This window comes from Citrobacter sp. wls714 (assembly GCF_005281025.1).
Lineage (GTDB): Bacteria > Pseudomonadota > Gammaproteobacteria > Enterobacterales > Enterobacteriaceae > Citrobacter > Citrobacter werkmanii.
This window is the reverse complement of record NZ_SZWZ01000031.1, coordinates 288357-345091: the sequence shown is the minus strand read 5'-3', so window position 1 is coordinate 345091 and position 56735 is coordinate 288357. Positions and strand designations below refer to the sequence as shown.

Sequence of the window (56735 nt, the reverse complement as noted above, 5' to 3'; positions counted from 1 at the left end):
CGTTCGGTAGCGCATCCATTCTGCCAATCAGCTGGATGTACATCCGTATGATGGGCGCAGAAGGTCTGAAGCAGGCAAGCCAGGTCGCGATTCTTAACGCTAACTACATTGCCAGCCGTCTGAAAGATGCCTATCCGGTACTGTATACCGGTCGCGATGGCCGTGTGGCGCATGAATGTATTCTCGACATTCGCCCACTGAAAGAAGAGACCGGCATCAGCGAACTGGATATTGCCAAACGTCTGATCGACTATGGTTTCCATGCGCCAACCATGTCGTTCCCGGTAGCGGGTACGCTGATGGTGGAACCGACCGAATCTGAAAGCAAAGTGGAACTGGATCGCTTTATTAACGCGATGCTGGCAATCCGCGCTGAGATCGAGCGCGTGAAAGCCGGTGAGTGGTCGCTGGAAGATAACCCGTTGGTAAACTCGCCGCACACCCAGAATGAGCTGGTGAGTGAGTGGAACCACGGTTATAGCCGCGAAATCGCAGTCTTCCCGGCAGGCGTGGCGAACAAATACTGGCCTACCGTGAAGCGTCTTGATGACGTTTACGGCGACCGTAACCTGTTCTGCTCCTGCGTGCCGATGAGCGAATATCAGTAACTTTTCCGCGTAGTTAAACAATTTCCAGGCCGGGTAAGGCGAAGCCGCCTCCCGGCTTTTTCATATCTGGAGGTCTCTATGGGAATCGCACTTGTTACTGGCGGCAGTCGCGGTATCGGGCGAGCAACCGCGCTGCAACTGGCACTGGAGGGTTACACGGTCGCGGTTAATTTTCATCACAATATTCGTGCGGCCACCGAGGTGGTGAATAACATCGTCGCTTCAGGCGGTAAAGCATTTGCTTTGCGAGCGGATATCAGTGATGAAAGTCAGGTGCTGGCGATATTTGAATCGATCGACCGTGAAGGGGAATCGCTGACTGCGCTGGTGAATAATGCCGGGATTTTATTTGAACAGACCACAGTGGAAAACTTAACTGCAGAGCGAATTAACCGCGTGCTGGCGACCAATGTTACCGGCTATTTTCTGTGCTGTCGGGAAGCGGTTAAGCGCATGTCGTTTAAGCACGGCGGTCAGGGTGGGGCGATTGTGAATGTCTCTTCGGCGGCATCACGGCTCGGTGCGCCATTCGAATATGTCGATTACGCCGCTTCAAAAGGTGCGGTGGACACGCTCACCACCGGTCTGGCGCTGGAGGTGGCGGCGCAGGGGATCCGCGTAAACTGCGTACGTCCTGGCCTGATCTACACTGAGATGCATGCTTCAGGTGGAGAGCCGGGAAGAGTTGATCGCGTGAAATCCATGTTGCCTATGCAGCGTGGCGGGCAGCCGGAAGAAGTTGCGCAGGCGATTTGCTGGCTACTGAGCGAGAAGGCATCTTACGTCACGGGCAGTTTTCTGGAGCTGGCCGGCGGGAAGTAGGGATTTAATTGCCGGATTGCGCTGCGTTTATCCAGCCTACGGGAGTATAACCTGTAGGCTGGATAAGGCGTTTACGCTGCCATCCGGCTAAAAATCACAGATTCTCGCCGTTGCTGGCAATCACCGCCTTATACCACTCAAAACTCTTCTTCCGTGAACGTGACATATCGCCCGTGCCGTCATCGTGCTTATTCACGTAGATGAAGCCGTAGCGCTTGCTGTACTGACCGGTGGTGAACGAAACGCAGTCGATGCAGCCCCACGGCGTGTAGCCCATCAGATCTACGCCATCATAGGTTACCGCCTTCATCATCTCTTCGATGTGGGCGCGCAGATAATCGATGCGGTAATCATCATTGATACTGCCATCTGTTTCCACTTTATCGTAGGCGCCAAACCCGTTTTCAACGATAAACAGCGGCTTCTGATAACGCTCGTACAGCTCACATAAAGCATAGCGCAGGCCAACCGGGTCAATCTGCCATCCCCAGTCGGAGGCTTTGACGTGCGGGTTCGGTACGCTGCCCTCAAAACCGGAAATGGCATCACCGCTACCACCTTCCGCTTTCACCGCGTTGGTCATGTAGTAGCTGAATCCGAGATAGTCGCAGGTTCCTTCACGCAGGATTTGCTTGTCGCCGTCTTCCATCCTGATGTTAAATTCGCGACGTTCCCACTCGTTCAGCACATAGCTTGGGTAGTAGCCGCGCAACTGGACGTCAGTGAAGACATAGCGCTCACGCATTGACTCCTGGGCGAACATGACATCTTCGGGCTTACAGGAGAACGGATAGAGCGGCACCATTGCCAGCATGCAGCCCACTTTCATTTCCGGATTGATGCGGCGTGCGGCTTTCACTGCGAGCGCGCTGGCCACGAACTGGTGATGCAGCACCTGGTACATGGTCTCTTCCGGATTTTCATGCTCGGTATACACCACACCGGAGCAGCAATAGCCAAACAACGGTGCGCGCCAGTTACGTTGGTTATTGATCTCGTTGAAGGTCATCCAGTATTTGACTTTGTGTTTGTAACGCTCAAAGACGACTTCGGCAAATCGAACAAAGAAATCAACAACTTTGCGATTGGTCCAACTCCCATACTGTTGAACCAAATGTAGCGGCATTTCGAAGTGGGAAAGGGTGATGACCGGTTCGATGTTGTATTTCAGTAATTCATCGAACATGTCGTCATAGAACTTCAGACCTTCTTCGTCCGGCTGGGTTTCGTCCCCATTGGGGAAGATACGGGTCCATGCGATGGAGGTACGGAAACATTTGAAGCCCATTTCGGCAAACAGTTTAATGTCTTCTTTGTAATGACCGTAAAAATCGACGGCTTCGTGGTTGGGGTAGTATTTACCGGGCACGACTTCCTGAGTGATTTCTCGTGGAACGCCGTGTGCCCCACCGGTCAGTACGTCGCAAATGCTGGGGCCTTTGCCACCTTTGTTCCAGCCGCCTTCGACCTGGTGCGCCGCAACTGCGCCGCCCCATAAAAAATCTTTTGCTAAGGTAAGTTTTTTCATCTGCGCTCAGTCTCAAATTAATACAATCTGATTTTGAGTCTAACAAAGGAAACCTAAATGTCACGATATAACAAAATAACGTTAATGTGATTTGTTACATCAAAAAAACAGATTGTTTTTTTACGCTATTCTTTTCGCCAGCTTGCGGCCAAGTGATTCCAGAATATAAATAACAGGGATTTGCGTGGTAATATCGTATACCCCGGCAATGCGCGTTTGTGGAACGTGCCAGGAGAGATTAAAGTCGGCGAGTTTCGCCAGACGTGAGTGTTCATGGCTGGTTACAGACAGCACTTTACAGTTGTGCAGGCTGAACTGGCTGGCAAAACGCAGGATCTCTTCTGTTTCGCCGGAGACGGAAAGCACGATTGCCAGCGCGTTTCTGGCCATGTCATTGGTTACCGGAAAATAAGGGTCGTCAATATGATTACTGAATTTGCCGACGTTGGAGAAAAAACGCGCGCCGTATTTCGCAAGAGCTCCTGACGTTCCTGCACCAACAAATATAATACGTTCGGAAGATAATATAATATCAACAGCCTGATCGAGCAGTTTATCGAATTCGTCGTTATTGACGCTTTTAAAAAAGCTGATAATTTCGCTGGCGCTGAAATTAGCCTGTTGCGGTTCATTCTGCTCTAAATATAATTTGAAGCGTACGCGAAATTCTGAGTAACCTTCACACTTAAGCTTGCGGCAAAAGCGCAGTACGGTGGTAGTGGAAACGCCCACGGCATCGGCCAGTTCGCGAATGGTCATGTACATGACTTTGTCACGATTTTTGATGACATAGTTGTAGACCAGCATCTCAAGATTGTTGAGACTGGCGATGGCAGCGTGGGAGAACATACTCACAATAGCAAAACTCACTCATCAGACTTCATCTACAGGGAATAATAACATGCAGCCAAATGACATCACTTTTTTTCAGCGTTTCCAGGATGACATACTGGCCGGACGCAAAACCATCACCATTCGTGACGAGTCCGAATCACACTTCAAAACCGGTGACATTCTACGGGTTGGGCGCTTTGAAGATGAGGGATACTTCTGCACGATTGAAGTTGTTGGCACCTCAACCGTCACGCTGGATACGCTGACTGAAAAACATGCTCAGCAGGAAAACATGTCGCTTGAAGAACTGAAACATGTGATCGCCGAGATTTACCCGGATCAAACGCAATTTTATGTGATTGATTTTAAATGTGTTTGATTTAATGTGTACGCTTGTTAGCTGAAAGAATAAAATTAATTATATGATTTTTATGAACTATTTATTTTAAGATAAATATTACAGCTAACATGTGTTCACTGGAACCATTCTCAGTTACGCTAGAGGGGCAATAACGAAAGTGTTCGTTTCTCGGGAGTAAGCTATGGTTCAGAAACCATTAATCGCGCAGGGATATTCGCTGGCAGAGGAAATAGCCAACAGCATCAGTCACGGTATCGGGTTGGTGTTTGGGATTGTCGGGCTGGTGTTGTTGCTGGTTCAGGCAGTGGATACCAACGCCAGCGCTATGGCGATTACCAGTTATAGTCTGTACGGCGGCAGCATGATCCTGCTGTTCCTCGCCTCAACTTTGTATCACGCGATCCCCCATCAGAGAGCGAAAGTCTGGCTGAAAAAATTCGACCACTGCGCGATTTATCTGCTGATTGCCGGGACCTATACGCCATTTCTGCTGGTGGGGCTTGATTCGCCGCTGGCACGTGGACTGATGATTGTTATCTGGAGCCTGGCGCTGCTCGGTATTTTATTCAAACTGACCATTGCGCACCGCTTTAAAGTTCTGTCGCTGGTGACTTACCTGACAATGGGCTGGCTATCGCTGATTGTGGTGTATCAATTGGCAGTTAAACTGGCGGCGGGAGGCGTGACGTTGCTGGCCGTTGGTGGTGTGGTCTATTCGCTGGGCGTTATTTTCTATGTCTGTAAGCGCATTCCATATAACCACGCGATCTGGCACGGCTTTGTACTGGGCGGCAGCGTTTGCCACTTCCTGGCGATTTATTTGTATGTTGGACAGGCGTAACCCTTGATTTCGGATGGCGGCTAACGCCTTATCCGGCCTACAAAATGTGCCTGTAGGCCGGATAAGCGTAGCGCCATCCGGCGTTAAGCTTTTACTCTTCCAGCGAATACGGCAGCGGCACAATATGCAGCGTTTTTGCGTCATCGCGAACACGGAACACGCTGTCGGCTTCCATGTCGTTATTCATCACGACCTGCACCAGTATCTGGCCATCAGCGAGCTGTACTGCGGCAAGTACGGTACCGGTACGACGCCAGTTCTCACCCATTTTCAGTTCCAGGTCTTCGCCTGCTTCCGGCACCCGGCTGGCCGTACCTGCCAGAGTCCACATGGCGCGTTTGTTGGCGCCGCGGAATTTGGCGCGCGCCACCATTTCCTGGCCGGTATAGCAGCCTTTTTTGAAGCTGATCCCGCCCAGAGCCTGCATATTGGTCGCCTGGGGAATAAACTGTCCGCTGTTGGCTGTATCAATGACCGGAATACCCGCTTCGATATCCAGCGCCAGCCACTGTTGACTGTTATTTAACTCCGCTTCGCCGCGCAGTTTCTCAACCAGGCTTTCCGCTGTTGCAACATCAACGATCAGCAGGAAACGCTCGGCAGGGTGTTCGAACCACAGTATTGTGGAAGCACCTTCGGTAATAACCTGTTTATCGCTGTTCGGTAATTCGCTAAAGAGATTGGCCAGCGCCGCTCGTGCCTGGAATCCCGCTACGCCCAACAGAACACGCTCGTCGTCCGGCGCAATCACTACCTTCGAGAAGACCGCATATTTCTTCAGTTCTGTAAGCTGCGCATCGCGCAAGCTGCGGCGTTCAAGCCATGCAAAACCGTCACTGTTACGGAACAGGCGCAGATTGCTCCACATTTTACCTTTGGCATCACAATGGGCTGCCAGCACGTGCTGATACTCGGTCATCTGGCTGACATCAGCCGTGACCTGACCCTGAATATACTTCTCACTGTCGACACCGGTAATGGTGGCGAGCGCCCAGTCATCGAGCGTCATTAGCGTCAGAGGTAAACGCGTTGACGCAAAAGGCTGGCGAGGAGGAAAAGATGTAAAAGCCATAATAATGTCCTGATTTGCTTAACGCCGTGATAATGACTAATGGTAAAAGAGCTATGGCCCATTGCAAGCGGTTTAATCAGGCTATTTGTGCCATATAGTAAGCTTTGCGAGGTGACATCCAAAAATGATGAATCCTTTGACTTAATGCGGTTTTATTTAGCGAACGTGCTTCCATTAGCTGATATTCCCGCAAAAGCGTGTGAAAAACACGTTACAATAGCCGGATACTTCGTTTTCGCGAGACAGGAAGAAGAACATGGATATTAATAACAAAGCACGTATTCATTGGGCATGCCGCCGCGGTATGCGTGAGCTGGACATCTCTATCATGCCGTTTTTCGAACATGAATATGACAGCTTAAGTGACGAAGAAAAACGTATCTTTATCCGTCTGCTAGAATGTGACGATCCAGATTTATTTAACTGGTTGATGAATCATGGGAAACCAGCTGATGCTCAGTTGGAGCAGATGGTGCGACTTATCCAGACACGGAATCGGGAACGTGGTCCAGTGGCAATCTGATTTACGCGTTTCGTGGCGCGCGCAGTGGCTTTCGTTGCTTGTTCATGGGCTGGTCGCGGTATTTATTTTATTGATGCCCTGGCCTTTGAGCTACACCCCCTTATGGATGGTTTTGCTCTCTCTGGTGGTGTTCGATAGCGTACGCAGCCAACGTAGAATTAACGCCTGTCAGGGCGAGATTAGGCTGTTGATGGATGGTCGTCTGCGCTGGCAAGGGCAGGAGTGGACTATCGTGAGCGCGCCCTGGATGGTCAAAACAGGCATGATGCTGCGTTTGCGTTCAGATACCGGGAAACGTCAGCATTTGTGGCTGGCGGCAGACAGTATGGATGAGGCTGAGTGGCGAGACTTACGGCGGTTAATGCTGCAACAGGCGAAGCAGGGGTAATGCCACCGTATGTCTGATGGCGTGCAGCTTTAAGGCTTATGTTTGATGCGTGAGGTAAGCCGGATAAGGCGTTCACTGCGCTATCCGGCAACACGGTTATCAGGACCAGTGTTCGGCCATTTCCCCAAGAATTTGCTCGCACCAGTTCTGGATGCGTTCATCGCTGAGATCGTACTGGTTCGTTTCATCCAGCGCCAAACCAACAAACAGCTGTCCATCGGCAATGACGGGTTTATCGCTGGTAAATTCATAGCCTTCGGTTGGCCAGTAACCGACAAACTTGACGCCTTTGGTGACCAGTTTATCGTGCAGCATACCCAGCGCATCCAGGAACCATTCGCCATATCCTAACTGATCGCCCATCCCGTAAAGCGCGACAATTTTGCCTTCCAGGTTGAGGTCGTCCAGTTGCTCCCAGACCGCTTCCCAATCCTCCTGAATTTCACCGAAATCCCAGGTCGGGATGCCCAAAATGAGCACATCATACTGCTCCATTAAGGTCGGGGAATCATCTTTGAGGTTGTGCAGTGTCACCAGTTCGGGACCCAGGATATCGCGGATTTTTTCTGCTGCCATTTCGGTGTAGCAGGTACTGGAACCGTAAAAAAGACCCATGTTCATGACGTAAACATCTCAATTCTGCTGTAGCGTTGCGGGTAGTGTAACAGAATCGCCGCAATCCCGGCACAATGAGGCATAATGCATCAAAAATGAGAGTGAATAAGGGGCGCGAGTGGAACAGGATCTGGCGCGCATCGAGCAGTTTCTTGATGCCCTGTGGCTGGAACGAAATCTGGCGGAAAACACATTAAGTGCGTATCGTCGCGATCTGACCATGCTGGTCGAATGGCTGCATCATCGCGGCGTTTCACTGGCGACGGCGCAGAGCGATGATCTGCAGGCATTGCTGGCCGAGCGGATGGATGGGGGATATAAAGCCACCAGTTCCGCTCGCTTGCTCAGTGCCACGCGGCGCTTTTTTCAGCATCTGTACCGCGAAAAATTTCGCGAAGACGATCCCAGCGCCTCGCTTGCATCACCGAAGCTTCCGCAGCGTCTGCCCAAGGATCTCAGTGAAGCGCAGGTAGAGCGGTTGTTGCAGGCGCCGCTTATTGAGCAACCGCTGGAGCTACGCGACAAAGCCATGCTGGAAGTATTGTATGCAACGGGCCTACGCGTGTCTGAGCTGGTGGGACTGACGATGAGTGACGTCAGCCTGCGTCAGGGCGTGGTACGGGTGATCGGTAAAGGTAATAAAGAGCGCCTGGTGCCGTTGGGTGAAGAGGCGGTGTACTGGCTGGAAACGTATCTGGAACATGGCCGCCCATGGTTGCTCAACGGCGTATCGATTGATGTGCTGTTTCCCAGCCAGCGGGCGCAACAGATGACCCGTCAGACCTTCTGGCATCGTATTAAACACTATGCTGTGTTGGCGGGAATCGACAGCGAAAAACTGTCACCGCACGTCCTGCGGCATGCTTTTGCCACGCATTTGCTCAATCATGGCGCTGACCTGCGCGTGGTGCAGATGCTACTGGGGCATAGCGACCTCTCGACAACACAAATTTATACTCATGTCGCAACGGAGCGCTTGCGTCAACTACATCAACAGCATCACCCGCGAGCGTGAGTGCTGACAGGATAGGATAGGTTATGAAAAAACGTTTTATGATGTTCACTCTGCTGGCAACGGCGTTTTCCGGCATGGTACATGCAGACGATGCGGCGATTCGCCAGTCATTGGCAAAGCTGGGCGTCCAGAGCACAGAGATTCAGTCTGCTCCGGTGGCGGGCATGAAAACCGTACTGACCAATAGCGGCGTGCTGTACGTAACTGAAGACGGTAAACATATTATTCAGGGACCGATGTATGACGTGAGCGGCGCAAGCCCGGTGAATGTCACTAACCAGCTGCTGATGAAGCATTTGAACGCACTGGAAAAAGAGATGATCGTCTACAAAGCGCCGCAGGAAAAACACGTCATTACCGTTTTCACCGATATCACCTGTGGCTACTGCCACAAGCTGCATGAAGAGATGAAAGACTATAATGCGTTGGGGATCACCGTTCGTTATCTGGCCTTCCCACGTCAGGGTCTGGAAAGCCAGGCTGAGCAGGACATGAAGTCGATCTGGTGTGCGAAAGATAAAAACAAAGCCTTTGATGATGCGATGGCAGGCAAGGACGTGAAACCAGCGACCTGTGATGTGGACATCGCTAACCACTATGCGCTTGGCGTGCAGTTTGGCGTTACCGGCACGCCGGCGATTGTGCTGAGCAATGGCTATGTTGTGCCTGGCTATCAGGGCCCGAAAGAGATGAAAGAATTCCTCGACGCACATGCAAAACAAACCAGCGGTAAATAATTCGCGTGAAACAAAAGATACAACTTCGTCGGCGTGAAGCCGACGAGACAACCGAGCTGCCTGATGACTTGCCGCCATTGTTGCGTCGTTTATACGCCAGCCGCGGCGTGAGAACGGCTAACGATCTGGAGCGAAGCCTGAAAGGGATGCTGCACTGGCAGACGCTGACGGGTGTGGAAAAAGCGGTTGAGATGCTGCATGACGCGTTTGAGAAAAACCTGCGCATTATGGTGGTCGGCGATTTTGATGCAGATGGCGCGACCAGCACCGCATTAAGCGTTCTTTCGCTGCGGGCGATGGGCTGTGATACCGTGGAATACCTGGTTCCCAACCGTTTTGAGGACGGCTACGGCTTAAGTCCTGAAGTGGTCGATCAGGCCCATGCACGCGGCGCACAAATGATCATGACGGTGGATAATGGGATTTCCTCCCACTCCGGGGTCGATCATGCGCATGCGCTGGGTATCCGCGTTCTGGTTACCGATCACCATCTGCCGGGGGAAATACTGCCCAATGCCGACGCCATTGTGAACCCAAACCTTGCGGACTGTCCTTTCCCGTCAAAATCGCTGGCGGGAGTGGGTGTGGCGTTCTACCTGATGCTGGTGCTGTGTAATCATCTGAAGAGTAAGGGCTGGTTTGACGCGCGTGGTATCGCGGTACCGAAGATTGTGGAATATCTCGATCTGGTCGCGCTGGGAACCGTGGCGGACGTTGTTCCGCTGGATGCTAACAACCGTATCCTGACCTGGCAGGGCTTGTCCCGTATTCGTGCGGGCGTCTGCCGTCCGGGTATCAAGGCGCTTCTGGAAATCGCCAATCGCGAACCGGCTAAGCTGGTGGCGAGCGATTTGGGTTTTGCGCTGGGACCACGGCTGAATGCCGCTGGCCGTCTGGATGATATGTCCGTCGGCGTGGCGCTGTTGCTGTGCGACAACATTGGCGAGGCACGCGTGCTGGCCAATGAACTGGACGCGCTCAATCAGACACGCAAAGAAATTGAGCAGGGCATGCAGGCGGAAGCGCTGACCCTGTGTGAAAAGCTGGAGCGCAGCAGCGAGACGCTACCGGGCGGCCTTGCGATGTACCATCCTGAGTGGCATCAGGGGGTAGTCGGCATTCTGGCATCGCGCATTAAAGAGCGTTTTCATCGTCCGGTGATTGCGTTTGCTCCTGCCGGCGACGGTACGCTCAAAGGCTCCGGGCGTTCGATTCAGGGGCTGCACATGCGTGATGCGCTGGAGCGCCTGGACACCCTTCATCCTGGCATGATCCTCAAGTTTGGCGGTCACGCCATGGCGGCGGGCTTGTCGCTGGAAGAGGCGCAGTTTGAGCGTTTCCAGCAGCGTTTCGGCGAACTGGTAACCGAGTGGCTGGATCCCGCCTTGCTGCAGGGCGAAGTGGTGTCAGATGGCCCGCTAAGCGCCGCGGAGATGACCATGGAGGTCGCGCAAATGCTGCGCGATGCCGGGCCGTGGGGGCAAATGTTCCCGGAACCGCTGTTTGATGGACATTTCCGTCTCCTTCAGCAGCGTTTGGTGGGGGAGCGTCATCTGAAGGTGATGGTGGAGCCGGTTGGCGGGGGACCTCTGCTGGACGGAATTGCGTTCAACGTTGATACCAGTTGCTGGCCGGACAACGGCGTGCGCGATGTTCAGTTGGCCTATAAACTGGATATTAATGAGTTTCGCGGCAACCGCAGTTTGCAGCTAATAATCGATAATATCTGGCCACTTTAGCGTCACTAATCGCTATAAAAAAGGGCGTGGATTAGTTACAATCCCGCTCTTATAACCGCATTTTGACTAGTCCAATAAAAGAAATCAGACAATGTTTGAAATTAATCCGGTAAATAACCGCATTCAGGACCTCACGGAACGCTCTGACGTTCTTAGGGGGTATCTTTGACTATGATGCCAAGAAAGAGCGTCTGGAAGAAGTAAACGCCGAGCTGGAGCAGCCGGACGTGTGGAACGAACCCGAACGCGCGCAGGCGCTGGGTAAAGAGCGTTCCTCCCTCGAGGCTATCGTCGATACACTCGACCAAATGAGCCAGGGCCTGGAAGATGTCTCCGGCCTGTTGGAACTGGCTGTAGAAGCCGACGACGAAGAAACCTTCAACGAAGCCGTAGCAGAACTCGATACCCTGGAAGATAAGCTGGCGCAGCTGGAATTCCGTCGTATGTTCTCCGGCGAATATGACAGCGCAGATTGCTATCTCGATATTCAGGCTGGCTCCGGTGGTACGGAAGCGCAAGACTGGGCAAGCATGCTGATGCGTATGTATCTGCGTTGGGCTGAAGCACGCGGCTTTAAGACTGAAATTATTGAAGAATCTGAAGGTGAAGTGGCGGGTATTAAATCCGTGACCATCAGAATTGCTGGCGAATATGCGTACGGTTGGCTGCGGACTGAAACCGGCGTACACCGTCTGGTACGTAAGAGCCCGTTCGACTCCGGCGGTCGCCGCCATACGTCGTTCAGCTCGGCGTTTGTCTATCCGGAAGTTGACGATGATATCGATATCGACATCAACCCGGCGGATCTGCGCATTGACGTTTATCGCGCCTCTGGTGCGGGCGGTCAGCACGTTAACCGTACAGAATCGGCGGTACGTATCACCCACATCCCGACCGGGATTGTGACGCAGTGTCAGAACGACCGTTCCCAGCACAAGAACAAAGACCAGGCCATGAAGCAGATGAAAGCGAAGCTTTATGAACTGGAAATGCAGAAGAAGAATGCCGAGAAACAGGCGATGGAAGACAATAAGTCAGATATCGGCTGGGGTAGCCAGATTCGTTCTTATGTCCTTGATGACTCCCGCATTAAAGATCTGCGTACCGGGGTTGAAACCCGTAACACGCAGGCGGTGCTGGATGGCAGCCTGGATCAATTTATCGAAGCAAGTTTGAAAGCAGGGTTATGAGGAACCAACATGTCTGAACAACACGTACAGGGCGCTGACGCGGTAGCCGATCTTAACAATGAACTGAAAACGCGCCGTGAGAAGCTGGCGAGCCTGCGTGAGCAGGGGATCCCGTTCCCAAACGATTTCCGTCGCGATCATACCTCAGACCAACTGCATGCTGACTTCGACGCGAAAGAAAACGAAGAGCTGGAAGCGCTGAACATCGAGGTATCCGTTGCTGGCCGTATGATGACCCGCCGTATTATGGGTAAAGCCTCATTCGTTACACTGCAGGATGTTGGCGGCCGTATTCAGCTGTACGTTGCTCGTGACGATCTGCCGGAAGGCGTTTACAACGAGCAGTTCAAAAAATGGGATCTGGGCGATATCCTTGGCGCGAAAGGTAAGTTGTTCAAGACCAAGACCGGTGAGCTGTCCATTCATTGCACCGAGCTGCGTCTGCTGACGAAAGCGCTGCGGCCGCTACCGGATAAATTCCACGGGCTGCAGGACCAGGAAGCGCGTTATCGTCAGCGCTATCTGGATCTCATTTCTAATGATGAATCCCGCAATACCTTTAAAGTGCGTTCACAAATTATGGCTGGCATCCGTCAGTTCATGGTGGGTCGCGGCTTTATGGAAGTGGAAACCCCGATGATGCAGGTGATCCCTGGCGGTGCTGCTGCGCGTCCGTTCATCACCCATCATAACGCGCTGGATCTGGATATGTACCTGCGTATCGCGCCGGAACTGTACCTCAAGCGTCTGGTGGTTGGCGGCTTCGAACGCGTGTTCGAAATTAACCGTAACTTCCGTAACGAAGGCATCTCAGTTCGTCATAACCCAGAGTTCACCATGATGGAACTCTACATGGCGTATGCGGACTACAAAGATCTGATCGAACTGACCGAATCACTGTTCCGTACGCTGGCGCAGAGCGTTCTGGGCACCACCGAAGTGCCTTACGGCGAAGAAGTCTTTGACTTCGGTAAGCCGTTCGAAAAACTGACCATGCGCGAAGCGATTCAGAAATATCGTCCGGAAACCAACATGGCCGATCTGGATAACTTCGACTCTGCTAAAGCGATCGCTGAATCTATCGGCATCAAAGTTGAGAAGAGCTGGGGTCTGGGCCGTATCGTGACCGAGATCTTCGAAGAAGTCGCGGAAGCGCATCTGATTCAACCGACCTTCATTACCGAGTACCCGGCAGAAGTTTCTCCGCTGGCGCGCCGTAATGACGTAAACCCGGAAATCACCGATCGCTTCGAATTCTTCATCGGCGGACGTGAGATCGGTAACGGTTTCAGCGAGCTGAACGATGCAGAAGATCAGGCGCAGCGTTTCCAGGATCAGGTTAACGCCAAAGATGCAGGTGATGACGAAGCGATGTTCTACGATGAAGACTACGTTACCGCTCTGGAACACGGTCTGCCGCCGACTGCGGGTCTGGGTATTGGTATCGACCGTATGGTTATGCTGTTCACCAACAGCCACACCATCCGCGACGTGATCCTGTTCCCGGCGATGCGCCCGGTTAAGTAAGATGTGAAATGCCGGATGGCGGCTGATGCCTTATCCGGCCTACGATTCGTTATGTAGGCCAGCTAAGCATAGCGCCATCAGGCAATTAATTCCCGTTGGCAAACTTGCGCAGTAATCCTCGCGCCTTATCGTTTGAAACCTGCATTACCATCCACGGGCTAAACGCCCACGGCGTCGCGTCAATCCCGCTCAACACATCCTCAAGATCGCTCCACTGGTGATCCATCACTTCATCTGCGTTTAGCTGGAGCGGACTCACGATATGTGCGGCGTACACCGGACACACCTCGTTTTCCATAATTCCGCTCGGGTCCGTGGCACAATAACGAAAATCAGCATACACGGAGCTGAGCGAGTCAATGTCTGTACCCAGTTCGAACCGAGCGCGGCGGACAATAGCGGCTTCGGTGGATTCACCCGATTGGGGATGACCGCAGACAGAGTTGGTCCAGACGCCTGGCCAGGCTTTTTTGTGCAGTGAACGGCGCGTCACCAGCAGTTGTCCCTGGTCGTTAAATATCCAGCAGGAAAACGCAGCGTGCAGAGGCGTTGTGGCGGTATGCGCCGCATACTTTTCCAGCGTCCCGCAGGGCTGACCCTGCTCATTTAATAAAATGACATGTTCCTGTCGCATAGCGTCCACCATCAATCTTAAGCACCCACATTATATGCTTAATTAAGACAGTTTGATTAACAGTGGGTGTGAAATACCAGCGCCGAGGGTTCGTTACGCGATATGATTTGGCATCCGGTTTCTGGCTGCTATGATAAAGCGTCTGAAAATGTTGCGAGGTATTGTTTTGAGTGCAGGACGCCTGAAGAAAAATGGCCTGAGTGTCGCGATGCTGCTGTGTGTCGGTCTGCTGTTATCTGGCTGTTCCGGGAGTAAGTCGTCTGACGCAGGAAGTTATTCCGGCTCCGTATATACCGTGAAGCGGGGAGATACGTTATACCGTATTTCACGCGCCACCGGCACCAGCGTGAAAGAGATCGCTCGCCTGAATAACATTTCCCCACCCTATACCATTGAAGTGGGGCAAAGGCTAAAGGTCAGCGGCGGTGCGAAATCCACTTCTTCCTCTGGTAAAACAAGCTCGAAATCCTCTACCAAAACGGCGGCAGTCAGACCGTCTTCTTCCGTGCCGCAATCGTCCTGGCCGCCGGTAGGACAACGCTGCTGGCAGTGGCCCGCCAGCGGTAAGGTGATTCTGCCTTATTCTACGGCGGACGGCGGTAACAAGGGCATTGATATCTCAGCTGCGCGCGGTACGCCGATTTATGCGGCCGGAGCGGGGAAGGTGGTCTATGTCGGCAATCAACTGCGGGGCTATGGCAACCTCATCATGATTAAGCACAGTGAGGACTACATCACTGCCTATGCGCATAATGACACCATGCTGGTGAACAACGGTCAAAACGTGAAAGCCGGGCAGAAGATCGCCACGATGGGCAGCACGGATGCGACGACGGTGCGTCTGCATTTCCAGATCCGTTATCGCGCAACGGCTATCGATCCGCTGCGTTATTTACCGCCGCAGGGCAGTAAGCCAAAATGCTGACGGTGAATTAATCGCCAGTCAGTCGGCTAGTCCCTTGCCAAGAAGAGCGTAAGGTTTATAATCCCTTACGCACTTCAATGCGGGCGTAGTTCAATGGTAGAACGAGAGCTTCCCAAGCTCTATACGAGGGTTCGATTCCCTTCGCCCGCTCCAGCCCATTAAAAGCCTTATAACTCAATGAGTTAGCTCTAAGGTGATGTGACCAAAGTACCGCTATTTACCCTGATAGTTGCCGCGATTTGTTGAACGGTGAACAGGGAGTTTAGCAAAGCGCTGGCGGTCGTTCCACTGGTCATACCGCGATAGTCCAACATGAACTGAAAGCCGTTCACCCGGCATGATTCCCTGAAACATTCATCTGTTCCGCACTTAGCGCGGTGTCCGGTTCCCGCCTGTCGTGATGACACGCCACGGATAAACGAGCTGATGTTGGGAAGCCTAACCAGTCCGGGAAAGGGGCTGGCTCTACCGTGGTGTTCACCGTGCCATAAATGAACGGTACTCGATAAGTGAACGGATGATTGTACAAGATTGAGATGATGCGCCGAGGGCGCTGCTGCTGAGTGTACCCAACACGGCGCTTATGGCTTGCTATTGCCAGAAAATAGGCTATGGTTATTCGGCTGATGGGTGGCTCCGTCTGCATTCGCCCCGGTTCTGTGCTGGCAGTCCGGGGCATCCCCTCCTGATTATTTCCCCCTTAATTCTTGTATCTGTAATAAATAACAATCCGTTGCACGCTCCCTGTACATTCTGTAGCCTGAGACTAATCCTAAAAGCAATGCGGGGATGTATGGCTGAATTGTATAAGGAAAGCGAGGCTGAGCGCCGTAAAGCAGAGCTGCGTAAGTTACTTGATGAGGTTGAGCTAACATGCGAGCAAAGAGATTTCATTAAATCCATGATTGAAGATGACAAGGAAAACGGATTAGATGAACCGGAGTGATCGAACTGCTGTGGTTAGCAATACTAAGGAAGAGCTGAATTGAGTTACGATGATCTAGACCCTGCAACAAAGCGTGTATTGCAGCAAGCTGAATACATGAGATGCAATGAAGCTAAGTTGGCACAAATAGCATGTATAAAGCAGCTCATGGCATATACCAATTGGTGTGCTGATCGAGGCGATTTTGGCGATCCGATTCCAGCCACAAAAGAAGACTCACTAAAGCTGTTGCATGTACGCCAAATGCGTATTGGGTACGACACGAGACAAGTGCTGGAGTGTGGCTTTGAGGGGCTTTACGAACATATCGATAATGCTCTTGAAAATGCACTGGCGTGGAGAGACTACCGGGTCAAAGAGTGGGCGGCTGAGTCTGATATTGCTGAGCTGAAGTTCTTATGGGAATGGTTCCGAGAGAGATTGCCTGCGGATTACGTGTCGCCGTACTAGAACTGGAATACGAACGTATCCCAGAAAATGACAGCTACTCGTGTAGTTATTGGGCTGAATAATTCATTAAGCGGATAAACTTATCCTGTGACAAATCGCAGTCACGATGCGGAACGGTTAGAATATTTGGAGCTTTGGCTTGGACAGTGAATCTGAATTCTATTCTTCCTACGAAGTTAAAATTTCAATTGAACTAGGTGAAAAAATACAACAATGGATACGGAAGGATTCTCTAGTCATAGAGGACTCTTATAGCGACCACGGAAATAGCCGAAGCGGTCGGTATCGCAAGTACAGAATGCGGTGCAGTTCGTTCAGTCTGTCTTATGACCGTTCTGATGGAATCTGTGAATGTTACACACTAACGCGGCATATCGGTGAAGCAGCAAAATTAGCACCCGGCCAGAAAGCCGCGCCGCCGTGGAAGCAACTGCTTGTATGGGTTCAAAGTAAGTATCCAGAGCATATAGAGAGTTTTTTCTGACTCTTAGTCGTTCGTCCTGCCTGTATCAGGGCTGCCACCAAACGCGCCAGTTTTAAGTGTGCTGCTGCACTCGATGCGGAATATCAACGCAAAGTGGCTTTATCTGTGGGGAAAAATGGTCAGTTTCTCATTAACTGATTCAAGGATGACTACCTACAGCCTCACTCCCTGAATGCAAAACAGCCTCACAATCCCACTGTTAAAAGTCCCGGCTTGAAAAATTGCACGCTTATGGTTGCCCCTCCCTCAACTCTATAGCTCGCCCGCGCCCCCGTGCGCATGTGCGTGCCCGCGCGTCAGGGGTCGCTGAGAAAACCCTAAGATTTTGCTCATCCGAGACAACCGTTGCAGGCGCGAAATGCTGGCTGGTTACTGCTGCGGTTGCAATGTTTGATTCAACGCCTTTGTGATTTCGAGATCGTGGCGGTGCCGTGCTGATCTCCTGTGTGCGCTTTGCGCTTTGCGCTGCGTTCGCTGGGTGCGCCGGGGTTTTGCTGTGACTCGGTGCCAGTCTGCCGCTGGCTGTCTCTGTCTCATCCGGGTATACCGCATTGTGATGTGCCGCCGCTGTCGCAATCAAATTTATTTTATACTCTATTGACCACGGTTTTTAAGTGTGATCTCCTTCAAGTCGGGATGTGATACTTCACTGAGATTTGGAGGGGGAATCATGAATAACGTTCGTCTGTATGCCAGGGCATCCACCGCCGAGCAACACGCCGACCGTGCCGTTCCTGCGCTGGAGGATTTCGCTAATGAGCGTGGTTGGTCTATTGCTGCGCGATACATCGAGAACGCCAGCGGTGCGCGGCTGGAGCGTCCTGAACTGATGCGACTGCTGGGTGAGGCGGAGGCTGGCGACGTTCTACTTGTTGAAAGCATAGACAGGCTAAGCCGCCTGACACAAAAGGAATGGGCAACACTGAAACAGAGGATTCAGGATAAGGGGCTGGTGATCGTCGCCGTTGACCTGCCAACCTCGTGGCAGTTGCTGAACGAAACCGCGTCAGAGCTAACCAGCGGCATCCTCAGAGCCGTTAACGCAATGCTGATCGATATCCTCGCTACAATGGCTCGCGTGGACTACGAGACGCGACTGATGCGCCAGCGGCAGGGCATTGAACGAGCCAAAGCTGAGGGGCTTTATCGTGGGAGTCAGAAGGATGCCGCCGCTCGCGAGACCGTCAGGGAAATGCTGGCGCAGGGTGTGAAACAGGAGCGCATCATGAAAGCTGCCGGGATAAGCCGGGCAACGTTCTACCGCATTAAGCGTGAGCTGGCTGCCAGCGTCTGAGGGTTGATGCTGTGAAATGTCACGAGGTGATCTGTGAGCCTCTCTGCGAGGATGTGAGCCGTTGGGTGTGGGTTACGCTGCCCTAAGTGATTTATTAACTCAGAGATCGTTACGCTGCCTCTGGTGCCGTGCCATTGCTGCCGGGCGGGGTTATTGGGTGGTGGGGTCGGGCTGACCTACAGCCAAATGAGGTGCCAGCACTGGCCGTTACTGGGCTGTGGGTGATGGATGACCTACAGCTTTCGTATTAATTTCAGAGCGTTATGTTATGCGCGATGTCGTAATGCTATGATTTATAATGTATTTTCGTATTACTTGCGGCTCTCGATGTGAAGAGGTGGCGGGGCTTTAGCCGTGCCAGACGATGAACATCGAGATCAGATTGTGAATGTGAGTTATCACTGAACAATTCCCGGTTGGGGGCGGGGAAGGGATTCAACGCTAATTTATTCAAGATGCGGTTAGGTTGACTAAGATTTATACAGACTCATCATTATTAGGTTTACTTATCCAGATCAACTTTATTAAGTACCACTTATAATTCTTGAATAAATTATCTATGAAGGTTCTTATCTGGTGTCATCTCCTAGATGGCAAGTGCTGCGCCTCAGTGACGCCGCTTTGCCTAAACGCGGAGACGTTCCGCCGTCTCCACACCTCTCAACGGTGCAGTGCTTACGCCTGCTTGCACTCACCTGTTCGGCTCATTTATCAGTCGCCGCCTGCTGCTGTGCTTCTCTTTCGCTTTGCTCTATGCGATGCTCGGTACTCATCGCTTACCCGCTCGCCGTACTGGCTACAGGTCGGGAGTTATGTAGTGGGATGGTAATTTAAAGCGGTATTACTTAAACAGCTAATTGCTGAGATAGTAATGATTATTGAAATAGAAGAAAGGATTGAATTATTACAGGGAGAATAAATAGAAAATACTAATCCAGATAAATATTAAATGTATTATTCATATTCAGCTAGGTAACTGTTCTAACTGTTATACAGCGTATCTTCGTTCGTAGCGCTCAATCACTCATCGTATTCGATGACAAGTCATCTCATACTCTTCGTTCTTCGCCGACTGGCTTACCGTTCGCTACGCTCACTGCCAGTCGCTCACTCCGATACAACTTCTTAAAACCATTATACAAATAGCTGTCAAGAAATTTAAAGCTGATAATTCCGATCAATTTTAATCTATTGATCTGTGAAAGTTATAGGTAATAAAGATAACCGTTTAACTGACTGCATTTATTAATAAATTTAAAAGTGTCTATATTGTAGGAAAGAGCTACGCCAAGAACCAATTTCACATCCCTAATACACCTACCTGAAATTGCCTGTCGCACCAGACGCCACAAGGGCTGTCCGGGGTATGCGTGGATGAAAGTGACTACAAAGGGAAGGCAAGCCCCGGATAGCATTCTTGACTTGAAAGCTACTATATTGGGAAGGCTACCGACCGATAAGGGTTACTAGTGTGGGAAGATGAGACCACAAGCCCGCCCTCGCGCTATCCCGCTGCATTGCCTGTTGCGCCTGAGTTAAATCCAAATCACTGGATGAAGATCACTACTAAAGAGGGACGGAACACCGACGCCGCCTCAACCGCCACCGCCACACTTCCGGCGCTTCCGTCCTGCGCCCCGTTCTAAACTCACCTTAATTTCTGGAGCTTACATCATGGTTGATTTACGCCACATGAATTCACGCCTGCAACTGGAGCTGGCAACTGCTGCCGCCGAAGCGTTAAGCACGATTAGCGCCACGCCGCAACAACTGGTCTGGAGTGAAACTGTTATCCCGCATTACGTGCGCTGCGCTGTCACGGACAAGACGGTACAGGGAGCATTCCACAAACGTCTGCGTGTGTATTACTACAATCCCGATGGTTCCGTTATGACCTTCCGCGCATGGCGAAAGCTGCACGGCGTGACCAAAAAGAGAGGTGTCCACCGCCGATACATCTGGCGGAAAGCTGCTTGATTATTTGACTGGAGATTTCAAACATGCCCACGAGATTGAACCGCCTGCTTGCGCTGGCCGCTGACGCCGAACCGCTGAACACTGCGCCTGCGGATGCTCAGCAACTGGTTGCGGATAAGATAGTTGTATCGCGTAACAAGCAATGTCCTGTAAAGCGTAAACCCATACAGGCTGCGTTTAATACGGAGTCACAAGAGTTTTACTTTAACGCTGACGATTCTGTTATGTCGTTCCGAGAATGGAAAGAGGCTAACGGAATCGGACGCAAGACACACGCCCGCCGCGCTGATGCAGGGTTGCGCCAGATTATCCAGCCGGGCGATGCAATCCACTGCCGCCGCGCTGAGCTGGTGATGTGGCTAAACAAAAAGCCTGCCCGGTACGCCGAGCCGCTGCCACCAGATTTCCCCGGTGTTCGCGTAGACGATGCCGCATTGAAACCGCGTGAGCACGCCATCCCGGAAGCGACCACGGGGCAAAACGCCTTTCTTAAAGCCTGTCGCGAGTTTCTGATTTGCGATGACTCCACCCTGAAAAGAATCAACCGGGGCATGAGCCAACTGGAAGCGATGCGCCATGCTGACTTTACGCGAATGGGTGACAGCCCGGCTTTCCGTCAGTTGTGGTGCGGTGAGCTGAAACCCACGGATGATAATTTCAATACGCTGAATCTGCATTGTGACGTTGGGGGCGCTGGCCTGCCGCCATCCATCCCGCCGCTGGTTACAGCGCCGTACAGGTTCCGTGAGCTGGAGCAATGCGACCGCCCGGCGTTTGTGCCATTGCCGCCGCCAGATGGTGGCGACTGGCGACCCGGCCAGCAGGACGTAGCCGCCGCTGTGTTTGCCCGTGACCGCGATATGCTGGCGGTGCTGCCGACTGGGTACGGCAAGACGGCTGCGTTCACCTATGCCCTTCAATTCGAGTCTGGTACTGGTGACGGTCTGACCGTTATTGTTGTGCCTACGAATACTATCAAGCAGCAGGTGCTACAGCAGTTAAGGGAGACTGGCGTTCACGCGGTGGCCTTTGGCGATAAGCTACCGAAGCGGCGTAATGCGCAGCAACTTGCGGGGCTGGCTGCTGGGGCGTTTCGGGTGGTTGTCGTTTCGCCTGAGCATCTGGTGCCGGGTAGTCAGGTACTGGCTGCGCTGATGGCCGTTGGTGTGGCCAGATTTATCATCGACGAAGTTCACACCGTGGACGACTGGGAGTTCCGCGCCGCTTTCCCCGCGATGAAGCACACCCTGCAAAATGCCTTTCCTGATGCACAGCGTTGCGCGTTTACCGCGACCCTGCGAAGAGGTGATGAGTTTGAGCTGATGAAAGAGCTGGGCTGTCTTGGCGAGTTCCTGACCTTCCGCGCCAGCGCTGCCAGAGAAAACATCCAGCTTGTTCCTGTTCGGCAATGTGAAGCGCAGCGCCGGGCTGCTGTTGGTCTGGTCGATGCCCACCCGGTGGATGAAAAGACGCTGGTGATGGTGGACAGTATCAAGATGCTTTACGCGTACCTCGACGAGCTGGGAAGCCGCGCCCGGCCTTATCATTCCGACACCCGCCGTCTGAGCCGTGACCAGCGTCATGCTAATGCTGAGTGGTTTGCTAGCACGCCCGGAGCTGTTCTGGTGGCGACCAAAGCCTTTGGCCTCGGAGCTGATATCCCTGACGTGCGTAACGTAATCGTGACTTATATTCCTGATGACCTGCCCGATATGGTGCAGATGGTTGGCCGTGCTGGACGCGACGGACAGCCTGCCCGTGCGTTTCTGCTGTGGTCATCGTTGGCGCTCGATGCCGCACCTGATGAGCTGGCGGCGTTGTACCGCCCTGAAAACTGCAATTGGGGTTACATCACCCGCTTCCTCTGAGCTGACCAGCTCGCCTGTTTAAATTCCCTTCTGGAGAATCCTTATGCCTTATGAAACCGCGCTGCATCGCGCGGGGCGTTCTGACGCCCTGCTTAATGCGCAGCTCGCCTTCGCCCTGAACGGGTATTCATTTGACGGACTGGCCGAACGTCATCGCAAGACTCTTAATCGTGAAGCCATCCTTCGCGATGTATCTACACCGCTGGAGCGATATTGCCTGCTGAATGATTGCGCACCGTGGGAGTGTCTGGCCGCCGTGCTGAACCGCATGAAAAGGCCGGACGGCTCGCGCCTTTGGAAAGCCGCCCGCTTATCGCGTGAGGTGTTCAATGGCCGGGTGCATCCGGTACGCAAGACTCCTGATGAAGTTTACGCCGCCATTGCCCGCCGTTTGTTTCTGCCGAAGCCCGTGCATCAAGAAGTGATACAGCACATCCGGGCGCTTGGCCTGTTACCAGTTGGAGATAACCATTAATGACCAAAACCGAGTTTGAAGCTGGGACATGGGATATGCGGTGCCTGTTGCTGGAGGCGCTGACCCGCCGCCTGAAAGAGGACTCCGCTGGAGAATCCCGCATGGCTGCTGCCGAGCTGTCATCCTGCGTGAACTTCCTCAAGCAAAATGCCGCCGATGCGCCGGACGCATCTTTCAATAACGTGTTCCCGGAGGATGACAACGAATGACGCCGCACCAGTTTAGAGCGTGGTTTAACTCGCTGCCTGAGAAGTACCAGAAGCAGGCCAAAGCCATGTACGACAACGCCCGGCGCGGCGGTGGTATCCATACCGCATCCAGCCTCGCTTTGATTAAAGACCTTGTAGAAGATTCGATTAACTTTGATGGAGAGTTCCAGTATGACAACCACCAGTAACGCAACCCTGACCCTGCGCGATATTCAGCTTATCAATAAACTGAGTATTGTTGACCACCTGAACAACGATGAAATCTCTTCTCGCACTGGTTTCAGCCCGAGCGACATCGACCGTGTAATCCGTGGCGTCTATGTCGATGACTTGGCCGAACAGTGGAAAGACGATGCTGATATTACTCTGGCTGAATACAACGCCATCCGCAGCCGCTATAAGCCCGGCAAGCTGCACCGTGATACGGAATTTATGATTGCCCGCGATACGCTGATTCGCCCTGAAACCGTGCTGGCTATCGCTCATTCCAGATTCCAGAACGCCCACACTCACCCTGCGCCGAAAGCCGTTAAAGTGAAGCCGGAGAAAGCGAAAGCCATGCGCAAGCTGGTGCCTTCTGATTTGGATGAAATCCACAAGTTAGAGCGCTTTGGCTGGCCTGTCGCTGACATCGCCCAAAAGCTGGACGTTCCGCCAGAGGTGATCGCTTTCGTTAACCGCTGCTTAAAGAGCCGCTGGCCGTATGGTGACATTCTGGAAAATGTTAATGCGAAATGGGGAGCCGAGTGATGGAAGATAACGACATCATTCACCCTGCAATTGACCCGACTCAATACGTCAACCTTGACGAGATGCGGGAAGGCTACGCCCCTGTTAAGCCGCAGGGGTGGGACATCCTGACGCAGAATCTCCGAAGTGAGGCCGCACCCGAACAGCCAGTCACCGCCCGTGGACGCCGCCAGCGTCCGCGTGGCTCCGCTGGCGAGCGCCGTTGGCTACGCCGTCACGGGCTTATTTAACTGAGGATTATTTCATGAGCACCATCATTTTAATGGAGCCACGCCGCGCGGCTGATTGCGGGCAACAACTGAAATTCATTGCTGACGCCTTGAATCTTCGTCAAATCGACTTGGCTCGTGTGTACCAGATCGACAGACAAGATCTCGGCAAAGCGTACCACGGACAGAAGATGATTCCTGCCCGATGCGTACATGCGCACATGCTTTTACTTGAACTGGCGCACCGCCGAGTTACATCACAAGAGGTTGCATAATTATGGCTGACAATCAAAACCCTTATCTCGCTGCTGGCGCTGATGCTGCATCGCAGCAATCGCCATACATGGCTGCACCTGTTGGAGCTGACAATGGGGCATCCCGCTTTAGCTCTGCGCCTGCTGATGCTGATTTCCTCCGTACCCAACCCGTTAACGGTAATGATGGCGGCCAATGGAATAATAGCAATATTGCTAATCAGCAAGACCAGAACGCGGACAGCGCCGGGGCGCAGGTGGGCGATACTATTCCCCTGATGGATGGAACAGCTATTGAGTACACCGCCGAGCTGCAAGGATTGATGGGGCAGTTTCACCAGTCTATAGAAAGCCAGCTCGGGCACGGAACAGTTGACGCTATGTTGCAGTACGCGGGCACGCTTGACGCCGGGACGCAATCTACCCTTGAACGGATGGTTATGTCTGGCGACCCTGCGCAGATGCAGCGAGCCGTTCAGTATCTGCAAGAGCGTATGGCCGCTGGCTCTGCCACTGGTTATGTCCCGTCGCAGGGGAACCCATACGGCCAGCCTGCCGCGCAACCTGTCGGAATGTCACACGCTGAATTCATCGCGGCGTACGATGCGCTGAATCAATGGGCTGCACAGACTGGCCGGGGTGCTGGCACGCGAGAATACGACCAGCAGTATCATGCGCTGGTTGCTCAACGCAGCGCCGGGAAGCGTGCCGGGCGCTAACTGGAGAATTCCATATGTACGATGAGAATAGAATCCGAGTCCTGACCGAGGTAGAGAAACAATCTCACTCGGTCGATAGCATTCTTTCCATTCTGCTTGATAAATACCCCAGCACCAGCCCCGACCATCTGACGCGTGTCGCTGAATGCCTCGTTACTTTTGGCTGGGGTGTTGCTGAATACGATGCGTACCGCGCCGGGACGCTTGGCGAAGAGAAGCGCCAGACGATGGTCGCTTGGTTTACTGAGCGGAATTCCGCGCAACGCTGGGCTGCCTGATTCCGATGCCAGCGCCTGACGGTGCATTGTGGGCTGCAAGTCCGACTGGACACCTGACCCTGCGAATTTACTACTTACTGTCCACTAACCCCTGAGAACCGCACCACATGCGGCTTCCGAAAGCCTGTTTTTAATCATCTGAGGTTCATTATGAGTATCCAGAATTTCCACGCTGTCGAGCGTGTCGTTGACGTGCGTCCTGAATACGCCTTGCCGCTGGGCGCTCGCTCTCGTTCGCGCTCCCGCCGCGCTGCTGCAACACCTGATGTACTGAATCCTGCGTACATCCGGGATGTGCTTTCTAATCCTGATGCGTACCGCCCCGAAATTGTAGAGTGGGTGCGTGCCGATGCTGTGACTCGTGGCGAGAAAGTTACCCATGCTTTTAATCCAGACGAAGCGGTTTATATCGTTGCCCGGTCTGCCACGTCTGATACTCGCACCTCTGGCGTTAGCCGTGGCCTGTCCCCGGAGTTGCCGCCGAAGATGGCCGAGCGTATGCGCGAACGTGAACGGCACGAGAGGAACCGAGCCAGACCCCGCAAGGCAATCACTGAGGCTGTACGCGCAGACATTATCGACCGCGCCGCTAAAGGCCAGTCGAATCGCTACATTGCCGAGAAGGTTGGCGTATCCAAATCATCTGTAAATACGGTGCTGAACATGGCGCGTATGAGTGTTCATTAATGTAGGATATGCGTTTGCACTGTTTGCTGTCCACTAATCGCTGAGAGCCGCGCCAGCTCTGGCCTCGCAAAGCCAGTTTCGGGTACTCCGAGACTAAATATCGATAGTTCGTTTTAACCCTTATTTCCCATCGCTTTGAATCCTGCCTCGGCGGGAGGAATCCGCATGTCTGTGCCATGACGATGGTGCGGTCTTCATCAACCTACGTAGGAGTTTTGTTTATGGCTGATACTTCGTACAGTCCCGATCTGTTTCGCCCACATTATGGCGGGGTGGAATCCGACAATGATATTCACATCGAGGCTTATGACCGGGATGTCCAGACCCGTTTAGAGTCCAAATCCGTATTTCTGGCCGAGGGGCTGTCTACATACAGGCCGCTGAAAGGCAGCAACCAATACCGCATTGATCGCCTGAGTGGTGATCTTGAGGTGAAGGGCAGAACCGCAGGGCAATCGCTGGAGCCTACCGCCGTTAAGTCGGACAAGTTGGTTATCTCTGTGGATACGCTGAGCTATATCCGCATCCCGATTGACTATCAGGATGACTGGACAGCACCCACTTTTCGCTCAGATCTGAGCCGCAATATGGGTACTGCTCACGCTAAATTCTACGACGAAGCGCACACCATCCAGCTACTTAAAGCGACTGATTTCGTACCGCCGCCGACACTGCAACCAACGTTTAACCCGCTTACGGGTAATGTTGTCTCGCTCGACCTGACCACGGGGAGCGAAGAGGATGCAGCTAACGAACTGGTTCACGCTATCAAAGCTGCTCTTAATCGATTCCTGACTGAGAAAGATATTCCGGTGGCGGAGCTGGTACTGCTTATAGACCCGGCTTGGTTCAGCATCCTGATGGAACATAAGAAGCTGATGAACGTCCGTTACAGCCGGGATAGCAGCAACGATTACGCATGGCGTCGCGTTGGCTATGTTGCTGGGGTGCGAGTCATAGAGCTGAACAGTTACCCGCAGGAAGCCATTACCGGGCATGAACTGGGCGCTGATTATGACGTTACCGCAGAGGAAGCGATGACGAGGGCGACGCTGTTCCGGCCTGCGTCTGTACTTGTGACAGTCGAAGCGCAGAGCGTTATCAATCGCCAGTGGGATGATGAGCGCGAAATGACGCTGGTGATGGACTCATATCGCCTGTTCAATGTTGGACTGCGCCGCCCTGACTGCGTTATCAATTTCCGACAAGCTGTGTAACTGGAGGGGCTGAGTCATGGTTAATGATGCTTACGCCCCTGAGCTGCTGCGCTCTTTATTTCGATACGATGCGGAGACTGGCCGCCTGTTCCATGCAGTAGACCGAATTGGAATCAACAAGCGGATTTATGCTGAGGCCGGGGAACTGGCTGACACCGCAACGGACAGCGCCGGGTATCGGCGCGTGTCTGTCCGCATCGATGGCAGGACGCACTCGATTTATGCGCATCGCGTGGCCTTCATCATTGCTAATGGTGGTATCCCTGACGGTCTGCAAATCGATCACATTAACGCTGTACGTGCCGATAATCGACCGGGCAACCTCCGCGCCGTTACACCGCAGGAGAATCAGCACAACTACCGCAATGCGAAGGGATATAGCCGTCATTCTTGTTCTGGTAAATGGGAGGCTTACATTCGCGTTGGCGGTGTGCGCCATCACCTCGGCTTGTTCACCACTGAGGCAGCAGCACGAGCCGCCTATCTCCGAGCCAAACGGCACTATCACCCATCAACGCCAGCCGATTTGTTGCAGGCTGCCTAATCCCCGGAGGTTCCATTAATGACTGATGAAAAGCCGATTAGAGCGCTGGCAGATGATGACCCACGCCGCCAGCGGTACGCTGAACTGTTGGCGCAGGCTGGCCGCATGACTATTCCCCGGTTGCATCCGGGCGATGCTAACAGTGTGATGAGTCAGCTTGCAACGATGCTTGGCGCACCTGTCCCGATAGTCGGTGCTATGACTGAGCACGCCGCTGCATGGCGTGCCTGTCTGCTGGAGCAAGGGCTTGGCGATCTGCTGGGTGGCTTGAGTAAGCAGGTGCTGACAATCTTCTTTCTGTTCTGCTGGAGAGACAGCGCCTTGCGATTGGCGGGTAAGCAAAAGGAAAGGCTAACAGCGGCCAGCGAGGGTTTGACCATTGAGCAATACCGGGCAATGCGCCCGGCATACAGAGAGGATAAATAAGATGATAACCACGATTAAGTTGAGGTGGCGGTACATCGAGTCGCCGCCAATGACTGGCGCACTCGCTGACCTGAAACAGTGGGTAATGGATACCGGAGAGCCTGAGCTTGAAGCTGAATTTCGTAAGCTGCTGGGGCTAATGCGCCGCAACGGTATCAGTGACGAACGCGTTAATGCGATGGCTGATGAGCTTTATGCTTTGGTACGCCAACGCCAGCGCGAAGAATACGAAGCCTGCAAGCGGGTTGCCTCTGACAATGGAGACTTTGAATCATGGTTACACGGACAGACCAGCTACTAAGAAAAGCTATGCGGGGCTATCTGGAACACCTTGGCAATATGCCGCTGGCGGAACGGATTACAAACGCTGCTGCATTCGAAGATGTTTATCGCTTTCTGTTGAATGGTTCCGGGCGGCTGGAGTTGCGCCGCGCTGATGTGGCCGCTGTCCGTGTCTTTCTGTGGAATTATCAGTACCGACGCTGTGCCATGACCGGGAAGCCGTTGCGGTTAGAATCTGCTGTGCTCGACCATTGCCACCGTACCGGGCGTGTGCGGGCTGTGACGCACCGCGCCGCGAATTCGGCGGAGGGTGGGTATCGTGTCGGGCGCATGGTGAGGCTGCCGAAAGCGGCGGCGGATGCTCTGATTCGTGCGTACCGCCGCCAGTACACGGGGCTGAATGTTACATACCCGGCGTAATGGCCTCAATTTCTGAATAGCTGACCAGCTCCACGTAATTCGATAGCTCTTTCATTTCCGCCCCTTGGCTGTATGTCTTGAATGCCTCCGTCTTTGCTTTCTTCTCAGTGTGTCCGGTAATCGCTCCTATGCGCTGTTCTGGTACGCCTGCCCGGTCTAAGCAGGTGATGAAGTGACCGCGCAAGGAGTGAAAGCACTGGCGATCTGTTGCCGCTGGCAGCACGCGACGGCGTAGCCGCGTGAATGCTTGCGAGTACCACGGCCCACGTTTGCCATCTGCGCGTTTTATCTTGTTTGACTGGGGCAGCAGGTACTCCCCTTTATTCTGCTCAAGGTATTTATCCACGATACCAAATAACAATGAGTGAATCGGGACGTACCTGATGCCCGCTTTCGTTTTGGATTTGCTGACGTAGAAACAGCGTACCCCTTCAACTGTGACAATCTCGTCTCGTTTGATGCTGGCGATCTCGTCAAGACGCATACCGGAATACAGCCCGATTATGATTACGTCCCGCAGTTCGCTACCTGCCTCTTTTGTTAACGCTTGTAGCTGTTGAGGCTCAAAAGGTTGATAGCTTTCGTTTGACTGGCGGGCTTCCAGATTGTGGCCGTGAAACGGATTATCGGGAGTGATGTTGTCGTATTTACGCCGGGCGAAGTCGTACAGTGTCCCCAAGCAGGTTAGCCAGTTTTGCAGCGTCTGTCGGGAAAACTTATCTTGATTCACTTCCAGAAAGTCAGAGACAAGCCGCCGCCCGATTCCGTTTATAGTAATGGTTGGCCGCTTGATTGATTTAGTGAATGCCGATACAGCGCGAACGGATTTACTCAATGTGGAATAAGAGCGCCGATCTTTGTATTGCTCGATGTACTCTTTGCTTACATCTACCAATTTTGGTGATGGAGGTTTTCCCCGTTCTGCTGGAGTAGCTGCTGGCGTGGTAATGCTGCTGGATACCCCCGCCAACAAGTGAAGGTCTGAGATAGCGGAATGAATCCGGGTAATGGGGTTGTCCGGTTTCATCATGAGCTGTAGCTTGCGGAACTCCAGTAAGTATTGATCACGGAAAATGCGAGCTTGCATGATGTCCCGTGTGCCTGTCGATTTCTTGAGCGAGCGCCGCCCGTTCCAGAGGTGGCGCATGTAGACCGGGATAAAGATTTGAAAGATGAATATCCCATCTTTGTTTGCATAAAGATAAGAAGTCTTCTTGATTGGCATGGTAATTACCTTGTAATCTACCGCTACCAACTACCGGGATAAGTACCGCGATTACTTATTTTGGTTCACAATTCATAGGGTTAGCAAAGAGGGTTCGATTCCCTTCGCCCGCTCCAAAGTCACTTCCCTTGATGTTTCCCTCTGGTCTGCCTCATTCCCACCTTCTACAATTAATTTTCTTAATGAAATCAATGCGTTGACTTCCTCTGTTGATGCTGTGGGAGAGTTCTCATCGATCATACATTGGTCGCCCAACGGTGAGTCACAACTGAGTAAACTTGTTGATCCAGGGGCTGCTATTTTCGCCCGACCACAGATGTAATATCAGCTGGCGGAATTTTTCCGCCGCAGGACTAAGGGTTGTTTCACTGCGTTTTACAAGGCCAAGCGTACGGCGTATGACGGGTTCTATCAGTGGACGACTAACAAGGACGTGATGTTCATCGGCCGGCATCGCCAGACTGGGAACGACAGACACACCAAGACCCGCTTCCACCATCCCAAGTGACGTTGAAAGATGACGCACTTCATAAAACCAGTTAGGTTTCCAGGCCATTTTCTCGAAAGCCTGATCGATCAGCGATCGGTTTCCGCTGGAGCGTCTTACCCCAATCAGCTTCATTCCGGCCAGATCGTCCCATGTTACCAGCGATTTATTCGCCAGCTCATTGTCGCGTCGGCATGCCAGAACGAAGGGTTCGTTCACCAGCGGCGCAAAATCGATATTTGGATGTGTGACGTTTATCATATTTATACCGAAATCTGCATCGCCATTTAAAACTGCTTCCAGGCAATCGCTGGCGCTGTGCTCCAGTATGCGGATTCGGATGTTTGGGTAGTCATTGTTGTAATCTCGTATCACTGAAGGCAGAAAATAGAACGCGGCAGTAGGGATACAGGAAACCGTAATAACACCAGCTTGATGTGTCGCCATCTCTTTAATACTGAGGATGGAACTTTCATAAAAATCTATTAAATTCTTAGCTTTAGGTAAAAATTCTCTTCCTACTGCCGTGAGCTTAACGCTGCGCGTAGAACGTTCAAACAGCGTGGTTCCCAGGCTATCTTCCAGTTTCTGAATTCTGCGTGTTAAAGCAGGTTGTGAAATGTGAAAAAATTGAGATGCTTTTGTAAAGCAGCCGATTTCTGCAATTTTTACAAACGCTTGTATCCCCTGAAGTTCATGCGGCATAGCTGTATCCCATTCTCGCTTTTATATAACCACCATAACGCACGGGCTATTAATGTGCAAAACGTATTAATCCTGCTTTTTTTGGCATTAGAGTTATCAACCGGAGTGTGAAAACCTTATAGCGTTCCAGACAAAAGCGAAGTGAGATAAACACATGTTAAAGATCCCTTGCGTATTAATGCGTGGCGGTACGTCAAAAGGGCCGGTGATTCTGGCCAGCGACCTGCCTGTGGAAACAGAAGCGCGCGACGCAGTTTTACTCAGTTTGATGGGGGCAGGCCATGAACTCGAAATTGACGGTATTGGCGGTGGAAGCCCGCAAACCAGTAAGGTGGCGATAGTCAGCACTTCAGAAAGCCCTGACGCGGATGTGGATTACCTGTTCGCGCAGGTGATGGTGAACGAACGTCGCGTCGATACCACACCTAACTGCGGCAACATGCTCTGTGCGGTTGGTCCCTTTGCCATTGAAAAGGGGCTGGTGAAGGCGCAAAGCCCGGTAACGACGGTGCGGATCCGCAATCTCAATACCGGAACGCTGGTCGATGCAGAAGTGCAAACGCCTGATTATCGGGTGGTGTATGAAGGCGATACCCAAATTGATGGTGTCCCGGGGACCGCCGCACCCATTGGCTTAACTTTCCTGAACTCTGCGGGTTCTAAAACGGGGAAATTGTTGCCGACGGACAGTGCGACAAACGTCTTCGACGGTATTGAAGTCACCTGTATAGATATGGCGATGCCGATGGTATTGATTGACGCTTCAGCGCTGGGGAAAACAGGAGTGGAATCTCCTGCCGAATTAGATGGCGATAAGACATTTAAAGAAAAGCTGGAGAGTCTGCGTCGTCAGGCTGGTGCAGCTATGGGCTTAGGGGATGTAGCAAACAAGGTGATCCCGAAACCGGTTCTTCTCAGCCCGGCGCGTAACGGCGGAACGATTCAGGTACGGTATTTCATGCCGCACACATGCCATAAATCACTGGCGATTACCGGATCGATTGGTATTTCGACCGCAACGCTGATTGAAGGATCCGTCGCGGCAAAAATTGTCGCCGATCGTCCAAAGGGGCTCTTCACAAATATCATCGATATTGAACACCCAAGTGGAAAAATATCTGTGTCCTTGTTGAAGGAAGGTAACAATATCGAAAAAACCCGTGCCGCTGTCATACGTACTTCACGCAAGTTATTTGAGGGTGCCGTATGTGTACCGGAAAAAATGCTCACTGAAGTTGAGTAAATAAAATCTAAATAAAATCTAAATAAAAAACATCTGCCTTAAAAAATTACACTCTGTACCCTAACAATAATACCGAGGTTATTATGGCGTTAACTCATGCTAACAATACCCTGAAAGCTTCAGATTCTGTAAAAGCCGGTGCGCATATTCGCGTGATTCTGGCCCTGGCATTATCCGGGCTTGCAGAGCTTGCTTCTCTGTTTTTTATTCAGCCACTGCTTCCGACACTTGCTGTGGAATATAATGTTCCTGTCAGCCAGGTGAGTATTATCTTATCAGCAGAAACGGCCTTGCTGGCGATTGGATTGCTGTTTACCGGGACGTTATCCGATCATTATGGCAGAAAACGGTTAATTATTGTTTCCCTCCTGTTAGGCGGTATTCTTACGCTGCTCTGCCCGCTGATGGAATCCTGGGCGATGCTGGTGGCGCTACGTGCGGTAATTGGTCTGGCGCTGAGCGGCATCGCTGCGGCAGCCACCGCCTACATCAGTGAAGAAGTCGCCCCGGTGGCGGCAGGTATTGTAACGGGATATTTTGTCTTCGGTAATTCGATGGGCGGCATGTCCGGTCGTATTGTTGCCAGCCAACTTATTGATCACGTTTCAATAAATGCCATCTTTTACGGTTTTGCGACCAGCTTGATTGTGGTTGCCATTCTGGTTAAGTTTTTACTGCCTGAATCTAAAAACTTCACCCCAACGCAAAACCTTAACGTTACGCGTATGGTGAAAGGGGCTGCATCGCATTTCAAAAACAAAAATCTGGCGCTGGCTTTTGTCATCAGCTTCATTATTTTCGGCGCATTTACCTCGCTTTATAACTATCTGGCCTTCTTCCTGAAAGGGGAGCCGTTCCATATTTCACCGGCAAATGCAGGTCTGCTCTCCTTTAGCTTCGCCCTGAGTTTCTTTACGGCTCCGCAGGCTGGTCGTTTAAGTGCGAAATATGGCGCGATGAAAGTATTGCGCGTGCTATTCCTGATCATGGCCTTAGGCATGCTGCTGACGCTGACGTCGAATGTCATCGCCTTTATTGCTGGCGCGGTGATTTTTACCGGCTGTTTCTTCGGCTGTCACTCTATTGGTTTGAGCTGGGTAAGTAAAAATGCAACGCATGCAAGAGGCCAGGCCGTTGCACTCTATTTATTCTTCTACTACATGGGCGGTTCGGTGATTGGTTTTATCAACGGTTTTGTTTTCCATTCACTGGGCTGGGTGGGGATGACCGGGTTGATTCTGGTATTGCTTGGCGTTGGCGTTGTCGTGGCTACGTATCTGGCAGCCGGTACAAAATCGGTACTGGTGCCCGCCCAGTCCGCAGAATAAAAAGTTTGGCAATTTGTTTACGCCTCAGGGCGTAAACAAAAATAGGCATGTATATCAATCGGGTGTCATCATGAAATTAGCAAGTTATATTCATCAGGGCCGTAAAAGCTACGGGATTTATACAGAGTTCGGCGTTATAGATTTGGGTAATAAAATCGGCCATCAATATGCGACGTTGAAAGACCTTCTTCAATGGGATGCCGTTGACGTCGCAAGGCAATACAACGATTGCCCTGTGGATATTACGCTTGAAGATATTACCTTTTTGCCCGTTATCGAAGAGCCAGGAAAAATTTTCTGCGTTGGGATGAATTACGCTGAAAAAAGAAAAGAGTTTGCCGAGACGAATAATGCCCCGACGCTGTTTATCCGTTTTCCTGATTCGCAAACAGGTCATGCCCAACCTGTGCTTAAACCTGAGTTGTCGAGAGAATTCGATTATGAGGGCGAGCTGGCCGTCATCATTGGTAAACCGGGCACCCGAATTGATGTAAATAACGCGCTCGATCATGTCGCGGGATACAGTTGCTATATGGATGGCTCCGTTCGTGACTGGCAGCACGCGTGGTTTACCGCCGGTAAAAACTGGAAGCAAACCGGCGCTTTCGGCCCCTATATGACTACAGCGGATGAGATACCCGATCCTCATGCGTTGACCATCCATACCTGGCTGAATGGCATGCTGGTTCAGAACGACTCCACTGGTAGCATGATCCACAAAGTTGCAGATCTTATCGCCTATATCAGCACATTCACCTCCCTCAGCGCCGGTGACGTCATTATTACAGGTTCGCCTGGCGGCGTCGGTAAAAAACGCAATCCTCCGTTATTTATGCATGATGGCGATCGGGTTGAAGTTGAAATCGAAAATATTGGTCGTCTGATTAATACCATTGTGGAAGCCCAACCGCAGCAAGAAGCGTTGCTTGTTTAGACGGTCAGGAGAGAGACGATGTACACCGCCAGAACGCCAGAATTTGAGATTATAAAAGCCGGTAACGCTCAGGCCAGAGAGGAAGTTGCCCGCTTCCTGGCACGCAACGGTTTAGGCATTGATGACGATATCTCGCAATTTATTGTTGCACTCTACCAGCGTCAGATTATTGCCTGCACCGGTATTGCGGGTAACACCTTAAAATGCATTGCAGTGGATTCCGGGTGGCGCGGCTCGTCGTTAATCCTGACGTTAATTCATGAGGCCGAACTTCTGGCGGCACAAAACGGCGAACATCAGCTCTTTCTTTTTACCTGTCCGGATAATGTGAAGTCGTTTCGCGGATGCGGATTCTATCCGCTTGTCACTGTGAATAATTGTGCGGCATTAATGGAGAATACGCCGGTCGGTATTCATCGTTACTGCAGTCAGTTGCGTAATCATCATTTCGTGCCGGGGAAAAATATAGGCGCGATCGTGATGAACGCGAATCCATTCACGCTGGGCCATCAATATCTTATCGAGCATGCGGCAAGCCAGTGCGACTGGCTCCATGTTTTCGTGGTTCAGGAAGATGTCTCCGCTTTTTCGTTTAAAGAACGTTTTGCGATGGTCAGGGACGGATCGCGGCATCTTAAAAATGTCACTGTTCATCCGGGGTCTGCATATATTATTTCGCGCGGGACATTCCCAGGCTATTTCCTGAAAGATAAGCAGGTGATAGATAAAGCCTACGCGGCAATTGATCTTATGCTGTTCAGAAATTACATCGCACCTGCGCTGAATATCACTCATCGTTTTGTGGGGACGGAACCATTCTGTCAGTTAACCGCAGAATATAACCGGGCGATGCATCACTGGCTGGAAAACGCAACGAGCACAGCGGCCTGTATCCACGTACACGAAATAGAAAGAAGAACGGACGGTAATGATGTGCCGGTCTCTGCGTCAGCCGTTCGTCGTTTATTAAAAGAAAACCAAATTGCTGCCGCCAGTCGTATGGTGCCTGCCACCACGCGCGCGTTTCTGAATAACGGGGGACAACATCAGCCTCGTTTATACGAGTCGCTGTCGGCAGCGGTTTAACCGCATTATCACAGGAAAACTGATATGAAAATTGTACAAGCCGCGATGGCGGGAACGCTGGAGTCCAGTGATCTTATGGTAAAGGTCAGCCCCGTCGAGAGCGGGCTGGATGTGGTCATCCACAGCGAAGTGTATAAGCAGTTCGGCGACAGAATTACCGAAGTGGTGAATGAAACCCTGGCTGCGTTCAACATCGAGCAAGGGCAGATCATTATTGATGATAAAGGCGCGCTGGATTGCGTGATCCGTGCTCGTTTACAGGCTGCTCTGCTCAGAGGCTCGGCTCGGGAAGATATTGCATGGGAAAAGTTATAATGAAAAAGTTACGCCGCAGTATGTTATTTATTCCCGGTTCAAGTGCCGCCATGCTTTCTACGGCATATATTTATAAACCGGACTCCATTATGTTTGATCTGGAAGATGCCGTAGCGCTAAAAGAAAAAGACAGCGCTCGCCTTCTGGTATTTCATGCCCTGCAAAACCCGATGTACAAAGATATTGAAACCGTTGTCAGAATTAATCCGCTGAATACACCTTTTGGATTAAAAGATCTGGAAGCCGCCGTCAGGGCGGGCGTTGATGTTATTCGTTTACCGAAAACCGACTCTCCGGAAGATATCCATCAGCTTGAACGCGAAATTGTTCGCATTGAAGAAAATTGCGGACGTCCTGTTGGCTCAACGAAATTAATGGCAGCGATCGAATCTGCCGTTGGCGTTATTAATGCCGTTGCCATTGCGAAATCGTCCGACCGTTTAATGGGGATTGCGCTGGCCGCCTTTGACTATGTGATGGATATGCAAACTGAGCGAGGCGACGGGACAGAACTGTTCTACGCCCGCTGTGCCGTATTACATGCCGCACGCGGGGCGGGTATTGACGCTTTCGATGTGGTGTACGCCGATGTGAATGATGAGGCCGGTTTCCTGAAGGAAGTGGATCTGATTCGACGGATGGGCTTCAACGGAAAATCGCTGATTAATCCGCGACAAATTGAAATTCTGCATAACGCTTACGCGCCAACCCAGGAAGAAGTGGATTACGCACAACGCGTGATTGCAGCTGCAGAGGAAGGGGAGCGCAACGGACTCGGGGTGATTTCGCTGAACGGCAAAATGATTGATGCGCCGATTATCAACCATGCCCGCGTGGTTATCGAACGCAAAAATGCTTCCGGCATTCGTCAGTAATTCCCCATTGCAAGCGACAGGATGAATAATGAAAAACCTAACAGAAACTCTGCATCACATTCCAGACTCCCGTCGTGAGTACGTCGCATTCAGCGGCGCGAACGCAACGACGCCTTATCTTGCTGATAATCAGCAAAAATACCAGCGCAAACTTTTTGCCAGCGTGGACGATGTTCTGGCCCGCTGCGATCTGCATGACGGTATGACAGTTTCCTTTCACCACGCCTTCCGCGAAGGGGATAAGGTCATCAATTACGTGATGGATAAGCTGGCTCAGCGCGGCCTGAAAGGGATCACGCTCGCGTCCAGCTCGTTAATGTCGTGCAATACTCCGCTTATTGAACACATTCGCAATGGCGTGATCGGCAAAATCTACACCTCCGGTATGCGTGGTGATCTGGCGGATGCAATTTCGCACGGCCTGATGGACGAGCCAGTACAAATCCATTCGCACGGCGGGCGGGTGAATTTGATTCAGAAGGGCGAAATTGCCATTGACGTCGCGTTTCTGGCGGTTTCCTGCTGCGATGAATATGGCAATGCCAGCGGCAACGGCGGCAAATCGCAGTGCGGCTCCCTCGGTTACGCCATGGTCGACGCAAAATATGCCAAAAAAGTGGTGTTGCTCACCGAAACCCTGAAGCCTTTCCCCAACTTGCCAGCCAGTATCGTTCAGGATCAGGTTGACTATATTGTGCAGATTGAGAGCGTCGGCGACCCGGCAAAAATCAGCGTAGGCGCCGCCAGGGTCACCAGTAATCCACGTGAGCTGATGATTGCCCGCTCTGCTGCCGACGTGATCGAACACTCAGGTTATTTCCGCAACGGTTTTTCCATCCAGACCGGTTCAGGTGCGGCGTCAACGGCGTGTACGCGTTTTATGGAAACCCGAATGCGCAAGCACAATATTGTTGCCCGGTTCGCACTGGGCGGAATCACCGGCAGCATTGTCGATCTGCATCAGAAAGGGTTAATTGAAAAGATCCTTGATACGCAAAGCTTTGACGGTGCGGCGGCAGCCTCCATGGCGGTCAACCCTGACCATGTGGAAATCTCCACTAACGTCTATGCGAACCCGGCTGCAAAAGCCGCCTGCTGTGACAGAGTGGATGTGGTCATCCTCAGCGCACTGGAAGTAGACACCCAGTTTAACGTCAATGTCCTGACCGGCTCCGACGGCGTAATGCGCGGCGCGTCTGGTGGACACTGCGACGTCGCAGCTGCGGCAAATCTCACTATTGTCGTTGCCCCGCTGATCCGCAGCCGCATTCCTACCGTCGTCAGACAAGTCACTACGCTGGTAACGCCGGGTGAAAGTATTGACGTTCTGGTTACCGATCACGGTATTGCCGTTAATCCGGCGCGCCCGGAAATCCGCGAACGTCTGATTAACGCCGGACTGCCCATCGTCGACATTGAAGCCTTGTATCAACAGGCACTGCTGATCTCGGGCAAGCCTAAGCCGGTTGAATTTACTGACCGAATTGTCGGTGTGGTGCGCTACCGCGACGGCAGTGTGATTGATGTGGTTCGCCAGGTGAAGGAGTAATTCCCATGACGGATAAAGCCTCGAACGTGAATGTCTCTCTGGAACAGGTTCTGGCTTCCCGGGAGCAACGAGCCCGTCGGCAGCAGGCGTGGCTGTTTCAGTCGGATCATACCGTGGTTTCCGTCACGCTGGTCTGGCCGGGCGAGGTGAAGGATACCGCGCTGGCCAGACGCGTGATGGCTGTCGCGAATCAGGCTCTCGGAGACCTGTTCCACACGCATCAGTGGAAGGTCTGTCGGCATCAGGTGTTACACCCGGTCACCGGGCCGGAAGCTCTCTGGTCGGTAGCGGCTCCCGCGTGGATGATAAAACACGTCACTGCACATCTGGAAGATAACCATCCTTTGGGACGTCTGTGGGATATCGACGTGTTTTGTCCGAAAAAGGGGCAGCTGAAAAGAAATGCCATCCAGCAGCCGATGCGTAGATGCTTTATCTGTCATGAACCTGCTCATGTTTGTTCCCGTTCGCGACGTCATTCGCAGGCCGAGCTAACGCGCGTGATCGAGGAGTTAACCGATGACTACTTCGCTTGCCAGATTTAACGAACCAGACGTGCAGCGCTCCTTTGCTGAGCTGGCTGTCGAGGCCCTGTACCGGGAAATTAATTTAACCCCGAAACCGGGTCTGGTGGATCGCGTAAACAGCGGGGCGCATAGCGATATGAATTTCGCACTGTTCATAACCAGTATCGCGGCGATTGCCCCCTGGCTGTCACTATTTTTCAACACAGGCAGAGAGAGTGCTTATCTTACTGGCCCACAAACGCTGCGGGCGCTAAGGCCGACTGGCCTGGCCTGTGAGCAGGCGATGTTTACCGCCACCGGCGGGGTGAACACCCATAAAGGGGGGATCTTCTCGTTAGGGTTGCTGTGTGCTGCGGCGGGGCGTCTTACCCAAAGGCATGAAGCGCTCACGCAACGTAGCCTGAGTCATGAGACCAGCCTTATCTGTACCGGCATTGTCGAGCAGGAATTGAAAAATAGCGGTATCGCAAAAACGAAGGGAGAGCAGCAGTTTCAGGCATACGGGTTCACAGGGGCAAGAGGGGAAGCCGCCAGTGGTTTCATCACTGTACGCCAGTCAGGTCTTCCGTATCTGCAGACCGCGTTACGTCAGGGAGAATCCGAAGAGGTGGCGTTACTGAAAATGTTACTGGGCCTGATGGCGGCAAATCCGGATACCAATCTGGTTTCTCGGGGAGGAACCGCAGGGCTGAATTACGCCAGACGCTACGCCAGACGATTATTAAAAATACAGCGTCTCACGGCGGATAAATTAGTGAAGGCGTTATTCAGAATGGATGCGGAATTTATCAAACGGAATTTAAGCCCTGGCGGTAGCGCAGATCTTATCGCCGTTGGATGGTTATTGTCGCAATTTCCCGCCGAATAAGCGCGAATAGCGTAACAGGAAAACGTCATGATTGAACAACGCCTGCAGCAACTCAGTAACGTTTATACCCTTATGCTGGTGCCGGGTCTGAGAGACAGCGATGAATATCACTGGCAAAGCTGCTGGGGGCGACGTTTTCCTTTCTGGAGGCGGATTCAGCAAAAAAACTGGCTAGAGCCTGATATTGAAAACTGGGTTTCCGCCATCAACCGCGAGCTGGCGCTTTCCCCGCTGCCTGCCATTCTCGTCGGTCATAGTTTTGGCGCGCTGGCGTCGTGCAGATTACTGCAAACGCGACGGGTAAACGTCGCCGGTGTCGTTATGGTCGCACCGGCGGAACCCGCGTTTTTCGGCCTTGAAGAGGCTATTCAGCCAGCGGCTTTACCCGTTCCCTGCCTGATGTTTGCCAGCAGAAATGATCCCCTGATGCCTTTTTCGCGCGCCCAGTTCTGGGCGGCTTGCTGGGAGGGGCATTTAATCGATATCGGGGAGGCGGGACATATTAATGCCGAGTCTGGCTTTGGCGAATGGCCGTACGGACTCGAACGCTTAACAGAATTTTGTGAACAACTTTAGTTTTAACAGGAGAACCTATGTTAGATGATTATAATCAGCACCTGCATGCGCGTGCTGAATCGGGTATTCCGGCGAAACCCTTAACAGCGCAACAAACTGATGCACTGATTCAGCGTTTAATCAATGATGCACCCGCACATCATCCGGAATTAATTCATTTATTGACCCATAGCGTACCACCGGGTGTCGATCCTGCGGCAAAGTTAAAAGCCGAGTTTTTATTTAAGGTGGCGATGCAGGAATACCGTGTTGACGGGCTTACTCCCGAAGCAGCAACGGCGCTGCTGGGCTCCATGCAGGGCGGCTATAACGTCCAGCCACTGATCGATCTTCTTGAACATCCCGATCTGGCACCGCTGGCCGCGCAGCAGCTTTCTTCTACGATCCTGATCTTCGAAAAATTCAGCCTGGTTGAGGCCAAAGCACTGAGCGGTAACGTCCAGGCACAAGAGGTACTGCAGTCCTGGGCTGATGCCGAATGGTTTACCCGCCGTCCGGCCATGGCTGAAAAAATCACCCTGAAGGTGTTTAAGGTTTCCGGTGAGACCAATACCGACGATTTGTCTCCTGCGCCGGAGGCGTGGTCACGCCCGGATATTCCGCTGCACGCGCTCTCCATGCTCAGTAACGTTAGGGAAGGGGTTGCACCTGATGAACCCGGCGTGCGTGGTCCTGTCCGTCAGTTGGCAGCACTAAAAGAGGGCGGTTGGCCGCTGGTGTACGTGGGTGACGTCGTGGGGACCGGATCATCACGTAAATCCGCTACCAACTCCATCCTGTGGCACATCGGGAACGATATTCCGTACGTGCCGAATAAACGTAACGGCGGGTTTGTGTTTGGCGGCAAGATTGCCCCTATTTTCTTTAACACCCTGGAAGATTCCGGTGCCCTGCCGATAGAGATGGATGTTTCTGCGCTGACGACCGGGATGCTGATCGATCTTTACCCCTACAAGGGCGAAATTCGTGAAACAGAAAGCCAGCGGCTGGTGACAACCTTTACCCTGAAAACCGAGGTGCTGCTGGACGAAGTGCGCGCCGGTGGGCGCATCCCACTCATTATCGGACGCAGCCTGACGGCGAAAGCGCGTGAATCGCTGAAGCTGGCGCCTTCCGAGGTATTCCGCAAGCCCGCGTTAGTTGCGCCTTCCGCGAAAGGTTTTACGCTTGCACAAAAAATGGTGGGTAAAGCCTGCGGCGTCGCGGGGATCCGACCTGGACAGTATTGCGAGCCGAAGATCGCGACCGTGGGTTCTCAGGACACTACCGGTGGGATGACGCGTGACGAGCTAACCGACCTGGCGTGTCTCACGTTTTCAGCCGATCTGGTGATGCAGTCGTTCTGCCACACCTCTGCATATCCTAAGCCTGTAGATGTTCTACTCCATGAAACCCTGCCGCAGTTTATCACCAGCCGTAACGGGGTTGCGCTGAAACCGGGCGACGGCATTATCCACTCATGGCTTAACCGCATGCTGCTGCCGGACACGGTTGGTACAGGCGCTGACTCCCATACTCGCTTCCCGCTGGGGATCTCCTTCCCTGGTGGTTCCGGGCTGGTGGCGTTCGCTGCCGCGACGGGCATTATGCCGCTGGATATGCCTGAATCTGTACTGGTGCGCTTTAAGGGCGAGATGCAGAAAGGGATCACCCTGCGCGATCTGGTGCATGCCATTCCGCTGTATGCCAAAAAGCAGGGGCTGTTAACGGTCGAGAAAAAGAATAAGCGCAATATTTTCTCGGGCCGGATCCTCGAAATTGAAGGGCTGGAAATGTTGAGTGCAGAGCAGGCGTTTGAACTGGCTGATGCCTCTGCCGAGCGCTCCGCTGCGGCCTGCGTTATGCGTCTGGCGGAAGACAATGTCGCGCAATATTTGCGCTCCAATGCGGCCCTGCTGCGCTGGATGGTTAAGCAGGGTTATGAGAACGCCGCCACGCTTGAACGCCGTATTGCTGAGATGGAGGCATGGCTGGCTAGCCCGTCGCTGCTTTCTGCCGATCCTGACGCGGAATATGCTGCTGTCATTGATATTGATCTTAATGAAATCACCGAACCGGTAGTCTGTGCCCCGAACGATCCGGACGATGCCCGGTTACTTACTGAGGTTGCCAGCACGCCCATTGAAGAGGTCTTCATTGGTTCCTGCATGACAAACATTGGTCATTTCCGCGCTGCGGGTAAAATCATGGCCGGTGGCCGCGAAAACCAGGCGCGCTTGTGGCTGGCGCCGCCGACTAAAATGGATGCCCAACAGCTCTCCCGTGAAGGCTATTTTAGTCAGTTTATTAAATCAGGGGCGAGAATCGAGCCAGCGGGCTGTTCCCTGTGCATGGGGAACCAGGCGAGGGTGCGCGAAGGGAGTAACGTGGTATCGACCTCTACGCGAAATTTCCCGAATCGTCTGGGAACGAATGCTAAAGTATTTCTTGCCTCCGCAGAATTAAGCACCGTCGCGGCCATGTTGGGTAAAATGCCCACCGTTGAAGAATATTTTAGCTATACCGATAAGCTTCATGACGCACATGAGGATATCTATCGCTATCTCAGTTTTGATATTTTAAGTGAATATCAAATCACGGAAAACGATAATATCAAAATTGTGAATCTGTAATATTTATTATTTGTTTGATAAATGTATTTAGTGTGCGGAGGCTCCTCCCCGGAGCGGCCTCTGTTATTCAGGGACCCTTTTCTCATGGGTGAGATATGCTTAAATCGAATATTTTAAAAACAATATTGCTTGCCGTGATAATATTATTGTCAATATTTATCCCTCCGCCTGATGGATTAACCAAAGAGGCGTGGATACTGGCAGGAATATATTTATCCGCTATCGTTGGGCTGGTTATTAAACCCTATCCTGAACCCGTCATTATGCTGGTTGCGGTTGCGTTAACCTGTTTTACCGTGACAAAATTCCCGGATTCACCCGTCAAATCACTGGATGTGCTGAGCGGGTACGCGTCAGGCACCACCTGGCTGGTGTTTAGCGCCTTTACACTGAGTGCGGCATTTGTCACTACCGGCCTCGGGAAACGGCTTGCATACTGGTTTATCCTTAAATTTGGCAGTACGACGCTGAGACTGGGGTATGTTACCGCCTTGCTGGATTTGGTGTTGGCACCTGCGACGCCCTCAAATACCGCGCGGGCAGGTGGGGTGGTTTTCCCTATTATTAACAGTATCGCGACAGTATTGGGCTCAACGCCAAAAGAGTCACCCAGCAAAGCTGGCCGTTATTTAATGGTCAACGTCTATATGGTCACGAAAACGACCAGCTATATGTTTTTAACGGGCTTTGCCGGTAACGCGTTAGCGCTACAGCTCATTTCAGATATTTTCCATATTCGTATTAGCTGGATCGGCTGGATGCTGGCGGCAGCACCGTTGGGGTTATTGATGCTATGTATCATTCCCTATATCTGCTACCGGGTTGCTTCCCCGGAAATTAAAAAAATTGATAATGTCGCTATTGCGACCAACGGACTTCAAAGTCTTGGGGCAATGAGCCTCAAAGAGAAAGGGCTGGTGGTCATTTTTGTCGCTGCATTATTGGGTTGGATCTTCTCACGTAAACTCGGACTCAATGAATCTGCGGTCGCCATTATCGCAATGGGTGCGGCACTGCTGTTTAATATTATTGGCTGGAGTGATGTCCAGAAAAATAAAGGCGGCTGGAATACCCTGATGTGGTACGGGGGCATCATTGGTCTGAGCGCCACCCTGAGCAAGGAGGGATTTTTCCGCTGGCTGGCCGATTTCATGTCAGCGCATCTGGATTTTCTCAGTGCCGGGAATATGACTATTGTGATTATTGTGTTTCTCAGCGTGCTGGTGCGCTATTTCTTTGCTTCCGGCGGGGCATACGTCGCAGCAATGGTGCCGGTCTTTGCCACCGTAGGTCTGGTTACCGGAACGGCACCTGTTTTGCTGGCGCTTGCCATCCTATTTTCCAACTCCTACGGTGGTTGCATCACTCACTATGGTGGCGCGGCGGGGCCGATTATCTTTGCCGCAGGGTATAATGACATTAAGTCGTGGTGGACAATCGGTACTATCGTGGCATTGAGCACGTTTGTGATTCACATGCTCGTCGGTATTCCCTGGTGGGGGTTCTTGATCCAGCACGGTATGCTGCAGTCTTAATCGCCCGGTGGCGGCTACGCCTGATCTTGCCTGAAATGGCTAAAACCGTAGGTCGGGTCAAGCGTAGCCGCCACCCGACCACATTACTATTGCGACGGGTTCGTAAACAATAAATTATGTGGCATGCTCTAAGTCCTTCGCCCACTTCAGATTTCCTTTTCCTGAAATCATCCCTTAGAAAGGTTAAATAGCGGCATCTATATCTGCTGGTAGTGTACTGTTCCCTTCCCCCAGAGTTCGTTGCAGCAAAACCGTATCCAGCCAGCGACCATGCTTGAAGCCAACGTCTTTCAGCGTGCCTATTTCTGTAAATCCGACCTGCTGATGGACTTTGAGCGACCCCTGATTATTGCTGTCGCCGACCATGGCAATTAACTGTCGATAGCCGTGCGTTTCGGCCCAGTCAATTACATGGCGCAGTAGCGCTTTTCCCGCTCCCTGACGCTGCGCCGCCGGGTCAATGTAAATTGAATCTTCGAGGGTATAGCGGTAGGCATAACGTTCGCGGTAGCGAGTGAGATAACAATATCCTATGACCCTGTCTTCCTGCAGAGCGACAATCCACGGCAACCCCAGACTATGAATTTTTTCCAGCCGAGCCAGCATTTCGTGGGTATCCGGTGGGTCAGTTTCAAAGCTGCCTGTACCGTGAATAACGTGGTGTGCATAGATATCGCGTATGGCGGGGATGTGTTTTTCTTCTGCATTAACGATTTTCATCGACCAACTCCTGGTGGCATCTTTTTTCAGATTACCTGAAAGTCTGAAAGGAAGGTAAGCGCAAAAAGTTATGCTTCAATCAGGAGCTCACAATGAAATTAAGCTTGTTAATAGTAAGGGTAAAAATAATTGTGGTTAATGCTGTCAATAGCAAGTCAGGGTGATAAATAGAGAAGCTGATAAATTTTCAGACCAATATGGCCGGATGAAAAAATACTATCATTCAATTGTGAATTAATAAACCACTTTGATTTCATGGTATTATCACTGTGCCTAATGTTTATCGTGGCTGTACCTTTAATTTGACTTCATCAATGCTGCCTGTAAATTAAAATTACGTTGTCGAGTTTGTCTTATTATTTTTATAGTGATAAGAGTGGTTGCTATCAGAACTTTCTCTATTCATACCAAATAGTTACTGTGCAAACAGTTACGGAGTGTAGCTATGTTACCCAACAATAGTTTGCATCGTCACATGGCTTCGTCACGGAAAATTAATCTAAATCCAGAATGCAATCCCAAGAGTATTAGGATAATTTAGTTTAAAATACTTTTTTTGCCTAAGCATTATCTTATTACATAGCCATGAACTACGTTGAGTGATAAAATTCTCGAGTTTATGCCTCCTTTCCAAGGATTAGAGGGCGAGGCAAAGGTAGTCAATAAGACGAAAGAATTAATTGCTTCATAACCCTATTACGAAATAAGCGGCAGTGCGTCTTACATGGTCGGCAACCGTCAGGGATTGACTGTAACTTATTGAAAACGCTTATTTTTACTCTGATGTAAGATATAAGGGCAGATATGTTAAGTATGCGTCGACATGCCAACTTCATTAAACGTTTTAAGTCTGTAAGCTGTTTATTTACGGTAAGCATTCTTTTCCCGATGCCAATCTCTGCGGCGGTATCAGATTATGATGCTTTAGTTATTGAAGCACGGGGAGGTAATAGTGCACCGCTATTACGTTTCCTTGAGGATCAGGGAAAGAAAAGTGCACTAACGCCCAATCAGGTTGCCGACTGGCTGCAAGTTTCCAGTTGGGTCGATAACAACGATAAAACCACAATTGAAATCTGGCAGCAGTATCGTGGACAGATGAATATACCTGCCCGGGGAAAAGTCGCTGCTGCACGAGCGTATCGCAATCAGAAGAATTGGAATGATTCTTTAGCCGTCTGGGAAAGTGTTTTACAGGAAGAGCCTGATAACGTTGATGTTCGTACCGGCTGGATAATGACGTTGGCGGATGCTCGCTACAATCAGCAAGCCCTTACTGAAGCGAATAAATGGGCGCAGGCACATCCCGGGGCTGATTCTGATGCGCTACTTGCCTATGTCTACCATTCGCAGGGAAAAAACTGGGATGCATTGTTAGTCGCCAGCCAGGCGGATGACGTCGATCCGGGCAACAAAAATGCAAAATCCACATTGCTGTCTGCGCTGTCAGCAAACCGCGTTTCCGGGCCCGCCTTAAATATGGCAGAGGTGGTACCAACGGCAGACCCGGTGAAGCGTCGCCTTGAGCTTGATGCCGCAGCAGAAATGGTACGTTCCTCCTATACGTCCGCACGTAATGAAGAAGAACGGTTTATCGTGGCCGATAAAGCGCTGGCCCGTTATGACCAGTTGCTGGCTGCCTGGAAGGATGAACCGTCCGCGCAGAATGATGTCCGTCGGGCCAGAATTGACCGCATGGGCGCCTTGTTGGTGCGTAAGCGTACTGCCGAAGTTATTCAGGAATATGATTCGCTGTCCGCAAGTGGTGAAGTGCCAAACTATGCTAAACGCTGGGTGGCATCAGCATGGTTGAGCGAACGCCAGCCGGAAAAAACCGAAGCGATGCTAACGAGCATCTATTATCCGAACGGACCGATTCCGGTTACGCCGCTCGGTCCTGAGGATCAACAGGATCTGTTCTACGCGCATATCGATAATGAAAACTTTGATGCGGCGAAAAAGCAGGTCGATGCGTTAATCAAAGACAGCCCGTACCTGCGACGCATCTATGGTTCGCCAACGCCGCAGCCTAACGATAACTGGCTGCTCGGACAGTCGCTGCTGACGCAATATCATATCGCAGCCAATGAACTGCCGGAGGCAGAAAAACTCGCTGAGCATCTGGCACGCACAGGCTCAGGTAACCAAGGGCTGCGCATATCCTATGCTTCTGTTCTTGAAGCTCGTGGACTGCCGCATGCGGCGGAGAAAGAGCTGAAGCTGGCGGAAGTGATTGAACCCAGTAACCTGGAACTGGAGCGTCAGCAGGCTTATGTGGCGCTGGATCTCCAGGAGTGGAAGCAGGCCGATGAACTGACGGATGACGTTATTGCTCGCAGCCCGGATGATGAAGCGACGCTGCGCCTCGCGCGTATTCGTGATGTGCATAAAATGTCGGAAGTACGTATTAGCGGCACGCAGGGGATCTCGTCCGATAGTCCGGTCAGCGGTAAGAATGATTTCAACATCAACACGGCGATTTACAGCCCGCCAATTGACGACAACTGGCGACTGTTTACCGGATTCAACTTCGCTACCGGTGAATTTGAGGAAGGGAAGGGCATCAGCCGCGATCTGGCGGCGGGTGCAGAATGGACTTCCCGTGATTACTGGGCCGAAATGGAAGTGTCTGGCCGAAATTATGGTGATGGTCAGAAGATTGGTGGGCGTCTATCCGGCTGGCATGACTTCAATGACAACTGGCGCGTTGGCGGTTCGGCCGAGCGTCTTTCGCGCAACACGCCACTGCGCGCGCTGCGTAGCGGCGTGTATGCCAACGGCGGCGATATGTTTGTCCGCTGGTATCAAAACGAACGACGTGAATATCAACTGTCGTTTGCCGCATCACATTTCTCGGACGGTAACGATCGCATCGAATATGGGCTGAGCGGAAAAGAGCGCATGTGGACTACACCGCGCTTCACGCTGGACTTTACGCCGGGCATTGGCGGGAGCACCAACACCAAAGAAAATGTGCCGTATTACAACCCGAAGAGTGATTTTTCGGTTGTCCCTGGCCTGAGCGCGGAGCAGGTTCTTTACCGCCACTATGACACAGTCTGGACGCAGCAAGGTCTGGCTGGCGTAGGTGGCTACTGGCAGCAAGGTGAAGACGCAGGCGCTATCGTCCAGGTGGGGTACGGACAACGGCTGAAATGGAACAACGTCGTAGATGGCGGGGTGATGCTGGTTTGGGATAAACGCCCCTACGACGGTAAACGTGAGCGGAATATCTCCCTCGCTTTCGATTTAAATGTCAGGTTTTAAGGATTGTTCATGCTGAAAAGATGCCTGTGGCTTAGCGCATTAATCGCTGGCTGGTTGATGATTACCGCGTGCAGTAGCGCGCACAATACAACGCCTCGCTATGTTCCTCCCGCAGAGAGAACGCCGTTGACGGCAGATCATCCATGGCCGAAAAACAGCTTCCTGGTGCTCGGCTACCATGATGTTGAGGATGGCGCAGCCGACCAGCGCTACCTCTCCGTACGCACCAGCGCGTTGAGCGACCAGATGGCCTGGCTGCGTGATAATGGCTATAACCCGATCAGCGTGCAGCAAATTCTGGACGCCCATGACGGTAAAATTGTGTTGCCGGAAAAAGCGGTCTTACTCACCTTTGACGACGGATACAGCAGTTTTTATACCCGCGTCTGGCCGCTGCTGAAAGCCTACAACTGGCCTGCGCTCTGGGCGCCAGTGGGCAGTTGGGTTGATTCTCCAGCCAATAAAAAAGTCGATTTTGGCGGCTTGATGACGGCGCGAGATAAATTTGCCACCTGGAAGATGGTTGAGGAAATGGGCAAATCGCCGTTGGTGGAAGTGGGCGCGCACACCTGGAACTCGCATTTCGGTGCTGAGGCGAACCCGCAGGGAAGTAAAGAACCTGCGGTGGCGAACCGCCTTTTCGATAAGAAAACCGGGACTTACGAAACCGACGAACAGTACAATCGTCGCATTAATACTGATATCTCGCTGATCACCAATAAGATTAAATCAGTAACCGGGAAATCGCCGCGCGCGTGGGTATGGCCTTACGGTGCGGCTAACGGCACCACCTTAAACCTGGCCAAAGAGCATGGCTATAAGATGGCCTTTACGCTCAACGAAGGGCTGGCGAACGCCGCGTTTCTGGATGATATCCCGCGCGTACTGATCTCTGATAATCCGTCCCTCAAGCGCTTTGCCAGCCAGGTCGCTCAGGTACGTGAACCGCAAACGATGCGCGTCATGCACGTCGATCTGGATTACGTGTATGACAAAGATCCTGCCCAGCAGAAGCGAAACATCGACAAGCTGATCCAGCGCGTTTATGACATGCGCATTTCTCATGTCTTCCTGCAGGCGTACGCCGATCCTAAAGGCGACGGGAATATTCGCGAACTCTATTTCCCTAACCGTTGGCTGCCGATGCGTGCCGATCTGTTTAACTATATCTCCTGGCAGTTACAAACGCGGGCCGGGGTGACGGTGTATGCCTGGATGCCGGTACTGGCTTTCGACCTCGACGCGTCCATTCCACGCGTGACGGCATGGGATCCGAAAACAGGACGCACTGCGATCAACCGCGAGAATTATTTGCGTCTGTCTCCCTGGGACAGCGAAGCGCGTAAACGCATTACTGAAATCTATGAAGATCTGGCAAAGCACGCCAGTTTCAAAGGGATTTTGTTCCACGACGATGCTTTCCTGACGGACTTTGAAGATGCGTCACCGGAGGCGTTAGCCGCCTACCGCGCCGCAGGTCTTCCGGGAAGTATTGAGCAAATCCGTAGCAACCCTCAGACCTTCGAGCGCTGGACGCGCCTGAAAAGTAAGATGTTGATCGACTTTACTAAGCAGCTGACGCAATCGGTACGCAATATTCGCGGTCCACAGGTAAAAAACGCGCGTAATATTTACGCCTTACCAGTGCTGGAGCCTGAAAGTGAAGCCTGGTTTGCACAAAACCTGAATGATTTCCTCAATACCTATGACTGGACGGCGCCGATGGCGATGCCATTCATGGAACAGATCCCGGCCAATGATGCCAACGCCTGGCTCGACAGATTAGTGAATGCCGTTGCACAAACGCCCGGCGCGCTGGACAAAACCGTGTTTGAACTGCAGGCACGAGACTGGCGCAAATCCGGGGACGAAGCAGAAATCAGTGGAAAACAAATAGCTGAATGGATGCGCCAGCTGAAACTTAGTGGTGCAGGTAACTACGGCTATTATCCGGATGATTTCATCAGCGACAAACCTGAGATGTCAGAGATTCGCTCGACGTTCTCCTCATACTGGTACCCGCAAAAATGACCGATCGCATTATTGCTTTCCTGATACTTTGCCTGATGTTCAGCCTGCCGTTTGGCGTGGCTGTCATCTTTACAGGTGAAGTCATGTTGAACTTCGTCTTCTTCTGGCCTTTATTCATGTCTGCATTATGGATAAGCGGCGGGGTCTATTTCTGGTTTTATCGTGAGCGTCACTGGAAATGGGGAGACGATACACCGCCACCGACGCTGGAGGGAAATCCGCTGGTTTCCATTCTGATCCCCTGTTTTAACGAAGGGATTAACGCGCGTGAAACCATTGAGGCTGCACTGGCACAGCGATATAAGAATATCGAAGTGATTGCCATCAACGATGGTTCGACGGATGACACGCACGACGTACTGGAACAACTGGCAGTGGAATACCCCAGCCTGCGGGTGATTCATCTGGCTGAAAACCAGGGTAAAGCACTGGCGCTCAAGACCGGTGCGGCCGCAGCGCGCAGTGATTACCTGGTGTGCATTGATGGCGATGCGTTACTGGATCGCGATGCCGTGGCGTATCTGGTGGCGCCTCTGATCCAGTTCCCGCGCGTTGGTGCGGTGACGGGGAACCCGCGTATTCGAACCCGCTCTACGTTAATCGGTCGTGTGCAGGTCGGTGAATTCTCTTCCATTATCGGCTTGATTAAGCGCACTCAGCGAGTCTATGGGCAGATCTTTACCGTTTCCGGCGTCGTTGCGGCGTTTCGTCGTCGCGCACTGGCCGAGGTCGGCTACTGGAGCCCGGACATGATCACCGAAGATATCGATATCAGTTGGAAGCTGCAGTTGCGCCACTGGTCGGTATTCTTTGAGCCGCGCGCGCTGTGCTGGATCCTGATGCCTGAAACGTTAAAAGGGCTGTGGAAGCAGCGCCTGCGCTGGGCGCAAGGTGGGGCGGAGGTGTTTATCGTTAACATGCGTCGTCTGTGGTCGTGGGAGTTCCGCCGTATGTGGCCGCTGTTTTTCGAGTTCTGCTTTTCTACCGCCTGGTCGTTTGCCTATGCGATCAGTATCGTGCTGTTCCTGTTGGGACTGATGATTCCGATGCCGGACTCGTTGTATGTACAACATCTGTTCCCGCCAGCCTTTACCGGACTTATTCTCGGTGTGGTCTGCTTAATACAGTTTGCGGTGAGTCTGATGATTGAACGACGCTATGAAAAAGGCATTGGCGCCTCGTTGTTCTGGATTATCTGGTTCCCTGTGGTGTACTGGATGCTAAGCCTGTTCACTACGCTGGTGGCTTTCCCGAAAGTGATGCTTAAACGCAAACGCGGCAGGGCGCGCTGGGTGAGTCCTGACCGTGGAATTGGGAGGATCGAATCATGAGCCAGCCACTGATCTTTACGGAACGGCGTCTACTGCCGCGCATCATCGACGTGCTGTTGACGGTCATCGCCTGGGTTGGTTTTTTATACCTGATCTATAAAGGGCTGATCACGGCCCTGGCGCATTCACCGTATATGGGCGTGCGTCCCTTTTTCACCACGCTGGATACGGTCACGTTTTATATCCTTGTCGCGCTGGTCAACGGACTGGTGCTGATCGGCTGGGCGAAATACAACCAGTTTCGCTTTCGGGTGGAGCGTCGCAGCCGTAGACCAGGACTGGAACACCATGAGCTGGCAGAAAGTTTACGCATTACCCGTGAACTGGTTACGGAGTTGAACAAAGCGAGGGTGCTGACGGTCCATCATCATGAGAATGGCGAAATCAGTCATATCGATGTGGACAAGCACATCGCCGATAACCGCCTGCCGCCGCCGACGCCTGCAATGCTGGAATATTTGCCGCCGGAGCGGGAGCCATCGTTACAAAAAGGGACTGAGTGATATTTCTGCTACCCGCCACTTCCTTCAGACTCGCATCGGTCTATGATTAGACTCAGACAATAAAAAATGCGAGGCAATGTCGTGGAAAAGGAACTACTTGATGCAGGCTACCGGGCCTATACCGGCGAGAAGATTGACGTCTACTTCAATACGGCGATATGTCAGCATTCAGGAAACTGCGTGCGGGGAAGCGCGAAGCTTTTCAATCTGAAACGCAAACCCTGGATAATCCCCGATGAAGTGGATGTCGCGACGGTTATTAAGGTCATCGATACCTGCCCAAGCGGTGCGCTGAAATATCGCCAGAAATAAGTGAGGGAACCATGGAAATTCTTGCAGGCCACAACAAATTTTATGTCAACGATGCCGAAGGCAATCAGGTTGCCGAGATTGTCTTTGTGCCGACGGGCGAGCATCTGAGCATCATTGAACATACCGATGTTGACCCCAGTCTGAAAGGTCAGGGCGTCGGCAAACAACTAGTGGCGAAGGTAGTGGAGAAAATGCGCGCTGAAAACCGCAAAGTTATTCCGCTGTGCCCGTTTGCCAAACATGAATTTGATAAAACCCGCGAGTACGACGATATTCGCGCCTGAAGTCTGATTTTCGCCGGATAGACTTATCCGGCATATTAGTCCCGATGCAGCAAATCCTGATAAATGCCCGTCAGTACCCCTTGCGGGCCAAACTCTTTTTTAATCCACTGGGTTACTCGACCGGTTGCCGAATGCTGGGTCGCCAGCAGCATCCGTGAATCCTGACGTGGATTGTGGATCTGTCGCGTGACCAGCAGCGACTTTTCCATCGCTTCGCGCACCATATAGTCCGGTAAAAAACCGATGCCTTCGCCCAGAATTTGGCACTGACATTTGGTATTAAAATCGGGAACCAGAATCGACTCCTGACCGTGTAACAGCCACCCGACCTTTTTGTTAATGGTGTGGGCGGTGTCTTCCACCATAATGTTCGGATACAAACGCAGCTGGCTCTCAGAAATCGGTTCAGGCATGAAAGCCAAGGGATGATCCGGGGCAATGGCAAACGACCAGCGAATAGCGCCGATCTCGGTATAATCAATCCCGCCGCCGTCCAGTAACGTATCGGGCGCGCCAATGGCGATATTGGCAAGGTTGTTGATGATCGAATCCCAGACGCCGTTATACACCTCGGTGGTGACGGTTATCTGGCAGGTAGGGAACTGTTTCTTGAGTACCTGCAGCAGTCGTGCGGTATGCTGTGGGGTGTACAACAACTGGTTAATACAGATGCGCACCCGGGCTTCAATGCCCTGAGAGATGGTATCAATGCTGCGCTTAATCGCGTGGAAATCGTTGAGCAGGTCGGTGGCCTTGCGAAACAGGTAGCGACCAGATTCAGTCAACTCAATGCTACGGGTGCTACGCGTAAACAACACCACATCGAGCCCCATCTCCATGCGTTTAATGGTGTAGCTAATTGCTGATGTGGTTAAACCTAGCTCCTCCGCAGCTTTGCTGAAGCTGCTGTAGCGGGCAGCCATAGTAAATGCCAGCAGATTTTCCTCGGTAAAAATGGAATTCATCTTTTCTCCCTTCAGGCAACCAACACGCCCCGCCACATAATGATTGTTGAATGTATTTGTAATCCTTATACAGAGCAAACAGTTTTGAACAGAATTTAACACTAGTTTTACATTTGATTTGAAGGTAATCACACTTCTGCATATTAATTGCAGGCCGCTATCCGTGCAGCATACCGCCCGATTTGCCTGACTATTAATTAGTGGCAAAAAACGCCCCAGCCATAAGGGAAAGATTGCACTACAGCACGGTTTCCTCTCATTGTTAAATTTTATTCAATAATTGCCACGCTTACGATGAATGAAATTTAAGCGGATGTTATTCTCTACACTCTGTTGCTATTCTCAGCTTATCGGATATTTAAAAAGTCTAAAAAACTGCAGGAGAGCAATTATGTCAGAGAAAGAACTCATTACTGAATTTCTGCTGGCGGCAGAGCAAGGTAATGCCGATGGATTAAAATCCTGTCTGGCAAAAAATGTGGATATTAATGCCACGAACCGCCAGGGACGTACCGCTATTATTATTGCCAGCCTGAATAAGCATTATGACTGTGTTTCTTTATTGATTGCCGCCGGTGCCGATATTAATAAACAGGACCAAACCTGTTTTAATCCTTTCCTGATTAGCTGCCTGACTGACGATTTAACGCTGCTGCGTACCGTATTGCCAGCTAACCCCGACCTTAACTGCCTGAGTCGTTTTGGCGGCGTAGGCATTACGCCTGCCAGTGAAAAAGGTCATGTGGAGATTGTGCGCGAACTACTGCTGCGTACTGATATCAATGTCAACCATACCAACTTTGTTGGCTGGACGCCACTTCTGGAAGCCATTGTGCTTAATGACGGCGGCGCGAAACAGCAGGAGATCGTCAAGCTGCTGCTCGATCATGGCGCGAATCCGCATATGACGGATAAATATGGTAAAACCCCGCTGGAACTGGCGCGGGAGAAAGGTTATCACGAAATTGCCGAGCTGCTGATTGCTGCCGGAGCCTGACAGAGGAGCGCCGCTATCGCTACGCCATCACGGCGATGCGTACAGGCGCTAACCGCAGATAGCGCGTTTCTCGCTTTCCGGGGGACGGGGCAAGTTGAACAGGTTTTTTCCCGCGCGGTGAACCTGTTGATACCTGGCCAGCAGCGACTGTTGACGTTGCTGAGTGAAGGTTGTGATAACGCGCCTAATAGCTGTCGGCTGGCGCTGACGCATTGCGCGGACCTGTTTCTCCCCGGTGAGCAGGTCAGATTTACCGAGTCGGGGATAGCCGTTGGCAAAGATAAATGGATAGAGACCTCTGGTTGCCTGCCGTGGCGCATACCACAGTGGACGCCAGATGCAGTAACCCTCGCCGCAGTCCGCTGGCAGCGCTGGGAAGAGGTAATCCGCCAACAGTTAAGCAGCGACGACACATTATTTTTGTATCAGGGGGACAACCCGTTTTATCAGGAAATCACCCGTCAATTACTCAACCGCCGACAAACACTAATAGCGGCGCTATATACGGGAGTAAATATTTCTACAGCGGCCAGCCATTTAATTGGTCTGGGAATTGGCCTGACGCCATCATCCGATGATTATTTAGTGGGCTTAAGTGCCATTTTATTAATCCCAGGACATCCGCTGGAGAAATATCGTGGAGATTTTTTAGCGGCATTACAATGCACCGGAAATAATACGACGCTACTTAGCAAAATAACGCTCGAAGAAGCTTTGCATCAACGTTATCGGGAAAGCGTCGTGCGGCTGCTGCAGCATATTATTACTGAGCAACAACCCGTTTCTACGCAATATATTACTGACATTAAAAATATCGGCTCAAGTTCTGGCTGCGACATGCTGTATGGCATGGCGGACGCCTGCGCCCTGAGCCACAGGTCCGGAGGGAATTATGTCGATCAGGATAGTTGTTAAAAAGAACACGTATTTTGATTCCGTTTCACTGATGTCTATCTCCACACGTGCAAATAAGCTCGATGGCGTTGAGCAGGCATTCGTGGCGATGGCCACGGAAATGAACAAGGGTGTGCTGAAGAATCTCGGCCTGCTGACGCCTGAACTGGAAGAGGCAAAAAGTGGCGATCTGATGATTGTCATTAAAGGTGCCAGCGAGGCGGCGAACGACCAGACGCTGGTGGCAATTGAAGATCTGTTTACGCATAAAGAGCAGGGCGGCCAGCATGAAGCGCGCTATGCCACGGTTGCTAGTGCCAAGAAGCATGTGCCTGACAGTAACCTGGCGGTGATCTCGGTCAATGGTTTGTTTGCGGCGCGTGAAGCGCGTCAGGCGCTGCAAAATAACCTCAACGTGATGCTGTTCTCGGACAACGTTTCTCTTGAGGATGAACTGGCGCTAAAACAACTGGCGCACGAAAAAGGGCTGTTGATGATGGGGCCAGACTGCGGAACCGCCATTATTAACGGCGCGGCGCTGTGCTTTGGCAACGCGGTACGTCGCGGCAACATTGGGATTGTTGGTGCGTCCGGTACCGGTAGCCAGGAACTGAGCGTACGTATTCACGAGTTTGGCGGCGGGATTTCCCAACTGATTGGCACCGGTGGTCGCGATCTAAGTGAGAAGATTGGCGGCCTGATGATGCTTGATGCGATT

62 protein-coding genes and 1 tRNA gene (2 of these 63 cut by a window edge) are annotated in these 56735 nt (G+C 52.0%); 53 read left to right on the top strand and 10 right to left on the bottom strand.

Going from position 1 to position 56735, the window contains the following annotated elements; translation table 11 throughout:
* Together gcvP and FDX11_RS08535 are read left to right on the top strand one after the other, a co-directional pair.
* A protein-coding gene (gene gcvP, locus FDX11_RS08540; protein WP_042310885.1) for an aminomethyl-transferring glycine dehydrogenase crosses the window boundary here: on the top strand, window positions 1–608 show its final stretch. The gene continues 2266 nt to the left of window position 1, outside the view; the window shows 608 of its 2874 coding nt (coding positions 2267–2874); the start codon falls outside the window, past its left edge; its stop codon occupies window positions 606–608.
* 78 nt (window positions 609–686) lie between these two features.
* On the top strand, window positions 687–1430 hold the full coding sequence (locus FDX11_RS08535) for an SDR family oxidoreductase (protein ID WP_137397756.1): 744 nt from the start codon (window positions 687–689) through the stop codon (window positions 1428–1430).
* A gap of 94 nt (window positions 1431–1524) precedes the next feature.
* On the opposite strand, the gene bglA is transcribed toward FDX11_RS08535, so the two are convergent.
* On the bottom strand, window positions 1525–2958 hold the full coding sequence (bglA, locus tag FDX11_RS08530) for a 6-phospho-beta-glucosidase BglA (protein ID WP_137397755.1): 1434 nt from the start codon (window positions 2956–2958) through the stop codon (window positions 1525–1527).
* A 120-nt stretch (window positions 2959–3078) separates the two neighbouring features.
* Window positions 3079–3807, bottom strand: coding sequence for a MurR/RpiR family transcriptional regulator (locus FDX11_RS08525; protein ID WP_042310878.1), 729 nt, complete (start codon window positions 3805–3807; stop codon window positions 3079–3081).
* 52 nt (window positions 3808–3859) lie between these two features.
* Between FDX11_RS08525 and yqfB the strand changes: the two genes are divergently transcribed.
* Both yqfB and FDX11_RS08515 read left to right on the top strand, forming a co-directional pair.
* Complete coding sequence (gene yqfB / locus FDX11_RS08520) at window positions 3860–4171, top strand: N(4)-acetylcytidine aminohydrolase (RefSeq protein ID WP_061382416.1); 312 nt, start codon at window positions 3860–3862, stop codon at window positions 4169–4171.
* Between the two features lie 163 nt (window positions 4172–4334).
* The gene (locus tag FDX11_RS08515) at window positions 4335–4994 is read left to right on the top strand and encodes a hemolysin III family protein (protein WP_038633489.1); all 660 of its coding nucleotides are present in this window, start codon (window positions 4335–4337) and stop codon (window positions 4992–4994) included.
* A 91-nt stretch (window positions 4995–5085) separates the two neighbouring features.
* On the opposite strand, the gene ygfZ is transcribed toward FDX11_RS08515, so the two are convergent.
* Window positions 5086–6066, bottom strand: coding sequence for a tRNA-modifying protein YgfZ (ygfZ, locus tag FDX11_RS08510; RefSeq protein WP_061382415.1), 981 nt, complete (start codon window positions 6064–6066; stop codon window positions 5086–5088).
* A gap of 256 nt (window positions 6067–6322) precedes the next feature.
* Here ygfZ and sdhE point away from each other — a divergent pair, with 256 nt between their 5' ends.
* A complete protein-coding gene (sdhE, locus tag FDX11_RS08505; protein WP_016154349.1) occupies window positions 6323–6589 on the top strand; it encodes an FAD assembly factor SdhE in 267 nt (88 codons plus the stop codon).
* Window positions 6570–6977 (top strand): protein YgfX, encoded by a 408-nt coding sequence (locus FDX11_RS08500; RefSeq protein WP_038633481.1) that lies wholly within the window; start codon window positions 6570–6572, stop codon window positions 6975–6977. The genes sdhE and FDX11_RS08500 overlap by 20 nt, the downstream gene beginning before the upstream one ends.
* Before the next feature lie 99 nt (window positions 6978–7076).
* Here FDX11_RS08500 and fldB read toward each other — a convergent pair whose 3' ends face one another.
* On the bottom strand, window positions 7077–7598 hold the full coding sequence (fldB, locus tag FDX11_RS08495) for a flavodoxin FldB (protein ID WP_038633478.1): 522 nt from the start codon (window positions 7596–7598) through the stop codon (window positions 7077–7079).
* A gap of 112 nt (window positions 7599–7710) precedes the next feature.
* Between fldB and xerD the strand changes: the two genes are divergently transcribed.
* The 5 genes from xerD to lysS all read left to right on the top strand — a co-directional run bounded on the left by xerD (window position 7711) and on the right by lysS (window position 13800).
* Window positions 7711–8607 (top strand): site-specific tyrosine recombinase XerD, encoded by an 897-nt coding sequence (gene xerD, locus FDX11_RS08490; RefSeq protein ID WP_038633475.1) that lies wholly within the window; start codon window positions 7711–7713, stop codon window positions 8605–8607.
* Window positions 8608–8630: 23 nt separating this feature from the next.
* Complete coding sequence (gene dsbC / locus FDX11_RS08485; RefSeq protein ID WP_137365292.1) at window positions 8631–9344, top strand: bifunctional protein-disulfide isomerase/oxidoreductase DsbC; 714 nt, start codon at window positions 8631–8633, stop codon at window positions 9342–9344.
* Window positions 9345–9349: 5 nt separating this feature from the next.
* A complete protein-coding gene (gene recJ, locus FDX11_RS08480; protein ID WP_137365293.1) occupies window positions 9350–11083 on the top strand; it encodes a single-stranded-DNA-specific exonuclease RecJ in 1734 nt (577 codons plus the stop codon).
* Window positions 11084–11174: 91 nt separating this feature from the next.
* A protein-coding gene (gene prfB / locus FDX11_RS08475) for a peptide chain release factor 2 (RefSeq protein ID WP_100194817.1) occupies window positions 11175–12273 on the top strand; the annotation gives its coding sequence in 2 pieces (ribosomal slippage) (window positions 11175–11249 and window positions 11251–12273; 1098 coding nt in all).
* A 9-nt stretch (window positions 12274–12282) separates the two neighbouring features.
* Entirely contained in the window at window positions 12283–13800 is a 1518-nt protein-coding gene (lysS, locus tag FDX11_RS08470) for a lysine--tRNA ligase (protein WP_137397754.1), read from the top strand.
* Window positions 13801–13885: 85 nt separating this feature from the next.
* Here the strand turns inward: lysS and idi are convergent, their stop codons facing one another.
* Window positions 13886–14434, bottom strand: a complete 549-nt coding sequence (gene idi / locus FDX11_RS08465; RefSeq protein WP_042310866.1) for an isopentenyl-diphosphate Delta-isomerase — start codon at window positions 14432–14434, stop codon at window positions 13886–13888.
* Window positions 14435–14600: 166 nt separating this feature from the next.
* On the opposite strand from idi, the gene actS reads away from it, so the two are divergent.
* Both actS and FDX11_RS08455 read left to right on the top strand, forming a co-directional pair.
* Window positions 14601–15359 (top strand): amidase activator ActS, encoded by a 759-nt coding sequence (gene actS, locus FDX11_RS08460; RefSeq protein ID WP_137397753.1) that lies wholly within the window; start codon window positions 14601–14603, stop codon window positions 15357–15359.
* 79 nt (window positions 15360–15438) lie between these two features.
* Window positions 15439–15512 (top strand) — tRNA-Gly (locus tag FDX11_RS08455).
* Window positions 15513–15572: 60 nt separating this feature from the next.
* Here the strand turns inward: FDX11_RS08455 and FDX11_RS25090 are convergent.
* Window positions 15573–15713: a hypothetical protein gene (locus FDX11_RS25090; RefSeq protein ID WP_157970383.1), complete on the bottom strand. Its 141-nt coding sequence runs from the start codon at window positions 15711–15713 to the stop codon at window positions 15573–15575.
* Window positions 15714–16152: 439 nt separating this feature from the next.
* On the opposite strand from FDX11_RS25090, the gene FDX11_RS25085 reads away from it, so the two are divergent.
* The 19 genes from FDX11_RS25085 (at window position 16153) to FDX11_RS08365 (ending at window position 28848) form a co-directional block, all read left to right on the top strand.
* Entirely contained in the window at window positions 16153–16305 is a 153-nt protein-coding gene (locus FDX11_RS25085) for a hypothetical protein (protein ID WP_007796056.1), read from the top strand.
* A 39-nt stretch (window positions 16306–16344) separates the two neighbouring features.
* A complete protein-coding gene (locus FDX11_RS08450) occupies window positions 16345–16755 on the top strand; it encodes a hypothetical protein (RefSeq protein WP_032977680.1) in 411 nt (136 codons plus the stop codon).
* 1154 nt (window positions 16756–17909) lie between these two features.
* Window positions 17910–18533 (top strand): recombinase family protein, encoded by a 624-nt coding sequence (locus FDX11_RS08445; RefSeq protein ID WP_137397752.1) that lies wholly within the window; start codon window positions 17910–17912, stop codon window positions 18531–18533.
* A gap of 1674 nt (window positions 18534–20207) precedes the next feature.
* Complete coding sequence (locus tag FDX11_RS08440; protein ID WP_032174593.1) at window positions 20208–20510, top strand: hypothetical protein; 303 nt, start codon at window positions 20208–20210, stop codon at window positions 20508–20510.
* 23 nt (window positions 20511–20533) lie between these two features.
* Entirely contained in the window at window positions 20534–22378 is a 1845-nt protein-coding gene (locus FDX11_RS08435; protein WP_137397751.1) for a DEAD/DEAH box helicase, read from the top strand.
* Window positions 22379–22421: 43 nt separating this feature from the next.
* A complete protein-coding gene (locus tag FDX11_RS08430) occupies window positions 22422–22853 on the top strand; it encodes a hypothetical protein (RefSeq protein WP_137397750.1) in 432 nt (143 codons plus the stop codon).
* The gene (locus FDX11_RS08425; RefSeq protein ID WP_032174596.1) at window positions 22853–23062 is read left to right on the top strand and encodes a hypothetical protein; all 210 of its coding nucleotides are present in this window, start codon (window positions 22853–22855) and stop codon (window positions 23060–23062) included. Before FDX11_RS08430 ends, FDX11_RS08425 begins: the two co-directional genes overlap by 1 nt.
* Window positions 23059–23250 carry a hypothetical protein gene (locus FDX11_RS08420; RefSeq protein WP_032174597.1) on the top strand — a complete coding sequence of 64 codons (192 nt, stop codon included), beginning with the start codon at window positions 23059–23061 and terminating at the stop codon, window positions 23248–23250. Before FDX11_RS08425 ends, FDX11_RS08420 begins: the two co-directional genes overlap by 4 nt.
* Window positions 23234–23812: a hypothetical protein gene (locus FDX11_RS08415; RefSeq protein WP_048247887.1), complete on the top strand. Its 579-nt coding sequence runs from the start codon at window positions 23234–23236 to the stop codon at window positions 23810–23812. Before FDX11_RS08420 ends, FDX11_RS08415 begins: the two co-directional genes overlap by 17 nt.
* Window positions 23812–24042 (top strand): hypothetical protein, encoded by a 231-nt coding sequence (locus FDX11_RS08410; RefSeq protein ID WP_032174600.1) that lies wholly within the window; start codon window positions 23812–23814, stop codon window positions 24040–24042. The genes FDX11_RS08415 and FDX11_RS08410 overlap by 1 nt, the downstream gene beginning before the upstream one ends.
* Before the next feature lie 14 nt (window positions 24043–24056).
* Window positions 24057–24296 carry a hypothetical protein gene (locus tag FDX11_RS08405; RefSeq protein ID WP_032174601.1) on the top strand — a complete coding sequence of 80 codons (240 nt, stop codon included), beginning with the start codon at window positions 24057–24059 and terminating at the stop codon, window positions 24294–24296.
* Between the two features lie 2 nt (window positions 24297–24298).
* Window positions 24299–24994, top strand: coding sequence for a hypothetical protein (locus FDX11_RS08400; RefSeq protein WP_137397749.1), 696 nt, complete (start codon window positions 24299–24301; stop codon window positions 24992–24994).
* Between the two features lie 14 nt (window positions 24995–25008).
* On the top strand, window positions 25009–25272 hold the full coding sequence (locus FDX11_RS08395) for a hypothetical protein (protein ID WP_063930135.1): 264 nt from the start codon (window positions 25009–25011) through the stop codon (window positions 25270–25272).
* A gap of 150 nt (window positions 25273–25422) precedes the next feature.
* A complete protein-coding gene (locus FDX11_RS25400; RefSeq protein ID WP_226840821.1) occupies window positions 25423–25959 on the top strand; it encodes a hypothetical protein in 537 nt (178 codons plus the stop codon).
* A gap of 221 nt (window positions 25960–26180) precedes the next feature.
* Window positions 26181–27176 carry a capsid protein gene (locus FDX11_RS08385; protein ID WP_137397748.1) on the top strand — a complete coding sequence of 332 codons (996 nt, stop codon included), beginning with the start codon at window positions 26181–26183 and terminating at the stop codon, window positions 27174–27176.
* Between the two features lie 16 nt (window positions 27177–27192).
* Window positions 27193–27720, top strand: coding sequence for an HNH endonuclease signature motif containing protein (locus tag FDX11_RS08380; protein ID WP_053266313.1), 528 nt, complete (start codon window positions 27193–27195; stop codon window positions 27718–27720).
* A gap of 18 nt (window positions 27721–27738) precedes the next feature.
* Window positions 27739–28146: a hypothetical protein gene (locus tag FDX11_RS08375; RefSeq protein ID WP_105536290.1), complete on the top strand. Its 408-nt coding sequence runs from the start codon at window positions 27739–27741 to the stop codon at window positions 28144–28146.
* A 1-nt stretch (window position 28147) separates the two neighbouring features.
* Window positions 28148–28447: a hypothetical protein gene (locus FDX11_RS08370; RefSeq protein WP_080865652.1), complete on the top strand. Its 300-nt coding sequence runs from the start codon at window positions 28148–28150 to the stop codon at window positions 28445–28447.
* Window positions 28420–28848 (top strand): endonuclease domain-containing protein, encoded by a 429-nt coding sequence (locus FDX11_RS08365; protein WP_080865651.1) that lies wholly within the window; start codon window positions 28420–28422, stop codon window positions 28846–28848. The genes FDX11_RS08370 and FDX11_RS08365 overlap by 28 nt, the downstream gene beginning before the upstream one ends.
* On the opposite strand, the gene FDX11_RS08360 is transcribed toward FDX11_RS08365, so the two are convergent.
* Window positions 28832–30073 (bottom strand): tyrosine-type recombinase/integrase, encoded by a 1242-nt coding sequence (locus FDX11_RS08360; protein ID WP_053266316.1) that lies wholly within the window; start codon window positions 30071–30073, stop codon window positions 28832–28834. The genes FDX11_RS08365 and FDX11_RS08360 overlap by 17 nt on opposite strands.
* A 262-nt stretch (window positions 30074–30335) precedes the next feature.
* Window positions 30336–31265 (bottom strand): LysR family transcriptional regulator, encoded by a 930-nt coding sequence (locus FDX11_RS08355; RefSeq protein ID WP_061382413.1) that lies wholly within the window; start codon window positions 31263–31265, stop codon window positions 30336–30338.
* Between the two features lie 154 nt (window positions 31266–31419).
* Here FDX11_RS08355 and FDX11_RS08350 point away from each other — a divergent pair, with 154 nt between their 5' ends.
* The 12 genes from FDX11_RS08350 to FDX11_RS08295 all read left to right on the top strand — a co-directional run bounded on the left by FDX11_RS08350 (window position 31420) and on the right by FDX11_RS08295 (window position 44713).
* Window positions 31420–32508, top strand: coding sequence for a 4-oxalomesaconate tautomerase (locus FDX11_RS08350; protein WP_137349434.1), 1089 nt, complete (start codon window positions 31420–31422; stop codon window positions 32506–32508).
* An 83-nt stretch (window positions 32509–32591) separates the two neighbouring features.
* On the top strand, window positions 32592–33836 hold the full coding sequence (locus tag FDX11_RS08345; RefSeq protein ID WP_079226025.1) for an MFS transporter: 1245 nt from the start codon (window positions 32592–32594) through the stop codon (window positions 33834–33836).
* A gap of 70 nt (window positions 33837–33906) precedes the next feature.
* On the top strand, window positions 33907–34770 hold the full coding sequence (locus FDX11_RS08340; RefSeq protein ID WP_137351610.1) for a fumarylacetoacetate hydrolase family protein: 864 nt from the start codon (window positions 33907–33909) through the stop codon (window positions 34768–34770).
* Window positions 34771–34788: 18 nt separating this feature from the next.
* Window positions 34789–35856, top strand: a complete 1068-nt coding sequence (gene citC / locus FDX11_RS08335; RefSeq protein ID WP_079226027.1) for a [citrate (pro-3S)-lyase] ligase — start codon at window positions 34789–34791, stop codon at window positions 35854–35856.
* A gap of 24 nt (window positions 35857–35880) precedes the next feature.
* A complete protein-coding gene (gene citD, locus FDX11_RS08330; protein ID WP_079226028.1) occupies window positions 35881–36171 on the top strand; it encodes a citrate lyase acyl carrier protein in 291 nt (96 codons plus the stop codon).
* Entirely contained in the window at window positions 36171–37046 is an 876-nt protein-coding gene (citE, locus tag FDX11_RS08325; RefSeq protein WP_038633430.1) for a citrate (pro-3S)-lyase subunit beta, read from the top strand. The genes citD and citE overlap by 1 nt, the downstream gene beginning before the upstream one ends.
* Window positions 37047–37074: 28 nt before the next feature.
* Entirely contained in the window at window positions 37075–38595 is a 1521-nt protein-coding gene (gene citF, locus FDX11_RS08320; protein ID WP_079226029.1) for a citrate lyase subunit alpha, read from the top strand.
* 5 nt (window positions 38596–38600) lie between these two features.
* Entirely contained in the window at window positions 38601–39140 is a 540-nt protein-coding gene (citX, locus tag FDX11_RS08315; protein ID WP_079226030.1) for a citrate lyase holo-[acyl-carrier protein] synthase, read from the top strand.
* The gene (gene citG, locus FDX11_RS08310) at window positions 39115–39990 is read left to right on the top strand and encodes a triphosphoribosyl-dephospho-CoA synthase CitG (protein ID WP_137397747.1); all 876 of its coding nucleotides are present in this window, start codon (window positions 39115–39117) and stop codon (window positions 39988–39990) included. The genes citX and citG overlap by 26 nt, the downstream gene beginning before the upstream one ends.
* A gap of 27 nt (window positions 39991–40017) precedes the next feature.
* Window positions 40018–40566, top strand: coding sequence for an alpha/beta hydrolase (locus FDX11_RS08305; protein ID WP_079226032.1), 549 nt, complete (start codon window positions 40018–40020; stop codon window positions 40564–40566).
* A 17-nt stretch (window positions 40567–40583) separates the two neighbouring features.
* Window positions 40584–43178 carry a bifunctional aconitate hydratase 2/2-methylisocitrate dehydratase gene (gene acnB / locus FDX11_RS08300; protein WP_137397746.1) on the top strand — a complete coding sequence of 865 codons (2595 nt, stop codon included), beginning with the start codon at window positions 40584–40586 and terminating at the stop codon, window positions 43176–43178.
* Between the two features lie 95 nt (window positions 43179–43273).
* Window positions 43274–44713, top strand: coding sequence for an anion permease (locus FDX11_RS08295; protein WP_042310843.1), 1440 nt, complete (start codon window positions 43274–43276; stop codon window positions 44711–44713).
* Window positions 44714–44896: 183 nt separating this feature from the next.
* Here the strand turns inward: FDX11_RS08295 and FDX11_RS08290 are convergent, their stop codons facing one another.
* Window positions 44897–45433, bottom strand: coding sequence for a GNAT family N-acetyltransferase (locus FDX11_RS08290; protein ID WP_042310841.1), 537 nt, complete (start codon window positions 45431–45433; stop codon window positions 44897–44899).
* An 804-nt stretch (window positions 45434–46237) separates the two neighbouring features.
* On the opposite strand from FDX11_RS08290, the gene pgaA reads away from it, so the two are divergent.
* The 6 genes from pgaA to FDX11_RS08260 all read left to right on the top strand — a co-directional run bounded on the left by pgaA (window position 46238) and on the right by FDX11_RS08260 (window position 53161).
* Complete coding sequence (gene pgaA / locus FDX11_RS08285; RefSeq protein WP_042310839.1) at window positions 46238–48700, top strand: poly-beta-1,6 N-acetyl-D-glucosamine export porin PgaA; 2463 nt, start codon at window positions 46238–46240, stop codon at window positions 48698–48700.
* Window positions 48701–48709: 9 nt separating this feature from the next.
* Complete coding sequence (gene pgaB / locus FDX11_RS08280; RefSeq protein ID WP_137397745.1) at window positions 48710–50731, top strand: poly-beta-1,6-N-acetyl-D-glucosamine N-deacetylase PgaB; 2022 nt, start codon at window positions 48710–48712, stop codon at window positions 50729–50731.
* Entirely contained in the window at window positions 50728–52062 is a 1335-nt protein-coding gene (gene pgaC, locus FDX11_RS08275; protein WP_061382400.1) for a poly-beta-1,6-N-acetyl-D-glucosamine synthase, read from the top strand. The genes pgaB and pgaC overlap by 4 nt, the downstream gene beginning before the upstream one ends.
* A complete protein-coding gene (gene pgaD, locus FDX11_RS08270) occupies window positions 52059–52565 on the top strand; it encodes a poly-beta-1,6-N-acetyl-D-glucosamine biosynthesis protein PgaD (protein WP_042310833.1) in 507 nt (168 codons plus the stop codon). The genes pgaC and pgaD overlap by 4 nt, the downstream gene beginning before the upstream one ends.
* Before the next feature lie 81 nt (window positions 52566–52646).
* Window positions 52647–52877 carry a 4Fe-4S mono-cluster protein YjdI gene (gene yjdI / locus FDX11_RS08265; protein ID WP_032940569.1) on the top strand — a complete coding sequence of 77 codons (231 nt, stop codon included), beginning with the start codon at window positions 52647–52649 and terminating at the stop codon, window positions 52875–52877.
* Window positions 52878–52888: 11 nt separating this feature from the next.
* Complete coding sequence (locus FDX11_RS08260; RefSeq protein WP_003033869.1) at window positions 52889–53161, top strand: GNAT family N-acetyltransferase; 273 nt, start codon at window positions 52889–52891, stop codon at window positions 53159–53161.
* A gap of 35 nt (window positions 53162–53196) precedes the next feature.
* Here FDX11_RS08260 and FDX11_RS08255 read toward each other — a convergent pair whose 3' ends face one another.
* Complete coding sequence (locus FDX11_RS08255) at window positions 53197–54126, bottom strand: LysR substrate-binding domain-containing protein (RefSeq protein ID WP_079226036.1); 930 nt, start codon at window positions 54124–54126, stop codon at window positions 53197–53199.
* A 391-nt stretch (window positions 54127–54517) separates the two neighbouring features.
* Between FDX11_RS08255 and FDX11_RS08250 the strand changes: the two genes are divergently transcribed.
* The 3 genes from FDX11_RS08250 to fdrA form a co-directional block, all read left to right on the top strand.
* The gene (locus tag FDX11_RS08250; protein WP_042310828.1) at window positions 54518–55123 is read left to right on the top strand and encodes an ankyrin repeat domain-containing protein; all 606 of its coding nucleotides are present in this window, start codon (window positions 54518–54520) and stop codon (window positions 55121–55123) included.
* A gap of 126 nt (window positions 55124–55249) precedes the next feature.
* On the top strand, window positions 55250–56038 hold the full coding sequence (locus FDX11_RS08245; protein WP_137397769.1) for a DUF2877 domain-containing protein: 789 nt from the start codon (window positions 55250–55252) through the stop codon (window positions 56036–56038).
* Window positions 56016–56735 carry the beginning of an acyl-CoA synthetase FdrA gene (gene fdrA / locus FDX11_RS08240; protein WP_137397744.1) on the top strand. It continues 828 nt past the right edge of the window, so only the first 720 of its 1548 coding nucleotides appear in the window; its start codon is at window positions 56016–56018; the stop codon falls past the right edge of the window. Before FDX11_RS08245 ends, fdrA begins: the two co-directional genes overlap by 23 nt.

Excerpts from the sequence above, each read along its gene's own strand:
- FDX11_RS08395 (WP_063930135.1), top strand. The coding sequence starts at position 25,009 with ATGTACGATGAGAATAGAATCCGAGTCCTGACCGAGGTAGAGAAACAA.
- FDX11_RS08350 (WP_137349434.1), top strand. The coding sequence starts at position 31,420 with ATGTTAAAGATCCCTTGCGTATTAATGCGTGGCGGTACGTCAAAAGGG.
- FDX11_RS08445 (WP_137397752.1), top strand. The coding sequence starts at position 17,910 with ATGAATAACGTTCGTCTGTATGCCAGGGCATCCACCGCCGAGCAACAC.
- FDX11_RS08260 (WP_003033869.1), top strand. The coding sequence starts at position 52,889 with ATGGAAATTCTTGCAGGCCACAACAAATTTTATGTCAACGATGCCGAA.
- pgaA (WP_042310839.1), top strand. The coding sequence starts at position 46,238 with ATGTTAAGTATGCGTCGACATGCCAACTTCATTAAACGTTTTAAGTCT.
- FDX11_RS08370 (WP_080865652.1), top strand. The coding sequence starts at position 28,148 with ATGATAACCACGATTAAGTTGAGGTGGCGGTACATCGAGTCGCCGCCA.
- FDX11_RS08515 (WP_038633489.1), top strand. The coding sequence starts at position 4,335 with ATGGTTCAGAAACCATTAATCGCGCAGGGATATTCGCTGGCAGAGGAA.
- FDX11_RS08255 (WP_079226036.1), bottom strand. The coding sequence starts at position 54,126 with ATGAATTCCATTTTTACCGAGGAAAATCTGCTGGCATTTACTATGGCT.
- FDX11_RS08365 (WP_080865651.1), top strand. The coding sequence starts at position 28,420 with ATGGTTACACGGACAGACCAGCTACTAAGAAAAGCTATGCGGGGCTAT.
- acnB (WP_137397746.1), top strand. The coding sequence starts at position 40,584 with ATGTTAGATGATTATAATCAGCACCTGCATGCGCGTGCTGAATCGGGT.
- FDX11_RS25085 (WP_007796056.1), top strand. The coding sequence starts at position 16,153 with ATGGCTGAATTGTATAAGGAAAGCGAGGCTGAGCGCCGTAAAGCAGAG.
- FDX11_RS08430 (WP_137397750.1), top strand. The coding sequence starts at position 22,422 with ATGCCTTATGAAACCGCGCTGCATCGCGCGGGGCGTTCTGACGCCCTG.
- FDX11_RS08290 (WP_042310841.1), bottom strand. The coding sequence starts at position 45,433 with ATGAAAATCGTTAATGCAGAAGAAAAACACATCCCCGCCATACGCGAT.
- dsbC (WP_137365292.1), top strand. The coding sequence starts at position 8,631 with ATGAAAAAACGTTTTATGATGTTCACTCTGCTGGCAACGGCGTTTTCC.
- citE (WP_038633430.1), top strand. The coding sequence starts at position 36,171 with ATGAAAAAGTTACGCCGCAGTATGTTATTTATTCCCGGTTCAAGTGCC.
- FDX11_RS08435 (WP_137397751.1), top strand. The coding sequence starts at position 20,534 with ATGCCCACGAGATTGAACCGCCTGCTTGCGCTGGCCGCTGACGCCGAA.
- FDX11_RS08305 (WP_079226032.1), top strand. The coding sequence starts at position 40,018 with ATGATTGAACAACGCCTGCAGCAACTCAGTAACGTTTATACCCTTATG.
- idi (WP_042310866.1), bottom strand. The coding sequence starts at position 14,434 with ATGCGACAGGAACATGTCATTTTATTAAATGAGCAGGGTCAGCCCTGC.
- lysS (WP_137397754.1), top strand. The coding sequence starts at position 12,283 with ATGTCTGAACAACACGTACAGGGCGCTGACGCGGTAGCCGATCTTAAC.
- yqfB (WP_061382416.1), top strand. The coding sequence starts at position 3,860 with ATGCAGCCAAATGACATCACTTTTTTTCAGCGTTTCCAGGATGACATA.
- citF (WP_079226029.1), top strand. The coding sequence starts at position 37,075 with ATGAAAAACCTAACAGAAACTCTGCATCACATTCCAGACTCCCGTCGT.
- FDX11_RS08345 (WP_079226025.1), top strand. The coding sequence starts at position 32,592 with ATGGCGTTAACTCATGCTAACAATACCCTGAAAGCTTCAGATTCTGTA.
- FDX11_RS08415 (WP_048247887.1), top strand. The coding sequence starts at position 23,234 with ATGACAACCACCAGTAACGCAACCCTGACCCTGCGCGATATTCAGCTT.
- citG (WP_137397747.1), top strand. The coding sequence starts at position 39,115 with ATGACTACTTCGCTTGCCAGATTTAACGAACCAGACGTGCAGCGCTCC.
- pgaD (WP_042310833.1), top strand. The coding sequence starts at position 52,059 with ATGAGCCAGCCACTGATCTTTACGGAACGGCGTCTACTGCCGCGCATC.
- pgaC (WP_061382400.1), top strand. The coding sequence starts at position 50,728 with ATGACCGATCGCATTATTGCTTTCCTGATACTTTGCCTGATGTTCAGC.
- sdhE (WP_016154349.1), top strand. The coding sequence starts at position 6,323 with ATGGATATTAATAACAAAGCACGTATTCATTGGGCATGCCGCCGCGGT.
- pgaB (WP_137397745.1), top strand. The coding sequence starts at position 48,710 with ATGCTGAAAAGATGCCTGTGGCTTAGCGCATTAATCGCTGGCTGGTTG.
- citD (WP_079226028.1), top strand. The coding sequence starts at position 35,881 with ATGAAAATTGTACAAGCCGCGATGGCGGGAACGCTGGAGTCCAGTGAT.
- FDX11_RS08340 (WP_137351610.1), top strand. The coding sequence starts at position 33,907 with ATGAAATTAGCAAGTTATATTCATCAGGGCCGTAAAAGCTACGGGATT.
- bglA (WP_137397755.1), bottom strand. The coding sequence starts at position 2,958 with ATGAAAAAACTTACCTTAGCAAAAGATTTTTTATGGGGCGGCGCAGTT.
- FDX11_RS08425 (WP_032174596.1), top strand. The coding sequence starts at position 22,853 with ATGACCAAAACCGAGTTTGAAGCTGGGACATGGGATATGCGGTGCCTG.
- FDX11_RS25400 (WP_226840821.1), top strand. The coding sequence starts at position 25,423 with ATGAGTATCCAGAATTTCCACGCTGTCGAGCGTGTCGTTGACGTGCGT.
- FDX11_RS08405 (WP_032174601.1), top strand. The coding sequence starts at position 24,057 with ATGAGCACCATCATTTTAATGGAGCCACGCCGCGCGGCTGATTGCGGG.
- citC (WP_079226027.1), top strand. The coding sequence starts at position 34,789 with ATGTACACCGCCAGAACGCCAGAATTTGAGATTATAAAAGCCGGTAAC.
- FDX11_RS08440 (WP_032174593.1), top strand. The coding sequence starts at position 20,208 with ATGGTTGATTTACGCCACATGAATTCACGCCTGCAACTGGAGCTGGCA.
- FDX11_RS08375 (WP_105536290.1), top strand. The coding sequence starts at position 27,739 with ATGACTGATGAAAAGCCGATTAGAGCGCTGGCAGATGATGACCCACGC.
- FDX11_RS08295 (WP_042310843.1), top strand. The coding sequence starts at position 43,274 with ATGCTTAAATCGAATATTTTAAAAACAATATTGCTTGCCGTGATAATA.
- FDX11_RS08380 (WP_053266313.1), top strand. The coding sequence starts at position 27,193 with ATGGTTAATGATGCTTACGCCCCTGAGCTGCTGCGCTCTTTATTTCGA.
- FDX11_RS08400 (WP_137397749.1), top strand. The coding sequence starts at position 24,299 with ATGGCTGACAATCAAAACCCTTATCTCGCTGCTGGCGCTGATGCTGCA.
- citX (WP_079226030.1), top strand. The coding sequence starts at position 38,601 with ATGACGGATAAAGCCTCGAACGTGAATGTCTCTCTGGAACAGGTTCTG.
- FDX11_RS08355 (WP_061382413.1), bottom strand. The coding sequence starts at position 31,265 with ATGCCGCATGAACTTCAGGGGATACAAGCGTTTGTAAAAATTGCAGAA.
- FDX11_RS08420 (WP_032174597.1), top strand. The coding sequence starts at position 23,059 with ATGACGCCGCACCAGTTTAGAGCGTGGTTTAACTCGCTGCCTGAGAAG.
- FDX11_RS08385 (WP_137397748.1), top strand. The coding sequence starts at position 26,181 with ATGGCTGATACTTCGTACAGTCCCGATCTGTTTCGCCCACATTATGGC.
- FDX11_RS25090 (WP_157970383.1), bottom strand. The coding sequence starts at position 15,713 with ATGTTTCAGGGAATCATGCCGGGTGAACGGCTTTCAGTTCATGTTGGA.
- FDX11_RS08410 (WP_032174600.1), top strand. The coding sequence starts at position 23,812 with ATGGAAGATAACGACATCATTCACCCTGCAATTGACCCGACTCAATAC.
- fldB (WP_038633478.1), bottom strand. The coding sequence starts at position 7,598 with ATGAACATGGGTCTTTTTTACGGTTCCAGTACCTGCTACACCGAAATG.
- FDX11_RS08525 (WP_042310878.1), bottom strand. The coding sequence starts at position 3,807 with ATGTTCTCCCACGCTGCCATCGCCAGTCTCAACAATCTTGAGATGCTG.
- FDX11_RS08360 (WP_053266316.1), bottom strand. The coding sequence starts at position 30,073 with ATGCCAATCAAGAAGACTTCTTATCTTTATGCAAACAAAGATGGGATA.
- FDX11_RS08250 (WP_042310828.1), top strand. The coding sequence starts at position 54,518 with ATGTCAGAGAAAGAACTCATTACTGAATTTCTGCTGGCGGCAGAGCAA.
- ygfZ (WP_061382415.1), bottom strand. The coding sequence starts at position 6,066 with ATGGCTTTTACATCTTTTCCTCCTCGCCAGCCTTTTGCGTCAACGCGT.
- FDX11_RS08535 (WP_137397756.1), top strand. The coding sequence starts at position 687 with ATGGGAATCGCACTTGTTACTGGCGGCAGTCGCGGTATCGGGCGAGCA.